The sequence below is a fragment of the Pseudotamlana agarivorans genome, assembly GCF_018860245.1.
Classification (GTDB): Bacteria; Bacteroidota; Bacteroidia; order Flavobacteriales; family Flavobacteriaceae; genus Pseudotamlana; species Pseudotamlana agarivorans_A.
Genome location: NZ_JAHKPD010000011.1, coordinates 288357 through 346027, shown reverse-complemented (window position 1 = coordinate 346027; position 57671 = coordinate 288357). Strand labels below are relative to the sequence as shown.

Genomic DNA, 57671 nt, shown 5'->3' with positions numbered 1-57671 from the left:
CCGCAATTATTATTGCAAGCGATGACCGACAGGCATGAGGAACTTCGAAATGTTGAGGTTTGTCATTTACATGTTGAAGGGGATGCCCCTTACGCGAATCCTGAGCTTCGTGATAGTTTTCATGTCAATTCTTTTTTTATAGGAAAGAATGTGCGTCACACTATTGCAGCTGGAAATGGTTCTTATACACCTGTTTTTTTAAGTGAATTGCCTTTGCTTTTTAAACGAAATATCGTGCCTTTAGATGTGGCCTTAATTCATGTTTCGGTACCAGATAAACACGGCTACTGTTCATTAGGGGTTTCTGTGGAAGCTACTTTAGCAGCCATTGATAATGCTAAAACGGTGATAGCGCAAGTGAACGAGCACATGCCAAGAACCCATGGAGATGGTTTGATTCATTATTCTGAAATCGACCTGTTTGTGGAGGGTAACGTACCAATTCCTACACATATTTACGGTACACCTAATGCTGTTGAAAATAAAATAGGGGATTATATCGCCAATTTAATTGAAGATAGAAGTACACTACAAATGGGAGTGGGGAGTATTCCAAACGCGGTATTATCACGATTAAAAAATCATAAAGATTTAGGGCTTCATACCGAAATGTTTTCTGATGGGGTGATTGATTTAATTTTAGATAATGTGATAAACGGTAATTATAAAGGCGTGGGGCCTGGGCGCGCATTAACTACTTTTGTTATGGGGTCTAAGCGTTTGTATGATTATATTGATGATAATCCTTTTGTTGAAATGCGTTCTTGTGATTACACCAACGAAGTGGCTGTTATTAAGCAAAACCCTAGAATGGTGGCTATAAATTCAGCTTTGGAAGTTGATGTCACAGGGCAAGTTTGTGCCGATTCTTTAGGATCGAAAATGTATTCTGGAGTGGGTGGACAACTTGATTTTATGAGAGGGGCTTCTTTAAGTAAAGGCGGAAAATCGATTATGGCTTTGCCTTCTACAACCTCAAAAGGTATAAGTAGAATTGTTCCAGCTTTAAATCATGGTGCAGGGGTTGTTACAACACGACCACATGTGCATTATGTGGTTACCGAATATGGCGTTGCAAACTTGTTTGGTAAAACAATTAAAGATAGGGTGAAAGCTTTAGTGAATATTGCACACCCTGATCACAGAGAAATTGTAGATAAATCTTATTTTGAATTGACTCGTAATTAACTGAATAGTCCGAAGAAGCCTTTTTTCTTTTCAGGAATAGGAGCTTGAGTGTTGGTAAGTTTTTGATACACTTCACCCCATCCAATAAAGCCACCAACGTTTCTATCGTCAATAAATAAATCGGCGTTAATTTTTCGGCTTACAGAGTTATCAAATTCTTCTTCTGGGAAACTGCTGTTTACGGCATAAAAAACGATACCGTTTTCTTCACAAAATTTTACAGCGTCGTCTAATTTTGAACCGCATCTATACGTCCATAAAATCAAACGGTGTCCATCTTCTTGAAGCTTTTTAAGCGTTTCAAAAGCAAAAATCATTGGTTTTCCAACTTTAGGATAGGCGTCTTCAACTATGGTGCCATCAAAATCGACAGCAATAATTAACTGGTTACTAAATGTCATAAATTAAGTTAAGCAAGGGTTTAGAGCAAAAATACAATAATTTTTAAGCTAGCCATGCTTAATTACTTGTGCAATTGTTAATAATTAAAAACCCCACGAAAAGTGGGGTTTTTATGAAAATATCTTTAGAAGAATCTTAAACTAAAGCATGTCTAGTCATAGCCTCTGGTTGAGGTACGCCCATAAGCTTAAGTATAGTAGGAGCCATATCACCTAAAATTCCGTCTTTAATTTCTTTTAATTCGTTATCCACTAAAATAACAGGTACCGGATTTGTAGTATGTGCTGTATTTGGTGAACCATCAGGATTGATCATCGTTTCGCAGTTACCATGGTCGGCGATCACTAAAGTGGTATAGTCGTTTGCTAAGGCTGTAGTAATTACAGATTTTACACATTCATCAACAGCTTCGCAAGCTTTTATAGCAGCATCCATAACACCAGTATGTCCGACCATATCACCATTAGCGAAGTTTAAGCAAACAAAATCAACATCGCCTTTTTCAAGTTCAGGAACTAAAGCATCGCGTAATTCGAAAGCACTCATTTCAGGTTTTAAATCGTAAGTCGCCACTTTAGGAGAATTTCTTAAAATACGGCTTTCACCTTCAAATTCGGCCTCTCTTCCTCCAGAGAAAAAGAACGTAACGTGTGGGTATTTTTCAGTTTCAGCAATTCTAATTTGCTTTTTATTGTGTTTTTCTAAGACTTCACCTAAAGTTTCGGTTAAATTATCCTTGTTAAAGATAACATTCACGTTTTTATAAGTGTCGTTGTAATTTGTAAGTGTTACGTAGTGTAAGTCAAGTTTTTTCATGTCAAACTCAGGAAAATCTACTTGAGATAAAACTTCGGTTAACTCACGACCACGATCGGTTCTAAAGTTGAAAAAGATAATAACATCACCATTTTTAATTTTTGTGATGGGTTCGTTATTGTCGTCTACAGCGATAATTGGTTTGATAAATTCATCGGTGATATCATTAGCATACCCCGCTTCAATTGAGGCAGCGATATCTGTAGATTTTTCACCTTCACCTTTTACTAAACCGTCATAAACAACTTTAACACGTTCCCAACGCTTGTCTCTATCCATAGCGTAATAACGTCCAGAAATTGTTGCGATTTCAGTATTTGTACCTTCAATATGAGCTTCCAATTGTTTTACAAATCCAGCTCCAGATTTTGGGTCAACATCTCGGCCATCGGTAAACCCGTGAACATAAGTGTTTTTTAACCCATAATCATTGGCAGCATCAACTAAACCAATTAGGTGATTTATGTGAGAGTGTACGCCTCCATCACTTAATAAACCTAAAAAATGAACATCTTTGTTATTCGTTTTCGCATAATCAAAAGCATCAACAAGTACTTTTTCATGGTTAAGGGTTTTGTTTTCAACCGCTAAATTTACTTTCACTAAATCTTGGTATACAATACGTCCGGCACCTAAATTCATGTGTCCAACTTCACTATTACCCATTTGTCCTTCAGGTAAACCAACATGTAAACCATCAGTGCGTAAAGTAGCGTAAGGGTATTTTGTATATAAAGAATCAATAAATGGAATGTTTGCGTGGTCGATTGCTGAAACTTTTGGATCTGGCGAATTTCCCCATCCGTCAAGAATCATTAAGATAACTTTTTTGTTCATTTTTTATAAATTTTAAAACGTATCAAATATACGGCTTTTTGTTAAAATGAAGTTTATCTTTTATGATGAAAAGTGTTGGTTTTAAAGGTGTTTTGTGAATATTGTTAGAATTGTGGTCTTTTGTTAAGTTGTTGCGAATCAAACGTTAAAAATTTGTTATCAATTAATTTATGTGTAACAAATCGGTTTTTTTGTCGTCTCTTTAGTACATCAAAAAACGAAAAATCATTTAATCAAACTTAAAAACCTTTCATCATGAAAAAAACAATCATTATTTCAACCATGGCATTATGCTTTTCAATAGTAAGTGTTCATGCAACTCCAGAGCCTAGTACGTTAAAAACGAATGCCGTAGAATCTTATTTTAAAGTCAATTCATTTTGTGTTTCTATTGCCGTAGGTGATATTGAGACCGTACGAAAGCTTATTGAAAGAGGTGCCGATGTTAATGCGAAATCAAACGGGATGACACCAGTTATGTATGCAGCAAAGTTTAATCGTGTAGAGATTTTACAATTATTAATAGATAACGGCGCTAATTTAAAAGCCAAATGTGCCAAAGGTAAAACCGCTGCAACATATGCAGAATTACATGGAGCGAGCGATGCGAAATTGATTATCGATAATCATTTAATAGCGCAAAAATTTAGAAAATAGTTATTAGATTATAATTGTTTGGAGCTAGTCACTCTTTAAAAAACGCTTTGTTTAACAGGGCGTTTTTTTATGCGAAAAATTAGAGGGCTTTGAGCATGTTATAGTGCGTACCAATACCTGGGATTTCGAAAGCGTTTCCAAAAATTTCATAACCAGATTTTTTATAAAAAGGTAAAGCGGTTTCCCTAGCGTTACACCAAATGACTTTTATGTTTTTTTCTTTCATTAAACTTTCGCCGTAACTTAGTATTTGGTTTCCGATACCTTTGCCTTGAAAACTTTCCATAACAGCCATACCTCTAAGCTGATATTGTTTTGGGTGTGGTAATTCCTTATGGTCGTTTTTAAAGAATGAACAGACGCCGATAATGTTGTGATGCTCGTAAATACCTAGGTGTATAGTAGTTGTTAAATCATCACCATCAAAAACACAGGACGTGATAGGGCGACCCGGTCTTAAAACAGGTTGTCTTACTTTGTAACTTTCTTTAACTGTGATTTGTTTTATATGAAAATTGGTTTGATTCATATTTGGATTTAATATTTTTGTAAACTCAAAATTAGATAAAAATTAGAGATCTTCATCTACTCCAAATAAAAAGCATCATGGCATTCATTTTTAAAATTATAGGAAAAGAATATATTAATGATATTTTACCCTTAGTAAAAAAGTTGAATGCAGATAAGATTTCAGAGGCTGTGCTAAAAGGGCGTATAACAGAAATGTTTACTCAAAATTATGAATGTGCAGGTGTTTTTGATGGTGATACTTTAATTGGTGTTTGCGGATTATGGTATTGTACAAGACATTATTCTGGCAGAAGCGTAGAACCCGATCATGTTTTTATCGCCGAAGCTTATCGTGGAAACGGTTTAGGCGACCGTTTTTTTAGTTGGATTTACGAATATGTGGCCAAAAAAGGATACGAATCTGTAGAATTGAATACCTATGTGAATAATTCTGCTTCACATAAGTTTTATTATAATCAGGGGTTTACGATTTTAGGCTATCATTTTTTTAAAAAGTTGTAAATTTTTCTTGGAAAATATCTAAAGGTTTATCTATATTTGCAGCCGGAATTAATGCGAGAGTAGCTCAGTTGGTAGAGCGTCAGCCTTCCAAGCTGAATGTCGCCGGTTCGAACCCGGTCTCTCGCTCAAAAAGCTTCACAGAAATGTGAGGCTTTTTTTATGCCTAAATATTTATAGTGTTACACTGAGATTCACAGAGGGTGTCGCAGAGTTTCACGGAGTAGCAGTTGTTTTTTTGCACAAAGTCATAAAGTCGACAAGGATGGACGCGATTACAAAGTAAGTGTCTAAAAAAACTTTGTGGTGCTCTGTGAAATCTCCGCGCATCTCTGTGTAATAATATCCCGTAAGAGTAAGCAACCAAAAACCAATAACTAACAACCAAAATTTTACTTCAAACCATTCAATTCACTACCCGGAGCCAATTCATAAGGCGCATTGCCGAATTCAAAAATACGAGCGTCTAAAGTGCCTTTCAAAATAATCGAGTCCCCTTTTACATGTAACCAACTGCCTTCTCTTAAACCAATAACAGGTGGCGTATTGTAATGGTGAAACTCATTAATTCTTGTTTCACGGGTTTCCCCCATGTGTTTACTTTTGGGGTCTGGATCTAAATAATGTGGGTTAATGTTAAAAGGAACAAAACCTAAGGCCTTAAAGCTTGGAGGATATACAATAGGCATATCGTTGGTTGTTTTGATTGTGAGTCCGCAAATATTACTTCCAGCACTTGTGCCTAAGTAAGGCGTACCATTTTTAACAGCGTTTTGTAAAGGGGTAATAAGATTGTTCTTGTAAATTTGGTAGGTTAAAACAAAGGTGTTTCCACCGCCAACAAAAATACCTTCAGCTTGATTAATACCTTCTATAGGGTTGTCAAACTCATGAATTCCTTTTACCTCGATGCCTATTTTCTCAAAGGCTTTTCTAGCGTTATTTGTATAATCATCATGCGACATGCCTCCTGGTCGTGCATACGGTATAAAAACAAGGCTTTTTATATCTTTAAAAAAGACTTCAAGCTCATCTAAGAGGTATTCTAAATAACCCAAGCCGTGAACAGTTGAAGTACTAGCAATGATAATGTTTTTCATGAGGATTTTTATTTGTTTATAAAACTAATTAAAATTAGTGTTTAATAAAATTATAAAGAATTTTACTTTAATAATTTCATTAAAAATGGTAAATTGAAATAAAATATATTTATGAAAAAAGTATTACTATTTATTACCGTACTATCGTCGTTACAACTTGTTTCTCAAAATATTAATCGCATTGAGGTGTCAGGGAAAATTATAGTAGAAGGTGGCGAACTCTCGGGCATTACGGTATATAATAAAACGGCTAAAGTAGGAACTATTACCGACGATAATGGTGAGTTCAATTTACAGGTAACCTTAAATGATGTGGTGAATGTTAGTGCATTGCAATATCAGAATATCAGTTTTGAGGTGAATGAAGCCATTCTAAAGTCAAAGCGGATGAAGCTTTTTTTAATTGAAGAAATAAATAAACTAGAGGAGGTTATTGTCGCTAAAGGTGGACTAACAGGGAATTTAGAGGTAGATTTGAAAGAAGCTACACCCTTTAAGCCTCAAATGGATGCGCTATATTTTGGTGTTAAGCATAATATGGAGCATGAATTTAAGCCTGATAGTAAAACTAAGGTTGAAAATTTAGGGCAAAATTATCAGCAGCAGCATATGATTAATGGGTTAAACATCGTAAATGTGGTGGACCAACTACTTCTACCTATTTTCCGCTCTAGCGTTCCCAATAAAAAGAAGGCAGGCGTACCAGAAGTGCCAATCGAATCGATTAAGCATTATTTCGGAGCTCAATTTTTAGTTGATAATTTTAATATTCCAGAACACCGTGTTGATGAATTTATTCAGTTTGTGGAGCGTGATGCTTTTGATTACGATTTACTTAACTACGGTAATGAAATGGAGTTTTTGGAGTTTCTAAATCAAAAAAGTATTGCGTTTTTAAACTCGAAAAAATAGTGCTTCATCGTTTTTAACTTAATCTTACCAGCTGTTTAATAATTCTTTAAGAGTTTAAAGACGTTTTTTGTTGTTATACCAATTAAAATGGTATTATAACCAAACCAACAATGAAGCGTATTATTCTATGTGTATTATTTTTTTCTTGGGTATTTTTAGCTTCTTCTCAATCTGTTGATTTATTCGGAAGGATTAAAAGTGATGGCAATATCGAGAATATTCATGTTATTAATAAAACCCATCAGCTTTTTACGACTACCAATGTACGGGGCGAGTTTACGATGACTGTTAAGTTGAATGATACTTTGATGTTTTCATCCATACAGCATAAGCCTCAGGAACTGGTCGTTTCAGAAGTGATCTTAAAAAATAAAATTATAGTAATTCACCTAGAATCACAAATTAATGAGCTCGATGAAGTGACTATAGGAAAGGTGCTAACCGGTGATCTAATGTCTGATGTTAAGAATACAACAGGAGAAGCACCCATTAATTTTTATGATGTTGGTATTCCTGGTTATACCGGAAAACTTGCTACAAGAAGTGAACGCTTATTGGATGCCTCACGAGGCGGTTTAAATCCTGTGACTCTAATAAATGCAATTTCAGGGCACACCAAAGCTTTAAAAGCACATGTTGAAATGGAAAGAAAGTCAGAGTTATTGCGAAAAGTTAAACTAAGATATTCCGAAACGTTTTTTGAGTTATACAACCTACCAGAAGATAAAAGAAACGATTTTTTCTATTTCTGCGAGGAAGACGATAATTTCGAAGAAGCTTGTCAGGATAAAACAGATTTTGAAATATTTCAGTTTTTAGAAAAGAAGTATAATCAATATATTGAAAGCTTCGAAAATTAGAGGATAATCCGTTTCAATTTGTTTAGAATTATCTTTATGCCCTTAAAATCTTTAATTTAGCCAAAAAATTCTCCGAATGAAATTGAATAAGTTATTGCTGTTGTTGCTTATCCTTCCGCTTTGCGCATTTTCTAGCCTACATAAATACTATATAAGTGTCACTCAAATAGAGTACATCGAAGAGAAAGCATCTGTCCAAATCATTTCTAGAATTTTTATTGATGATTTTGAGCGTTTACTACGTGAGCGTTATGATGATGGCATCACTTTAGCTGGTGAAAACGAATCCCCAGAAGCCGACGCTTATATAGGGCGTTATTTAAGTGATAAATTAAAAATTCATATTAATGGGGCAGATATGCAACTTAAATTTATAGGAAAAGCTTATGAAGCCGATGTTATGAAGTGTTACTTAGAAATTGAAGGTGTTCAGTCTATACAAACCTTCGGCATAACGAATAGGATACTCTTTGATGTTTTTGAAGATCAACAAAACATCATTAAAACAAAGATCAATTCTAAGCAAAAAAGCTTCATTTTATATCCTCAAAAGGATTATTACATGTTAAAATTCGAGAAATAATAAGGATTTGCTTTTGAATTTGAGTACTTTCGTTAACTTTTAATGATAAAATCAATAAAACGAACCTAAACCAAACAAATTATTTAGTTTTAAAATAGAATACATATGAGAAAAATCGTTTATTTCTGCCTTTCATTAGTGTTTGTAACTTCTGGAATGTATGCGCAAGAGCAAGAGAAAGAACAAGCAAAGACAGGACATACAAATGCTAACAAATTCAAGCAATTATACGATGAGTTTTCTACGCCTAATATGTATAGAGCGGCTTCAGGAGCTCCAGGTTCAGCGTATTATCAGCAACAGGCCGATTATAAAATGAACATTGTGTTAGATGATAAGGCAGCTAAAATTAGCGGCGATGAAACCATTACGTACACCAATAATTCTCCAGATGATCTTAAATATTTATGGGTGCAATTAGATCAAAATGTACGTTCAGAAGATTCAAAATCACCATTAATAGAGCCATCAGGTTTTGATCCTTTTGCTCTACCAAATGACTTTACACATAAGTATTTACAAAATGGCTTAGATCGTGGTTTTCATATTGAAGCAGTGACATTAACTAACGGGAATGCCTTGCCTCACATGATTAATAGAACCATGATGCGTATTGAGTTGCCAGAAGTTTTAAAAAGTGGCGGTAAATTTTCTTTTGCAATTAAATGGTGGTACAATATCAATAACCACGTTGATGAAGGCGGACGATCAGGATACGAGTTCTTTCCAGAAAACGGAAATCGCTCTTATGTAATTGCACAGTTCTACCCAAGAATGGCAGTCTACAGTGATGTCGAAGGCTGGCAAAATTCGCAATTCTGGGGGCGTGATGAGTTTGCATTACCTTTTGGAGATTATGAAGTAAATATTACTGTACCAGCCGATCACATATTAGATGGAACCGGCGTGCTTACCAATAGAAAAGAGGTATACACTAAAGACATGATGAAGCGTTACGATCAGGCAAAAAAGTCTTTTGTTGAACCTGTAATTATCGCGACTCAAGCAGAGGCAGAAGCGCGTGAGAAATCTGTTTCTAAAAAGACTAAAACTTGGAAACTTAAAGCAGAAAACGTTCGTGATTTTGGATTTGCAACATCTAGAAAATATATTTTAGACATGATGGCTGTGAAAATAGGAAGTAAAGATGTTATGGCGGTTTCGCTTTATTCTAAAGAAGGAAACCCGCTTTGGGAAGATTGGTCTACAAAAGCCGTAGCGACGACTTTAGAGTCTTATTCTCGAATGACTTTCGATTACCCTTATCACAAAGCCATTTCGGTGCATGCACAACGTCAAGGAATGGAGTACCCTATGATTTGCTGGAATTACGGCCGTCCAGAGAAAGATGGCTCGTATAGCGATCGTGTTAAATATGGTATGATGGGGGTTATTATTCATGAAGTTGGACACAACTTCTTTCCAATGATTGTAAATAGTGATGAGCGCCAATGGACTTGGATGGACGAAGGGTTAAATACCTTTGTTCAGTATGTAGCCGAGCAAGATTTTGGTAAAAAATACCCAGCCGCATTATCGGAAAAAGACAAGCATTTCCCATCAGATCGCGGACCAGCAAAAATGATTATACCTTATATGGGAGGGGATCAAGATTTTATAGCGCCAATCATGACCAAAGGTTTAAATACTTACCAATTTGGAAATAATGCCTATGGAAAACCAGCCACAGCCTTAAACATTTTGCGAGAAACCGTAATGGGACACGAATTGTTCGATTATGCCTTTAAAGAATATGCACACCGTTGGAAATTTAAGCACCCAACTCCAGAAGATTTCTTTAGAACGATGGAAGATGCTTCAGGTTTCGATTTAGATTGGTACTGGAGAGGTTGGTTCTATACTACCGATTGGGTGGATATAGGTATCAAAGACGTTAAAAAATTCTATGTGTCTTCAGAGCCAAATGCTACAATAAAAGAGTTGGCCAAAGCGCAAGGTTTTGATATTAAAAATATACGACCGTTAGTTTATATGGTTGAAGAAGGTAGTGACGACTATAAGGATGAATTATCCCAAGGAGAACTGCTAGATCATAGCACGACATTAAAGGAATACCTTATGGATAATTTTACACCAGAAGAGCGTGCAAAACTTAAAAATCCAAAGTATTTCTATAGTGTAACTTTTAATAAACCAGGAGGTTTAGTGATGCCGGTTATTGTTGAATATACCTATGCTGATGGAACTACTAAAAGCGAAACATACCCAGCGCAAATTTGGAGATTAAATGATAAGGAAGTATCAAAAGCCATTGCTTCAGAAAAGGAAATCGTGTCTATTAAAATAGATCCAAACGAAGAAACTGCCGATATTGATACCAGCAATAACACCTGGCCAGCAGTTAAGCAACCAAGTGATTTTGATACCTTTAAAAGTAAATCAGGAAATTAATAAGAATTAACATAAAAAGTAATAAAGAAAGTCGATTTTTAAAATCGGCTTTTTTTTATTCTAACAAAACAACTTAGTATATTTGTAGCGTGATACAGCAAGCAACATTCTTATTTATTAGCGGCGCAGAAATAGCCTTCATACTATTTATTGCTATTATGGTTTTTGGTGCCGATAAGTTACCAGAAATTGCCAGAGGTTTAGGTAAAGGTATGCGTACGCTTAAAGACGCTTCAAACGACATCAAACACGAAATCACCAAAACCGCCGAAAATAGCGGTATCGATACCAGCATCACTAAAGATGTAAAGAGTGAACTTGATAAGGTGAAAGAAGATCTAGAAGATTTCACCGGCTCTGTGCGACGAAAATTCTAAATTCCTACAACTTATTTGGGCGTTACCCTATCGGGTCAGGCTTTTGGCAGTCGCTCTCTGCGAGGAGCTCCAACAATGCCTCAATCCTTAACGCGGGCGTATTTGCTAATTTGGTGCAGCTTCATAATAATTAAAACGTACTGGTTTAGCCTAATCCCAATATTATTTATTTGATTATTTCTATTTTATTTTCAACTTGATAATTATTGAATTTTCTCACCATAAAATTTCTGATTTATTGATAGACATATTATATTTCGCCATTCCAATAAAATAGGTGCGTGGCATACTTGTTTTATTTACTCAACTAACATATAACCAAATGAAAAAAACGAACTTAATTCTTACGGGCCTAATGCTGGCATTTTTTGTCCTTGCCTGTTCTAGTGATGACGATGCGTCGAGTGATGAAGAGTCAATGACTCCGGTCGAATTTAATAGCTTAACGGTTTCTGAATACTTATCGTTTACAGATGAACCTATTACATTAACCATTGATGCTAGCCACTTTAGTAGTGTTGAGTTTGTTTTTTCAGACCCTAGTATATCGTCTCATAAAGTTGATAAAACAACTTATGAAATAAGCGCTAGTAAAGGCTTAGAAGGTAGTGTGAGTGTAGAGCTGTCCAATGGAGGAACTAGCGAAACAAAATCTGTAGATTTAGAGTTTGTTGAACATGGTGTTGTTAACTCTAATATCGTTGAAGGTATTAAGATTGACGTTGATACCACCGAAAGGCTTTTAGAAGTCTTAGGAGAGCCGCATGGAAAATTATTCCATACTACTAGAAATGAGGAGACCTGGGGCTATTATTTTGGTGTTTTATTCATCGTAAATACGCAAACAAATATCGTTACTTCAGCAGAGATCAATACATACAGTAGGATTTTACAATCATACAATGGAGACGTTATCATTCAACCTTATCCATATTTAATCAATGATACTCTTGATTTTAGTGGTTCAGAAAGAGGAAAAATGGATGAAATAGTTGATAAGTTAGGTATGCCGTCTTTTACATATACAGGTACCTTGCCTTCACCACTTGTAAGTATTAAAACAGAAATAAGAGCGCCTACGTCATCAACTCAAGGTTTATATCAATATGTGTATTTTCATGATAATAACCAAGGACATAGTATCTCTGTTATGTTTTATTCCGATGCTTTAGATAATTATATAAATCAATATTTGTTGGCTTTATGGATTAATTAGTATTTTAATAAGCCTTAGTGAAAGAAAGCAGAAAAGCATTAAACTTAAAGTTTAGTGCTTTTCTGCTTTCTTGTTTTATTACAATAGGGTTGCTAGGTGAAATCTTACTAATTTTCTATTTAGTAACTTTAGTGACGAGACACCAGTATAAAAATTGAATCACATAACGACTCTTAGTATCAGTCACAAACAACATGAAAAACATATTAATAATTAAAGCACACCCTAGAGAAGAAAGTTTTTGTAATGAACTCGTTGAGAAATACATGGAAGGTGCTAATAAAAATGAAGTAGACCTAAGAATCATAAACTTACATGATTTAGATTTAGAACCCTGGCTAAAATACACATGGGATACTAACCACGATTCTATACCCGATTCTGAAGATTTAAGAAATTCTAAAGAATTAATACTATGGAGTCATCACTTGGTATTTGCATATCCAACATATTGGGCTTCACCACCAGCATTATTGAAGTTGTTTTTGGAGGTCATTATTATTTCTCACTTCGCCTTCAAATACCATAAACCCTATTTCGGAAAAATTCCAAATGTAGAAAAGCTTCTTACAGGAAGAACCGCTTCAATTATTTCAACAATGGACGCACCTCCCTTACTTATGAAATGGATAGACAAAGATCCAGGAGGAAGAATGATGAAGGATATTTTTAGATTTACAGGAATTAAATTTAAACGTAAGTACTATTTTGGTTCTGTGGTTTTTACAGATTCAGAGAAGAAAAACAAGTGGCTAGAAAAAGCAATTCTCATTGGCAAGAAAGACAGCTTGTGAAAAATAATAACTTCAATATTTCAGTTGATCGTAGTATATATTTATCTAAACCAAAGTATGAAACATAAGTTTTTCACTATGGTTTGTGGTTTAATTAGTTTGTTTATACGAAATTTCTTTACTGTAGTGTAGGGTATATCTGTTGTGTGGTTTGTATTTGGGAGTAGAGAGTATAATGTTATTTATATATTCTTGTTGGCTGTAATTTAAAAATCGCACTTCGAAACAAACTGAATTATTCCGAAGAACATTTACTTTGAAAATAATTAAACAAATACTTGTTTAATTCAGATTTTTTTAGTATATTATTGTTTAACAAATTCGCAGACTACTGGTCGCAGGTTTGGAACAGAATAAAATTGTTCTTTGTCATAGTGTTTTACTTAATTTTAACTGGAATGTATACTTTACATTCGTACGAATATACCAAACAGCTTGTAATGAGCTACAACAATATTGAAATATTTAATAACGAGAATATAAATAAAGAAAAGGAGGGAATTATGATGAAAAAAAATATTGAAAATTTAGAAAGTAAGACAACGAACATATCTAATCTACCTGTTAGGCATTCAATTATATAAAAGCTCTTCGTTCGAAGGGCTTTTTTTTAGTTAAAACAACCTGAATACAATTTTGATAGAATTAAAACAATCTTCCTAATTTATCATTGAGGGGAATTGTTAAATCAATAAATTCGAAATTTAAATTATGTGATTTTCCCAAAGGTTCAATCATTTTTCCTAACGATTTCCTGTCCTTTGTGATATAAGCATCAATTTTTCTATTATGAATTTGAGAGAATAACTTAATATCGTTGATTATAACTTTTCTTTGCTCTGATTCCCTTAAAGTTTCATTTCCTTTGAGTTCTAAAAAAAAGCTACCAGCAGTTTTAGCATCTGCATAATCAAATTCTAACAATCTAAAAGCATTAAGTGAAAGTAGATTATCTGGATCATCACCAACAGCATATTCACTAACTACAATAGTAGAAAGATACATTTCTATTCCATTTTCTAAAAAATACTCAAAGTAATCTTTCGCATTTTGATGGTATTCATCATCTGATTTTAATAATCGAATACAGAAAGAATTATCTAAAAGAACACTACTTATTCCTTTCATATTCCATCTGTTTTTAAATCATCAATCCAAGTATCAACATTTGTGATTTTACTCAAATTTACAGAAGCCTTTTCAATAACCTTTTCCAAAAGAGATTTATTAAAAACAGGTTTGTATTGTATAAATTCAATTAATTCTAAATCAGATAATTTATGGTCTTCAAGGCTCTTCTTACCTCTGACTTTTATTCCATATGGTTTATACGTCTTCTTTTCGCCATTCATTATCTGCTCTTTCGTTGCAGAAATAGTTAGATTACCATACTTTTTAGTGCTAACATGTAAATTCGGATTTTTACCACCTTCTTGATAAATTTCACCATAAAGATAAAATTCGCTTTCATAAAAAGTTGGAGCAATCATTTCGAAATTTGTAGAATAATCTATAACTAATGATGACTCTTCTGAAATTGAATTATTGAACTCAATTATATAACCTTCCTTAACTGCTTTTTTCTGGAATTTATCAATTATAGACTGTCTTCTATAGTCAAGAAAATCAAGGTTGTTTCTACTTCTGATTTCACTTGTTAATCCATTGAATAATATAACAGCTGTAATTGGTAAAAAGAATTTGTGCTTGGCAGAACCTTCTTCTATGTCATAAGACATATGTGGTCGATTTTGTTTTTCCTTTCGATTTGGATACAAGAATGTTTCAACATCTGATATAAAGTCTTTTACCTCATTAATATCAATGTCTTTAGGACTTAAGGTATTATCCTTATTAGTCACTCTTAATTCTATATAGCCTTGTTCTTCCACTTTTCTAAAATACAAATTTACTGAATATAAAAAACTACAGCCTACAAAGTATATAATTTATTGCTAGAGTTTTAGCTTACTTACGAAAATCCTCACATCCCTATAGCTATCGGGATTCTATTCGGTTTGTGCCTGCCTGTCGGTAGACATGTTTGCTAAATTAGATGCTTAAAATACGCAACAAACCATATATACATCAACATTAACTGTAATACAGGAGAACCAGAAAAAACAATCACAACCTCCTACTAATCGTCAAACCATCACGAATAGGTAAAAGCACGGTTTCAATTCTAGGGTCTTCTTTGAGTAAGGTATTGTATTCTAAAACCGCTTTAGTGGATTTGTCATCGGGTTTTAGGGCTTCTAAGACTTTTCCACTCCATAATACATTATCGGATAGAATAATCCCGCCAACATTGAGTTTATCAATAATAAGGTTGAAATAATTGGGGTAATTTTCTTTATCAGCATCAATAAAAACCAAATCGAAGGTTTTATTTAGCTTTGGAATAATCTCTAAGGCATCGCCTAAATGCTGAAAAATTTGAGTACCGTACTCAGATTTGTCAAAATATTTACGCTGAAAATCAAACAACTCCTCATTAACATCTAAAGTGTGGAGTTCGCCATCTTTTTGCATGCCCTCCGCTAAACAAAGCGCCGAATAGCCCGTATATGTACCTATTTCCAAAATATTTTTTGGGTTGACCAGTTTTGAAATCATACTTAACACACGGCCTTGATAATGCCCACTAAGCATACGTGGTTGCAGTATCTTTTGATACGTTTCACGGGTGAGTTGCTGTAGTAATTCTGGCTCGTTTTCAGAGTGTTTTACAACATAATCATCTAAGGCTTCCGATATAAAATGCATGTGTTTTGGCGTTTAATTCTTGTTGTTGTATTTGATGCTTAAGAAGCTTCAAAATTAACTTAAAATTCTTTTAATCAACTTTTCTTTGGCTAATTTATCATCACCATGTAACCACTGAATCACGTTGTTTTCCCAAATGGCCTCGTATTCGTCTTGATTGATGATTTCTCTTTCTTTAGCCAAATCTAAAATCTTACCGGGGTAAGACGATTGTTTTTCGTTTTCCATTTCACCTAAAGGATAGGGGTCGTCAAGCCCCATAATCACTTGTTTTGAACCGTGGTTTTTTATAAGTAATTCTAAGCTTCCGGTATCATGAACTAAAGTGTCGAAAAAGATGTTTTTGTGGCCAACAGCCTTTCTGGGATGGTGTTTGTTTTCAAATAAATCGGGTCTGCCATCAAATCCTTGAATACGTCTTCCTAAGTTAATTTGTGCCAATTGTCCGCCATGAGCAAAACATGTCCGCATATTAGGGTATTTATCTTGATAGCCGTTTAAGGTTAGAAAATGGTAGGCATCGGCGCATTGTGCCAGCATCCAGATGAGGTGAAAACGCCAAGAGGTATTTTCTAATTTTATGAATTTTTCGCCGTCATAGGGGTGAATTTCAACAGCTAAATTGTATTTGTTAGCTAATTCAAAAATAGGTTCATTGGCTTCATCAAAAATACAACGCCAAGTGCCTATGGTATCCATGTAATGCGTGGGTAAACAAAGTAACTTTAAGCCTAGAGTTTCTACACAACGTTCAATTTCCCAACAGGCGCTATTCACAGATCCCGGATGTACTACAAAACCACTTGTGAATTTATTTGGGTGGTCGTGCTGGATTTTGGCGTTAAAATCATTTTGAAAGCGTAATGCTTTTTTCATTTCTTCAACGCGTAAACCATTACCGTATAATTGCGATAAGTTTAAAACAACGGCATGATCTAGCGTGTTGTGTTCCATCCATTCCAGCTTTTCTTCAAGAAAAAAACTAGAATGTGTTACAGGACGACTCCAATCTTTTTGAAGCATGAATTTCCGCTCTTTATCCACCCAAAAAATTTCCTTTTCTCTCATGAAATCAGGAATATCTTCCGGGTAGGGTAGCAGGTGGGAATGGCCGTTTATTCGTAATTTTCGTTTTTCCATGGTGAATGCCTAATTGGAATAGTAAAGCTTATATGCTTATTTTACTTTTTTAGGAGCTTGCATAATTTTACCGCAATTTGGGCAGCAGCGTTTGTTTTCATCACCATAGAATTTATCGAATATTTTAGGCATGTCGGTTTCGATGTTTTCTAGCGTAAAATCTTCTTCATATAGTTTGGTGACACAATTTTCGCAAAACCATAGTAAAGCGTCTCGCATGCCTTCTGGGCGTTTGTATTCAATCACCAAACCAACGGTGTTGGCGCCTCGTTGCGGTGAATGGGGTACTTTTGGTGGCAATAAATAAATATCACCTTCCTTGATATGAACGTCTTTAGGTGTGCCATTATCAATAATTTTTAAAACAATATCGCCTTCAACTTGATAAAAGAACTCTGGCGTTTCGTTGTAATGGTAATCCTTTCTGCTATTGGGGCCGCCAACAACCATGACAATAAAGTCGCCGTCCTTCCAAACCACTTTATTACCAACGGGTGGTTTTAAAAGATGTCTGTTTTCTTCAATCCAAGCTTTAAAATTTATGGGTGATGTTAACTGGCTCATGTCAAGAAACCCTATTAAGCTCCTTAGGGAGCAACTCAAATCGGGTATTTGAGTTTTTGTTAAAACATTCAGTTTAATATATAAAAGTAGGTAATTTTTTGGTTCTAAGTATAGGGTAGGGACGTATCATGTAAACTTAATTTCTTCATTTACATCCCGGCTATTTCTTTCTTTCAAGTCTTTTAAATCCGAAATAAAGAATTGTACAACAAATTATAAGTCCGATGATTGCTGGAACTAAAATGGATGTTCCAGATTCTCCGGCCTGTTGAATACTCCATATCATTTTTCCGGTCGCCATGAAAGCGAGCACTGCAATCCCCATCATTAGACTACGTTTCCAAAAGGCCAAACCCAAGGCTGAAAGCGAAATAGGTATCGTTAAGGTTAATAATATTTTATTTAAATCCCATGAGTCGTAGAGGTAACTTTTTTCAAATTCTAAAAATGTAATCACCTGGTCACTGACGATTTCAGGCTTAGGAAACCAAAACATGCTGGTAAATAAGGCGAACAAAGAAATCATCATTCCCGCGAAGCTTTTCTTATAGGCGAAATAGCAAAACGGTATCAAAAATAAAGGTCTGAGATACCAACTCCACTGATTATGATGACGCTCAAAAACCCAATCAAAAAATGGCTTATTGGTCATCGATATGATGATAAACGCGATTGTTAATGCTAAAAATACGCTTCCTAATATGTAATCTGTATTTCTAGTTTTCATCGGTTTAATTTTATTTTCTATGAAACTTGATTATAAAGATAATAATTCAGGAGTCTTACAGCGATTTCGTGCGTCCACCATCAACAGGAATATTAACACCATTCACATAAGCCGCAGCTTGACTAGCAAGAAAAGCAATGACAGCAGCTGTTTCTTCTGGTTGTGCAAAACGTTTCGCGGGCGTGTAGTTTTTCATGGTTTCGGCCATGGCTTCAACAGAAACATCTTCAGCTTTTGCTTTAATCTTTACAATTTCAGCTAAGCGCTCGGTGTCTGTAAACCCGGGAAGGACGTTGTTTACTGTAATACCATATTCAGCAACTTCGTCAGAAAGGGTTTTGCTCCAATTACCTACAGCACCTCTAATGGTATTGCTCACACCTAAGCCAGGAATGGGCTCCTTAACCGAAGTTGAAATGACGTTGATAATACGTCCGAAACCTTCCGATTTCATAAACGGAATCGTAGCCTGAGCCAAAACATGGTTGCATTTTATATGCATGGTAAAGGCGTTTTCAAATTCCTCCAGACTAGCGGCTAAAATGGCGCCACTTCTAGGGCCTCCAGTATTATTGATAACGATATGAAAACCGTGATTTTTTTCAATAAACGTGATCACCTGTTCTTGCAATTCTCTAGGGTTGGAAAAATCGGCTACTATGTAACTGTGGTTTCTATGTTGGGGAAGTTCAGCTAAGACGGCCTTTATTTTTTCTCTGTTTCTCGCTACTAAAGTCACGTTTACACCTTCTTGAGCCAAGGCCATGGCTGTTGCTTTTCCTATGCCTTGTGTGCTACCGCAAACTAAGGCGTTTTTATTGTTAATTTTTAAATCCATTATAATGTCTTTTTTACTTCTATAAAATGAAGGTGCTCTAAATAGAGAAGGTGGGTTTTGTTAATATTTTATACACACATTTTTTGTTTTGGTGAAGAATCGTAAGGATTCTAAACCACCTTCGCGACCAACTCCAGAGGCTTTCATGCCTCCAAAAGGTGTTCTTAAATCCCTTAGCATCCATGTGTTTACCCAAACAATACCCGCTTCTAGTTGATTACTTAATCGCATGGTTCTGGATAAATTGTTCGTCCATAAAGTAGCTGAGAGTCCGTAATTGGAATCATTTGCCATTTTTAGTACATCTTCTTCAGTTTCAAAAGGCATGAGCGTCACAACAGGTCCGAATATTTCTTCCTGATTGATGGTACAATCATTTGAATCCACTTCAATAACTGTAGGCTCTAAGTAATACCCATTTTTAAAACTGGGGATGATCACTTGATTTCCACCAACAAGAATCTCGCCTTCGGTTTTAGCAATGTCAATATAATTTAAAATTTTTGTTAGATGCCCTTTAGATACGATGGCGCCAACATCGGTTGATTCTTGCGATGGATGGCCAATTTTTAACTGCTTTACTTTTTCGATAAAATCGGTTTTAAACCGTTCGTAAATGGTAGCTTCCACAAATATACGACTGCCACACAGGCAAATTTGTCCTTGGTTGGCAAACGAGGAGCGTACTGTGGTTTCCAACATTTTTTCATAATCACAATCATCGAAAATGATATTTGGATTTTTACCACCCAATTCTAAAGATAATTTTTTGAATAAGGGCGCTGCTGTTTTTGCTATTTCTGTACCTGTATTGGTGCCTCCTGTAAAAGAAATGGCTTTTATTTTGGGGTGTTCTACAATGGCTTTTCCTGTTGTAGCGCCTAAACCGTGAACAATATTTAAAACACCTTTAGGCAAACCAGCTTCGTTACATATGTCACCCAGTAAGTAAGCCGTGATAGGTGTAATTTCGCTAGGTTTCGCAATAACACAGTTGCCAGCGGCTAGGGCAGGAGCGATTTTCCAAGTGAATAAATAAAGCGGAAGATTCCATGGCGAAATACAACCAACAATACCAATAGGTTGGCGTAAGGTATAATTCATAGCCATGGCTCCAACACTTTCATGGCTTTCACTTGAAAATTGTGTTATGGCATTTCCAAAAAATCGAAAGTTGCTCGCTGCTCTTGGGATATCTATTGCTTTTGCGAGACGCAACGGTTTGCCATTGTCTTTGCTTTCCGCTTCAGCGAATTTATCCAAATGAAATTCTAGTAATTCTGAAATTTTAATTAGAATCCTGCTGCGTTTTTCAAAAGATGTTTGTGACCAACTCATAAAGGCCTTTTCAGCAGCTTTTACGGCTAAATCGATATCGCCCTTTGATGAGTTTGGGGTTTGGGCATAAACTGTTCCATAAGCTGGATTAAAATTGTCTAGCCAATCTTTTGACATGGGATCTTCAAAAGAACCGTTTATGAAGTTTTTAATTTTCATATAGATTTTATATAGGCCGTCACTTTAATTTCAACAAGTAAATCGGGGTGAGGTAATTGATGAACAGCCACTGTGGTTCTGGTCGGGCCGGTTTCTGTATTGAAAAATTCCGCGTAAGCGCTATTATATCCTGCAAAATCATTCATGTTCACTAAAAATGTGGTCACATCGGCAACATCATTTAAAGTGGCGCCCTCTTTAATGAGAAGTGTTTCTATATTTTTTAGAACTTCACGTGTTTGAACTTCTATATTTAGGTGTTTAGTTCCTAAATCGTCAATAATATCTACCCCAGCAATAGAATTGTCTGGTCGTCTAGAGCTAGTTCCGGAAACAAAAATAAAATTGCCAATACGTTTTGTTAGAGGATAAGCGCCGCGAGGTGTTACCGTTTTTTTCATGAGTTAATATTTTAAGCCAGCCTTTAGTTGGTCTTCTAGAATTTGGTTGGTATCGTGCTTAATTTTTTCTAAGAATTTTTCTAAATCTTCATTAGTGGTTTTATGGTTTATCGCAATCTCTCCACTAGAAAGCAGATTGAAAATAGCACGATCTTGAGCGCGACCTCGAATCATGGCAACATGATAATCGAGATTTTCATTAAAAGTTACCATGGCGTATTTTGAATGGTATTGCGTCGGGAACTTCTTTTCTAAAAGCATTTCGAGTTTCCGTTTTTCTTGAAAAATTGGGGCGATAACATGTTCCTTCATTTCATGAAAATTATCAATCGCTAAATCGGCAATGGCATCGGTATCAATTTTTCTGTTTTTTTGATAGGTTTTGAAGGTGGCTTCCCAGTGCTCTAAATTTTTATTTAAAATGGCGTCGAGTACGACTACATCTTCAAAAGCAGCGTTCATGCCTTGGCCGTAAAACGGAACAATAGCATGTGCAGCATCGCCCATTAAAAGCGTGTTGCCTTTATAATGCCATGGCGAACATTTTATGGTGCCTAGCGGTGATGTTGGATTTTTGAAAAATTCGGAGGCTAAATTTGGCATGATAAGTAAAGCATCTGGAAATTCTTCTTTAAAAAATGCAACTACTTTTTCTTCTGTTTTTAAGCTGCTAAAATTGTAGTTGCCTTCATCGTAACTTAGAAATAATGTGACCGTAAAACTACCATCTAAATTTGGTAACGCAATAAGCATAAAGTTTTTTCGAGGCCAAATGTGTAACGCGTTTTTTTGTGCTAGGTAGTCTCCATTTTCGTTGGGTAAAATGCTAAGTTCTTTATAGCCATGAGTTAAATAGTCTTGTGAAAAACTAAAAAGGAAACCTTTATCTAGATAATAGCTTTTTCTCAATACAGAACCTGCGCCATCGGCTGCTATAATAACGTCGGCATCTTCTACAAAATCTTTTTCAGTGTCATAATCTTGGAAAAGTGCTGTTGTATTTTGGAAATCGACCGATTTACATTTTTTATTGAAGTAGAAGTTTACGTTTTCATGATTTTCGGCTTCATTTAAAAGCAAGGCATTTAGGTCATTTCGCGATACGGAATTGATGTATTCGTGTTTTCTACCACTATAATTTGATTGAAAGGTATCTCCGTTTTTATCATGAATCATTCGCCCATGCATGGGTATACAAAGTGCTTTAACTTTCTCCTCTAAACCAACAAGTTTCATGGCTTTGTTGCCGCGATCGGAAAATGCTAAATTTATCGACCGACCAGCACTAAGGTTCGTTTTGCGTAAATCTGGACGTTTTTCATAAACAGAAACATTAAAGCCGCGTTGTCCCAAACGTAAGGCCAGTAAAGAGCCACAAAGTCCTGCGCCAATAATCAGTATGTTTTGTTGCTTGTTGTTCATGTTGCTAACTTTCTTATGAATGAAAAATGATTTTTAATTAATTAGTTTCTAAAATAGTCTTTAGTTTTTCAACCAAAAGATAAACATCTTTAAAGGAATTATAAAATGGTGTTGGAGCACAGCGTATTACATCGGGCTCGCGCCAATCGCTAATAACGCCAGCACCGGTTAGTTTATCATGTAATGATTTGTCTGCATTCCTTACCTGAATAGACAGCTGGCAACCACGTTCGTCTGGATTGCTTGGTGTGATAATTCGAATGGTTTCTTCTCCCAATTGATTTAATAAAAACTCGAAGTAACTGGTTAGTTTTTTCGATTTTTTAAGGAGCTTTTCCATGCCAACGCTTTCAAATAAATCTAATGAAGCTTTTATGGCAGCCATAGATAATATTGGCGGATTACTAAGTTGCCAACCTTCGGCACCAGGGATTTGATCGAAGTCATCGCGCATATTAAAGCGTGTGTTTTTATTGTGACTCCACCATCCTGTAAAACGGTTGAGGTTTTTATTGTGAGCGTGACGTTCATGAACAAAACATCCAGCCAAACTACCAGGGCCGGAGTTTAAGTATTTGTAGGTACACCATGCGGCAAAATCTGCCCCCGAATCGTGTAGGTTTAACGCCGTGTTTCCTGCTGCATGTGCGCAATCAAACCCAACTTTACATCCGCTTTTATGCCCTAATTCTGCGATGCGTTTTAAATCGAAAAACTGCCCGGTATAATAATTTACGCCACCAATTAAAATTAAGGCAATACTGTCGCCCTCTTTTTCGAGAATGGTTTCTAAATCTTCATAACGTATTAACGCTTCATTTTCTCTGGGCTGCCATAAAATCAAACTTTCCTTGTCGTCAAAGCCATGATGTCTTAATTGTGATTCTACAGCATATTTGTCTGAAGGAAACGCATCACTTTCAATTAGTATTTTATAGCGTGTTTTGGTAGGTTGGTAAAAGGAAACCATCATAAAATGAAGGTTTGCCGTTAAGGTGTTCATTACGACAACTTCAATAGGTTTAGCGCCCACGACTTTAGCCATAGATTCTGTTAAAAACTCATGATAAGGTAGCCAAGGTGTTTTTCCTGTTGTATGACCTTCCACGCCCAAATTCGCCCAATCTTCTAGCTCTTGATTAACATAGTTTTTTGTTTGTTTGGGTTGTAAGCCTAAGGAATTTCCTGTCATGTAAATTAGGTCATTCCCCAGTGCGTCTTGAGGTATGTGAAATTGGTTTCTGAAAGATTTTAAATCATCAGTTTCATCTTGTTTTAATGCGTATTCAAGGCCTGTATTATGAGTGAACACCGTGGGAATGTTTAGGGTTTCTAACAAAAATAAGCATTATAAATTTAGGAAAGAAGACTAAAGTTAGGGGTGAAAATGGCGTAAATGCTGGTTTGTAGAAATGGAAAAGCGCTTAAACCATTGGTTTAAGCGCTTTAATATATATAGACGCAAAACGCGGAATATTAAGCTGTTTACCTAATATACGATAAAATAGCCTAATTTGGATGTTTAAACTTAAATTTTATTAGTAATAACTTGAACATTGGTGAAGTTTAGATTCCAGGCACCTGTATTTTTTTTGTGTTCTAAAGCTAACTTTAAGCCTTTAAAATCTTGGAGGTTTTCAAAGGTGTTAATCATAGATGGTTCTACTCGATTTGCTTTTCTGTAAATCCATTCTTTAATGATATAATCATCAGAATAAAAAACATCATAAGCATCTCCTGGGGTATAACCACCTTGTTCAGGATAGGTTACGGTAATTTTATTGAGTAAGGTCTTACTAATTGGAGCTTCCGTTTGAGTCACTTCTGAAAACGTTAATTCAGACTCCCATACCAATTGAAAAGGAAACAGCAGCCAAAATTTATCGTTTATAAAGCCTCGATCTGTTTGGATTAAAGTTGAGTCTATTTGCGATCTAAGGTACTTAATGGAGTCATTTCTTTTGTATAAGGTGACCTGATCAGATTTTGGTTCCCAAGCCCAAACTCTATCAAAATGCATACTGTCTTTATCCACATTAAAGGTGAATTTTATTTCTGAAACCTTATCCCAATGTTCAAAACCATGAGCTACTGCTATCTTTTCGGCGATCTCATGTGTTTTTTGCCCATCTTCACAGGAAAAGAATAATAAAGCGAAGCATGTAAAAAGTATGGCGTTTTTCATTTGTTCTTTTTTTGCAAATATAGTGTTTGCACAACTTCTTTAGTCATAAATTAAACAAGTGGCAATGCCCTTCTAATAACCATTTTTAAGTAAATGCTTAGGGAAATTAGCTTTAAAACGATTAAAGCGTGGAACAGAAACGTTTAGGATGTAGCTATTATTGGGGTGATGCTTTTTGTAGTCTTGATGGTAATCTTCGGCAATCCAGAATTTTTGAAAAGGATAAACTTCTGCAGCTATTTTAGCGTTGATTTTTTTTGCTAATGCTGCTTTCTTTTTTAGAATAATCTGTTTTTGTTCTTCATTTTGATAAAAAATAATGGAACGGTATTGCGAACCACGGTCATTCCCTTGTCCGTTAACTTGTGAAACATTTTGAGAAGCAAAATAAACATCAACCAGTGTTTTAAACGACACTGTTTTAGGGTCGTAAATTATTTCTACGGCTTCAGCATGTCCCGTATTTCCAGTGTTACTTGCTGCGTAGGTTGGGTTTTTTGTATGTCCGCCAGCATATCCCGATATTGAAGCTTTAACACCTTTTACGCTTTCATAAATAGATTCTAGACACCAAAAGCAGCCACTTGCAAAATAGGCTTTAGCCATGCCATTGATTAGTGGCACTTCAACCGGTTTAGCATTTATAACGGCTTCTTGAGCAACATTAGATTGTGCCGTGTTCTGGCAACTGCATATAAGTAAAAAGAAGACCAACGGTATGACTTGTTTCATGCTGATTTTAATTTTTATGTTTTTTTAATAGTCGAAAGAAGGGGGAGAACCTTAATTAAAATTCATAAAAAAAGCCCTCACAGTGTGAAGGCTTTTAAAAAATATGATTGAAAATGGATTACAGTTTAGAAAACATTTTTTCCATTTTTTCTTTTTGTTCTTCAGCTAAAGCAGCATCAACTAAAATTCTACCACTATGCTCATCGGTAATTACTTTTTTGCGAGAAGCAATTTCAACTTGTACTTGCGGTGGAATAGTAAAGAAAGATCCTCCAGAAGCACCTCTTTCAATGGGTACAACAGCTAATCCGTTCTTAACATTCGTTCTAATTCTTGTATAAGCAGCAACTAATCTTGAATCGATGGTTTCTTTATACTCTTCAGATTTTTTGATTAAAGCTTGCTCTTCTTTTTCAGTTTCAGATAGGATCGCATCTAATTCACTCTTTTTGTGTTTCAGGTGGTTTTCACGCTCCTTTAAACGCTCTTTAGTTTCAGCGATAACTTCTTTCTTCTGTTCGATTTGAACTTTAAATTCTTTTATGTGCTTTTCGGCTAATTCAATTTCTAATTCTTGAAATTCAACTTCTTTAGTTAAAGAGTTAAACTCTCTGTTATTTCTAACGTTCTTTTGTTGTTCGCTATATTTTTTAATTAAAGATTTAGATTCTTCAATTAAATTTTTCTTTCCAGCGATATCGTTGTCAATTACTTCTAAATTAGAAACAAGTTTATCTAATCTAATGTTTAATCCAGCAACTTCATCTTCTAAATCACGAACTTCTAAAGGAAGTTCACCACGAACATTTCTTATTTCGTCTACACGAGAATCTATGAGTTGTAAATCGTATAAAGCTCTTAAGCGATCTTCAACAGTTACTTCTTTCTTTTTGGCCATACTTTAAAAATACTTAACAGGATTGGTATTTGTCTTTGATAAAATGATTGCAAAATTAGTAATTTTTTTCTTAAGATGTGCTACTAAAAGGTTTTTTGTGAACTGCTCACTTTCATAATGACCAATATCGGCTAGAAGAATGTTGTTTTCGGCAGTAAAAAAATCATGGTATTTGAGATCTGCTGTTATAAAGACATCAGCACCAGCAGCCTTAGCAGCCGAAATAGCAAAACTGCCAGATCCACCTAATACGGCCACTTTCTTTATTTTTTTATTTAAAAAAGGCGAGTGTCGTATGGCTTCGGTTTGCATATTTTCTTTTACATATTTTAGGAAGTTCGCCTCATTCATGGCGGTTTCTAATTCAGCAACCATACCCATACCAATATGCTGGTTTTTGTTTTCTAAGGTGGTGATTTCATAGGCCACTTCTTCGTAAGAATGGGTGTTAAAAAGCGTGTGTAGTACCTTTGATTCTAAGTGCTTTGCGAAGGTTACTGATATTTTGGTTTCTTCTTCTGTATGGGTTAATCCTCTTTCTCCTTTGGTTGGTGTAGATTCTTTATTTCCATTATAGGTGCCGTAACCTTCAACATTAAAACTGCACTCGTCATAATTGCCAATGCTTCCAGCTCCAATTTCAAATAGTGCACTACGTACTAAATGTGCTTCATATTTTGGCACATAAGTCACTAATTTTTTTACAGTGCCGCTTTGCGGGATTAAAACCTGTTTATTGACTAATTTTAATTGGTTGCAAATCATATCATTTACCCCCAAAAGCGCATTGTCTAGTGCTGTATGCATCGCGTAAATCGCAATATCATGCTTTATGGCTTTTAATACGACACGCTCTACATAAGTTTTTCCGGTTATTTTTTTAAGGCCTTTAAAAACAATAGGATGAAAGCTAACAATCATATTGCAGTTTTCAGATATGGCTTCGTCTACAACGGCTTCTAAAGTGTCCAGGGATACTAAAACACCAGTTATTTTTGCTTTTTTATCACCTACCAAAAGGCCAACGTTATCAAAATCTTCTGCGTAAGCTAAGGGGGCAAGTTCTTCTAAATGGTTTATGACATCTTGAACAATCATATAAATTTTAAGTATTAGTTTTTAACAGTATCTATCCTTTAAAAAAGATAGAATTAAAATGCGCTTTTTTACTATATAGAAATAGAAAAACTTTCCATTCTTCAATGGGGTAGGCTATCTTCTTTTACTGTAATTTTAAACATGAAATGGTATAACAAATATAAATATTATATTTTCGTTGCGATGAAAATTTTAAGACACCTCTTATTTCCTGTGGTTCCCATTTATTTTATGGTGACTTGGTTGCGTAATAAATTGTATGACCTCGGCATAAAAAAGGCGATGAATTATGATTTTCCTGTGATTTGCGTTGGAAATTTAAGTGCAGGAGGGACTGGAAAAACGCCAATGATTGAGTATTTGGTTAAGCTATTGAAAGCTGATTATAAGGTGGCGACTTTAAGTAGAGGATATAAGCGTAAGACAACAGGTTTTCAATTGGCCAATGCCAGTGCAACGGTCGAAACCATAGGGGATGAACCATTTCAGTTTTATAATAAGTTTAAAGATGCCATTGAAGTTGCAGTTGATTCAGATAGGCAAAATGGTATAGCCGAGTTGCAAGCTTTATCTAAAAAGTTAGACGTTATTTTGTTAGATGACGCGTTTCAGCATCGAAAAGTGCAAGCTGGATTTAATATCATGCTCACCACTTATTCTAATCCATTTTTTAGCGATATTGTTTTGCCTACAGGAGATTTAAGAGAGCCTCGAAGTGGCGCTAAACGAGCGCATTGTATTGTAGTGACTAAGTGCCCGTTGGATATCAATAATTCTGAAAAGGAGGCTATTATCAAACGTATCAACCCTTTAAAAAGTCAGTCTGTATTTTTTAGTTCTATAGTTTATTCTGAGACTTTATTTTCAGAAGCTGAATCCATAACTTTTGAAGCTATTAAGCCGTTTACACTCGTAACAGGTATTGCTAATGCAACGCCTTTAGTTCAGTTTTTGAAAGGGAAACAGTTGAATTTTGAGCATCTCAATTATAAAGATCATCATGAGTTCTCTGAACAGGATATTGTCGAACTTTCTAAAAAATCGTTAATAGTGACTACAGAAAAAGATTTTATGCGTATGAAAGATTATACTGTTTTGAGAGATAAGCTTTACTACCTTCCAATAGAAGTTAAAATTGATGATAAGCCAAAATTCGAGGCCTTAATTAAGGCATTTACTAAACGTTAGCAGATGGTTTTTTCTTAGAAGCCAGGGCTTGATATAGTTTCTTTTCAAACTCATCTTGCTTGAAAGGTTTAGGGATAATATCTGAAAAACCAGCATCATCAAATTCCTGCATTTTATCTTCAATAGTTACGGCTGTGAGTGCAAAAATGGTAAGATCTTTATCGAATTCCCTAATAAGGGTTGTGGCTTCAATACCGCTAATCCCTGGCATATGAATATCCATTAAAATGATATTGTAATCGTTGTTTTTAATCATTTCAACGGCATCTTCGCCATTGTCAATGATGTCACATGATAAATCCATTTTAGAGAGGATCTTTTTAGTAATCATTTGATTAATCTTATTGTCTTCTACCACAAGAATTTTCACGTTAGTTAAGTCTAAATCTGATTTGTCACCTTCAAAGTAATTTGATTTAGCTTCTAAGGACTCTTCCACAGTAGTATGCTCTAATGGAATTTCGAAATAAAAAGTAGTTCCCTTATTAAGCTCACTTTTAACGTAAATTTTCCCTTTTAAAATATCAATTAAACCTTTAACTATAGAAAGTCCTAAACCTGTTCCTCCATATTTTCGGTTAATTTGTATCGAGCCTTGAGAAAAACTTTCAAACATATGGTCTTGTTTCTCCTGGCTAATACCAATACCATTATCTTCTATTTCAAAGCGTAAGGTGTAAATTTTATCTTTTTGGTCAATTTTATAGACACGAATCCAAATATCTCCACTTTTGGTAAATTTTATAGAGTTACCAACTAAGTTTATGAGTATTTGTGAAATTTTGAGCTGATCGGCAATAAAGTTTTCTGTTAATCCGGAATCGTACTCAAAGTGAATTTTAACGTTGTTGTCTTCAGCCGAATTATTTAAAGCCAGAATAATGTTTGTAATTTTCTTCTTTAAATTGAAAGGTTCTGGCTCGATATCAACTTTATTGGCTTCAATTTTATTTATTTGAAGAATATCGTTTATAAAGGTTAATAAATAATCGCCAGAGAATTTTAAAGATTTTAAATGTTGTACTTGTTCTGGTTTAGGGTCTTCTTCTAACAACATGTTACTCAGTCCGGTAACAGCGTATAATGGTGTTCTTAATTCGTGGGTTACAGTCGATAGGAAATTTGCCTTTGTTTTCGAAGCTAATTCGGCCTTTTCTTTGGCTATAATTAACTCGCCATTCTTCTTATGAAGCATGGTGTTTGTCTTTAGCCTAATGTTGTTATTTTTGTAAAGTGATAAAGTTAAAAGCGATAAAATTGTAATTAATGCGACACTCAAAATAGAGATGAGTGTTCCTAAATTTTTGTCTTCTTCAGCTTTTTCTAATTTTTCAACGATTTCATTATTTTTTTCGATCTCTTCATTAAGTAAATATTGAGTTTCTTGGTTATTAGGAGAATAAATTCTGGTTAATCCACGAATAGAGTCCGAAAGTTTTAAATGATCTTTTAAGTATTTTCTTGAAAGTTTATAATTTCCAATGCTATTGTATAAGTCGCTAATTATTAAGTAGCTATCGTTAGTTATGTTTGTGAATTTATGGTTGTTTGCAATATTCAAGCCCTCTAAGCCAGAAACAATAGCTTTCTCGGTGTTTCCTAATTTGCTGTAAATAATAGCGTGGTTGTTTAGGGCTTCACTTTGAATTTTGTAAAAATCGTAAGTCTTTGCAATGGCTAATGCTTGTTCAGTAACGTCTCTAGATTTTTTATAATTTTTTAGTTGAAAATAAACTTTGCCTTCATGTATTAGTGTTTCTGCAAGCTCTTTATTTAAATTTTCTTCTTCAAATTTCGATTTGGCAGCGGTATACGAATCTAAAGCGGCATAATAATCTTGCTTCGCGAAATACACATCACCATAAATTTTATACGAGGCGCCTAAGTTTGTGTTGTCATTGATAATGCGTTGTATTTCAATGGCCTTATTTAATGATTTGAGCGCTTTGTCTTCTTGTTGAATAATGAGTTGTAAGCGTCCTTTCAAGGCATAAATAACACCAGCACTTTTTTTGTTTCCAGCTTTTTCGGCAAGCTCTAAAGCTTCATCTAGGTTTTTTTGAGCGTTATAATAATGGTAACTTTCAAGCTCAGTTTGTGATTGGGTGATGCGGTAGTTAATATTATTTTGAACAATTTCAGGATCTTGCTCAATCTTAGTTTGAGCGGAAACTCCTGAGAATATGAGTAATACTAATGCGTATAGGTATGTCCTTAAATTTGCCATTTGGGTTGGTGTTGCCAACAAATATAAACTTTTTAGTGATTTAGAGTTTCTTTTTCCGACAAATAACAAATTAAATCAATTATTCTTTTTGAATAACCAGATTCATTATCGTACCAACCAATAATTTTAACCATATTGCCAATTACTGAGGTCATTTGAGAATCGAAAATACATGAATGTGTATTTCCAACAATATCAATAGAAACAATAGGGTCTTCTGTATATTCTAAAATACCTTTATAATGATTTAGAGCAGCCTCTTTAAATGCGGCGTTAATGTCTTCTGTAGTCACCGTTTTTTTAACGTTGAGAGTGATGTCTGTTAGGGATCCATTGATAACAGGTACGCGAATACCACAACCACCAATAACATCTGAAAGTTCAGGGAATATTTTGGTTAAAGCTTTTGCTGCCCCGGTAGTTGTTGGAACAATGGACTGCGCTGCAGCTCTAGAGCGACGTAAATCGCGATGCGGAACATCATGTAAACTTTGATCGGTAGTATAAGAGTGTACCGTAGTAATATAAGCTTGATCGATGCCACAAAGTTTGTTGACAACATCAATCATAGGCGCCGCGTTATTCGTGGTACATGATGCGTTAGAAACTATGGTTTCCGTGCCGTCTAAGGCGTTATTATTTACGCCTAAAACAATGGTTTTGATGTCATCTTCAATTGGTGGAACACTTAAAATAACACGTTTAGCGCCATTTTTTATATGGTGACTTATTTCTGATTTATTTTTGAATTTGCCTGTAGATTCTACAACAAAATCAACGCTAAAAGGAAGCCAATTGATAGTTTCTGGATGTTTTTCATTTAATAAGGGAATGGCCCTATTGTTATAAATGATGTGGTTTTCATTGGATGAAAAATCACCTTTTAAAATACCATGAACACTATCGTACTTTAATAAATGTGTTAAAGTTTTAGCGTCAGATAAATCATTTATGGCAACAACCTGAATATTTTTATAGTCCTGAAGCAATCGAAAAACACGTCTACCAATTCTTCCAAAGCCATTAATGGCTACACGAATCATGACTAATTAATATGTTTTTGAGCCTTATATGACGATCTCACTAAAGCACTACTTTCTACATGACGGAAACCTAATTCTAATCCGATTTCTTCAAATTCTTTAAATTCGTCTGGATTGATAAACTTTTTAACCGGAAGGTGTTTTTTGGAAGGTTGCAGGTATTGCCCTATAGTGACAACATCCACATCGTTTGCTTTTAAATCATGAAGCGTCTGAATGACTTCTTCACGTGTTTCACCTAAACCAAGCATGATCCCAGATTTAGTTCTACGCTGACCTTGTTGTTTTAAGTATTTTAATACGCCCATACTACGATCGTATTGGGCTTGAATTCTAACATCACGCGTTAAACGACGCACCGTTTCTATGTTATGTGAAACAACTTCGGGTGCTACATCAATTATTCTATCGATGTGTTTTTCAATTCCTTGAAAATCTGGAATAAGGGTTTCTAAAGTCGTTTCAGGATTCATACGTCTAACCGCTTTCACCGTTTCAGACCACATGATACTTCCCATGTCTTTTAAATCATCACGATCCACACTGGTTAATACAGCATGTTTAATATTCATGATTTTTATTGAACGCCCAACTTTTTCTGGTTCATCCCAGTCCACAGTTTCTGGACGCCCCGTTTTCACACCACAAAATCCGCAAGAACGCGTACATACATTTCCTAAAATCATAAATGTTGCTGTGCCTTCTCCCCAACATTCACCCATATTGGGGCAGCTTCCTGAAGTACAAATAGTATTTAATTTGTATTTATCAACTAAGCCTCTAAGTTCGGTGTATTTTTTACCTGTTGGTAATTTTACACGAAGCCATTTAGGTTTTGGTGTGCGTTCGGGTAATATATTTGAAGTTATTTCACTGTTCATAATCTAAAAAAATAGAAATGCAAAGATACAAAGTATTCTTTTAAAACAGGCCTGTTAGCCCATGAGAAGTAGGTGTGATGATTGCCTTAAATAAGAAAGGTTTTACTATGTCTTCTGTATGATCTCAGCCAATAGTTTTTTGGCTCTTAATAGTTTTACTTTTACATTGTTTATAGGCTCTTTCAGTTCTTCTGAAATTTCTTTATAACTCAATTCTTGAAAATATCGTAGGTTTATTATTTCTTGATAATGAGGTTTTAGTTTTTTGATGTCACGTAGCAATTTCGCTAAATGTTGCTCAGTGATGAGCTTGTCTTCTGGAGAAGGCGATTCATCTAAAATATCATAAACTTCACGATTGTTTTTCAGAATAACTTGTGAAATGGAATTTTTTTCTTTCCGAAGTAAATCGATATGAATATTCTTAGAAATGGTTATTAACCAGGTTTTAAAGGTGTATTTCTCTTTAAAGGTTTCTATGCGGTCAAATGCTTTAGAAAAAGTTTGAATGGTAATATCTTCTGCGTCATTTTCGTTTTGTGTACGTTTTAGTTGAAAGCCATAAACGTCGTCCCAGTACAAATCTAACAAATAGTTAAAGGCCTTTTGGTCGTTTTTTTTTGCGTTTTTAATGACTAGATCTATTTCCAATGCTTGGGTTTTGAGATGATATTATTTATAAAGATAGTTAATTGTGTAATGATTAAGAAGCATTCTAAAAAGGGCAAGAGTAGGATTAAATCGGTTTCATTTAATTTTTTAGAAGCCAATCCTATAATTAAGTATTGTATAGCAATTCGGAATAAGAAAGCGCCTAAGACAAATTCCCATTGAAACTGGGTAATAAATAATATGATCGCTAAACTCCAAAATAAAAAGTTTGTAATATACAATGCTGCGAGTAATATTTTATGAGTTCGTTTATAGTGCGTAGCCGTAGAAACATGACGTCGCTTTTGTTTGTACCAAGCTTGAAAGGTTTTTTTAGGAACAGATTCGGTAAAACTGTCTTTAGAAAAAACAGAAGCTGTATTGATTCTTGTCGCTACTTGATTCACAAATAAATCATCATCGCCAGAACGCACTTGAATATGGTTTATAAATCCGTTTGCTTTGAAAAACTCCTCCTTCTTATAGGCTAGGTTTCTTCCTACTCCCATATATGGAATACCAGTTAATGCAAACGAAAAGTAGTTGGTAGCGGTCACCAAGGTTTCAAAGCGGATCAGTTTATTTAAAAGTGAATTCTTTATTTTTGAATAGGCACCGTAACCTAAAATAATAGTTTTTGAAGTCGTGAAATGTGCGGTCATTTCTGAAATCCAATTTTCAGAAAGCGGTTTGCAATCGGCATCTGTAAATAATAAAAATTCTTTTGTAGCCGCTTTTATACCTAATGTTAAGGCATATTTTTTATTTCCCCAAAAGGCTTCTATGTTTTTAACATTAACTATTTTTATGTTAGGTTGCTGCTCAGAAAACGCTTCCATAACTTCAAGAGTATCATCAGTTGAGGAATCGTTAATTAGTACGATTTCAAAATTAGGATGGTTTTGAGCACAAACGGACGGTAGAAATGTTTTTAAATTTTCAGCTTCATTCTTTGCGCAGATAATAACTGATATTGCTAAATCCTTTTTTGACTCTTGTTTTTGTTTAGAAAAAGCAAATTTGGCGAAGAATCCCAAATGGAATAAAACTTGAATGCCGACTACAACCAAAAAGGCATAGAAAACAAAAAGCAGTAAAGGCATACGCTACTTAAGAATGTGAAGGTTCATTACAATCATTAAATTGATCTGGTGTTTTACCGCAGAAACCACAAGATTCTCCTTCCTTGTTAAGCATAGGGTTTTGACTCGCACAAGTACCTGCAAATTTTCCATCCTTTTTAGCCCAAATTTTTATTGCAATACCTGCAATACCTAATGCTAGAAGCGCAATAGTAATAAAAAAAAGTTTCATTTTAAAAAATAATTGTTTTTGCAAAGGTACAATTTTTAGAATTTGGTTTTTAATACTTTTGAAACTAAAACTGTTAAGGTCGTACTAAAAATAGTAAACTGTTATTTGTTAATAATTCGTACATTTAAAACATTAACCAATATAATAAAACACTTATGAAAAAATTATTCGCAGAGTTTTTTGGAACCTTTTGGCTTGTTTTTGGAGGCTGTGGTAGTGCGATTTTTGCAGCGGGATACCCAGAGCTAGGTATAGGCTTTGCTGGAGTTGCTTTAGCTTTTGGGTTAACAGTTTTAACTATGGCATTTGCTGTGGGGCATATTTCTGGTGGGCACTTTAATCCTGCGGTTTCTTTCGGATTATGGGCAGGAGGAAAATTTGAGGCAAAAGATTTAATTGGTTACATAGTTGCTCAATTAGCTGGGGGACTTGTAGCAGCTGGGGCTCTATATCTTATAGTAACTGGTAAATCTGACTTTGAAACTATTGGTGGTTTTGCTTCCAACGGTTATGGTGCATTGTCTCCAGATGGATATTCTATGTCATCTGCATTACTTGCCGAATTTTTACTCACAATGTTTTTTCTACTTATCATATTAGGAAGTACAAATGAAAGAGCGCCTAAAGGGTTTGCACCTATTGCAATTGGTTTAGGCTTAACTTTAATTCATTTAATTAGTATTCCAATTACCAATACGTCGGTTAACCCCGCACGATCTACAAGTCAAGCGTTATTTGCAGGTGGAGCATATGTGAGTCAGTTGTGGTTGTTTTGGGTGGCCCCTATTGGAGGAGCTATTGTAGCAGGAATTATGCATAAGGCTTTGTTCGATAAAGAATAGCATCAATTCATGATGATGTAAAATAAAAAAGCCTCGTTTCATTCGAAACGAGGCTTTTTTTAGTTCAACTATGGATTAATGTAAACTAATTTCTGCTACTGAGTTTTCCTTAGAGGCGACGTTGTTGCCACCTTTAGGCTCTATGGTGATGCTCAGACCTTGAACATCTTCCATATATGGGATATTTCTTAATTTTCTATCGGCTTTATCTAAAATACCTAAATTCACCATTTTACCTTGCAAGTCTGCCCAAATTTGGTAGCATTGTTCTTTAGGTAATTGCGGTAATGAAACCACATCAATCATAGATGTTTTTTCTTTAGAGTTTATATAAGCTACTGTTTTTAAGTCTTTTGCTCTTTCATTTCCAGAGATAATGTACTTTTCAGTTTCTGGATTGTTTAACCTTAAAAGTTGCCTCATCATGCTATCAAGCATCTCGTTGTGTTTATCAATATCGCTTCGTAAATCAAAAATTTCCTCAACAACCACTTGGTTTTCTTCAGAAAGTTTTTGATTCTGATTATAAAAAATGTACGATGTTCCGGCAAAAAGTAAAGCTGCAATACTAGCGGCAACGCTAAATTTATACCACGATTTATACGCTTTTTGAGGTTTTAACTCGATTACAGGCTTTTGGTCTAATTCATCTAAAATATTATCTAAGATGCTTTTAGGGGCTTCAACAGCTTGGCTTTTTGCTACTACTTCTAGGTTCGATTGCAGGGTGTTGTATGCGTTCTGTACTTCTGGAAATCTTGATATATGGGATTCCACTTGTTTAGTTTCTTCAGAAGTAGTTGCTCCTAATAGATATTTGTCTAATAGGCCAGAATTTAAAAAAGTATGTACTTTCTCATTCATGACTTAAATTGTATTTAAGGATTGTAAATTTTTTTCAATTCACGTAATCCAATTTTTAATCTCGATTTTATTGTTCCTAAAGGAATATCTAATTCATCGCTAGCTTCTTGCTGCGTCATACCTTCAAAAAAGAGGGCGTTAATCACTATTTGATATTTTTCATCCAGGCTACCTAAATGTTTTTTAATATCTAAAACATCCTGATTGAGTTCGTTGGATGTTACCTTATATACGGTCGAAGTCTCCATCTGGACTTCATTGTTATTTTTATTTTTTTGTGATCTAACTTTGTCAATCGCAGTGTTATATGCGATTCTGTAGAGCCAAGTAAATAATTTAGCTTTAGAGGCATCGTATTTTTTTGCATACCTCCAGATTTTAACAAAAGTTTCTTGTAGTACATCTTGGGCTAGGTCCTCATCAATAATCACCTTACGGATTACTCCATAAAGGGCATCGGCATAGTTTTCATAAAGTAAACTAATGGCCTTTTTATCTTCTTTTTGAAGGAGGTTGACTATTTCTTTTTCTATTGCTGAAACCAATATATAACGATTTTTTATAGAACCTGCTGAATGTGCAAGTTTGCAAAGTTAGAAATTTCTTTTTGATTACAAGATATTAACTTCGGCTTCAATAGATATACCAAAAAGGCGTTTTACCGTTTTCTGTATTAATTTTGATAGGTTTAGAATTTCTTCACCAGTAGCGCCACCATAGTTTACTAAAACCAGGGCTTGATTTTTATGAACACCATAATGCCCAAATGTTTTTCCCTTAAATCCAGCTTTTTCAATAAGCCATCCAGCAGGGACTTTAACCGTCTCGTCTGAAACTGGATAGGAAGGTATGTCACTGAAATTCTCAGTTAATTTATTGAATTCGACTTTTGAAATCACTGGGTTTTTAAAAAAACTACCACAGTTTCCTATAATCTTTGGGTTAGGTAGTTTACTTTCACGGATCGCAATAACCGCCTTAGAAACGTCTTGAATAGTAGGGTTTGTAACCCCTTCATTCTCTAATTCTGAAGCAATGGCTCCATAATGTACATGTAACTTATGGTCTTTTTTTGTAAGCTTAAAATTAACATTAGTTATGATATATTTGCCTTTAGCTTCTTGTTTGAAAATTGAATTTCTATATCCAAATTGACAGTCGGCTTTGGTAAAAGTATGCATGGTTTTTGAAGCCATAGAAATGGCTTCACAAGATTCAAAAGCGTCCTTTAACTCCACGCCGTAAGCTCCAATGTTTTGAATGGGTGCCGTGCCAACGTTTCCTGGTATTAGAGATAAATTTTCAATACCGCCATAATTGTTGTTAATGGTCCAAAGTACAAAATCATGCCACACTTCACCAGCCTGAGCTTTTACTGTAACAAAATCCTCATCCTCAGAAACAACTTCAATGCCTTTGAAACCCAATTTAATCACTAAGCCATCAAAATCTTTGGTAAGTAACATATTACTGCCGCCACCTAAAATTAATTTATTAGGGTAGTCATTTAGTGAAAGGACCGTTGTTAGCTCATTAATATTATCGACTGAAACAAAATGTTTTGCTTTAGCATCAATACCAAAAGTATTGTATGGTTTTAAGGATGTGTTTTGTTCGATATGCACAGTTTTAGTCTTTATAGATTTTTAAGGCTTCTTTTAAAATATGAACTGCTTTTATTAAGCTTTCTTTGTTAAGTACGTAAGCAATTCGTATTTGGTTTAATCCAACACCAGGAGTTGAATAAAACCCATTTGCAGGTGCGACCATTATGGTTTCTCCATTTATTTCAAATTTTTCTAAAAGCCATTGAGCAAACTTGTCGGTGTCTTTTACCGGAAGTTCAACAATGCAGTAAAAAGCGCCTTTTGGCTTAGCAACTTTAATACCTTCTATTTTTTTTAGTTCAGAAATAAGAATGTTTCGGCGCTCCACATATTCGTGAATCACTTCATCAAAATAACTTTGCGGGGTATCTAGGGCAGCTTCACTGGCAATTTGTGCATATGTTGGCGGACTTAATCTTGCTTGCGCAAATTTTAAAACTGTATCCATAACTTTTTTGTTTTTAGAAACTAAAAAGCCAACGCGTGCACCACACATACTGTAGCGTTTAGATACCGAATCAATAATAACGGCGTGTTGCTCGATACCATCGACTTGCATAATGGAGTAATGGGTCTCACCGTCGTATATAAACTCGCGATATACCTCGTCGGCAATCAAAAATAAATCGTGCTTTATAGCTAAAGCGGCTAGTTGTTCTATTTCTTGTTTAGAATACAAGGTTCCTGTGGGATTCCCTGGATTACAAATTAATATGGCTTTAGTTTTATTGGTAATTAAACTTTCAAAAGTTTCAATAGAGGGCAGCGCAAAATTATCATCGATGCTACAAATAGCAGGAACAACGTTTACTCCTGTTGCCGTCGAAAACGCTATATAATTAGCATAAAATGGTTCGGAGATAATAACTTCATCTTCGGGATCCATGATGCTGCTAAATAAAAATTGTAAAGCTTCACTAGCCCCAGTAGTAACGATAATATCTTCATGAATCACTTTAATACCGTGCTTGTTGTAGTAGGTCGCTAACTTTTTTCTATAGGTTTCAGATCCTTGAGACCTAGAATAAGATAAAATATCAATATCACTATTTTTAACCGCATTTATGGCTACTTCAGGCGTTTTTATGTCTGGTTGTCCAATGTTTAAATAGTAAATATGCTTTCCGTTTTTAACTGCTTGTTCTGCATACGGAACAAGTTTTCTTATAGGGGAAGCGGGCATTTTGCGGCCTTTATTAGATATGGTTGGCATTTATATCAATTTAGGGTGTAAAGTTGAGAAAATATTATTAAGTTTTTCAATAAACGCGACTAAAATAGATGTATGCTTAAGAAATTGATTAGTTTGATAAGAAATAGCACGATCTTTTGTTAATTTATGTTATTGAATGCTATAATATGCAAAAGGCTTAAACACATGTTTAAGCCTTTTTGGTGTTTTGTGAATGAAATGCCTTGGTTATTGCATCACACTTTTGTCTTTTTTATCCATAACACCTTTCTTTTCAACAACTAGACCTTTAATTTTAAGAGCCACTGTTGGAGTTTCGGCATTTGAAATTACTGTAATGGTTTTTCTAATAGGGTTTACTCTATTGGTGTCATATTTTACTTCAATTTCTCCATTTTTACCTGGTAAAATTGGATCTTTTGGTTTTTTAGGTATGGTACATCCACAACTAGATGATACTTTAGAAATGATTAGCGGTTCATTTCCCGTATTTGTAAATTTAAAAACACGAACCCCATCTGAACCTTTTTCAATGGTTCCATAATCTATGGTATCCGACTCAAATTTAATTTTGGCCTGAGCATTAACCGATAAGCTAATTAACCCGATAAATAATATTGTAATTAATGATTTCATTTTTTATGTTTTTTTTGTTAAAATTTAATGACTTAGCTTAATTATTGCATGTGATAAGTCTTCAAACATACTTACTTTTCCGATAATCTGCAAAAATAAAAGATGTAATGCTTAGTTGTTAACACAATTCTTGAATTCAAATGTACGGATCACTTGTGATTGACCACCTTCATAAATGTTAAAATATCGGATTCTGCTTAGTTTATCAATTCATATAATAGTTTCACAGAAAAAGAAATATAAGTACTTTTGCACTTTATTATTCAAAAATTATTCCAAAGCATGCAAATTCCATCAAAATATGATGCCCATCAAGTAGAAGGTAAGTGGTACAACTACTGGATGAAACATAATTATTTTCACTCAGAACCTGATGAAAGAGAGCCTTATACCATAGTTATACCGCCTCCTAATGTTACAGGAGTTTTACACATGGGGCACATGCTTAACAATACGATTCAAGACGTTTTAATTCGTCGTGCGCGTTTACTAGGAAAAAATGCCTGTTGGGTACCTGGAACCGATCATGCGTCTATTGCTACAGAAGCTAAAGTGGTTGCTAAGCTTAAAGAGCAAGGTATTGATAAAAACAGTCTATCTAGAGAAGCATTTTTATCTCATGCCTGGGACTGGACACACGAGTATGGTGGTGTGATATTAGAACAGCTTAAAAAACTGGGGTGTTCTTGTGACTGGGAACGCACCAAGTTTACCATGGATGATGATATGAGTGAATCTGTCATTAAAGTCTTTGTTGATTTATATCAAAAAGGCTTAATTTATCGCGGTTATCGTATGGTAAACTGGGATCCTGAAGCCAAAACAACGCTTTCAGATGAAGAGGTTATTCACGAGGAACGTCAGGGGAATTTGTATTATTTAGAATATAAAATTGAAGGTAGTGACGATACGTTAACAATAGCAACTACGCGACCAGAGACAATTTTTGGCGATACGGCTATTTGTATAAATCCCAATGATGCACGTTTTGTTCACTTACGTGGAAAAAAAGCCATCGTACCAATTTGTAATCGTGCAATTCCTATTATTGAGGATGAGTACGTAGATGTTGAATTTGGTACGGGTTGTTTAAAAGTGACCCCTGCACACGATGAAAATGATAAAAATCTTGGAGATAAACATAACTTAGAGGTTATTGATATTTTTCATGATGATGCTTCATTAAATAGTTTCGGATTGCATTACGTGGGCAAAGATCGTTTTGTGGTCAGAAAAGAAATTACTCAAGAATTAGAAGAAAAAGGCATTTTAGTTAAAACTGAAACGCATATCAATAAAGTAGGAACGTCCGAAAGAACAAAAGCTGTAATCGAGCCGCGATTAAGTGATCAGTGGTTCTTGAAAATGGAAGAATTAGTAAAACCTGCAATAGAGGCTGTTTTAGGTGAGGATCCTGAGATTAAATTGTTTCCTAAAAAGTTTGAAAACACCTACCGCCACTGGATGGAAAATATTCGTGATTGGAATATTTCTCGCCAACTCATGTGGGGGCAACAAATTCCAGCATACTTCTATGGTGATGGTAAAAATGATTTTGTTGTAGCAGAATCCGCTGAAAAAGCCTTAGAGTTAGCAATAGTAGCTACTGATAACCCTGCTTTAAAAGCGGAAGACTTACGCCAAGATACCGATGCTTTGGATACTTGGTTTTCATCTTGGTTATGGCCTATGTCCGTTTTTGATGGTATTAGAAATCCAGAAAATGAAGACATTAAGTACTATTATCCAACTAATGATTTGGTTACAGGTCCTGATATTTTATTCTTTTGGGTAGCTCGTATGATCATTTCGGGCTATGAGTATAAGAATGAAAAACCATTCAACAATGTTTATTTAACAGGTTTAGTGCGTGATAAACAGCGCCGTAAAATGAGTAAATCATTAGGTAATTCACCAGATGCTTTAAAGCTTATAGAAGAATACGGTGCAGATGGGGTTCGCGTAGGACTTTTATTGAGTTCAGCAGCTGGTAATGATTTAATGTTTGATGAAGCATTATGTCAGCAAGGGAAAGCTTTTGGAAATAAAATATGGAATGCCTTTCGTTTAATTCAAGGTTGGGAAATAGATGAAACTATTGAACAGCCCGAAACATCTAAAGTTGGATTAGAGTGGTATGAAGCTAAATTTCAAAAAGCGTTAATAGAAATAGAAGATCATTTTAGTAAATACAGGTTGAGTGATGCTTTAATGTCTATTTATAAATTGATTATGGATGATTTTTCATCTTGGCTATTAGAGATCATCAAACCAGCATATCAAAAACCAATTGATGCTAAAACATACCATGAAGTAATTGCTGCATTTGAGAATAATTTAAAAGTATTACACCCATTTATGCCATTTTTATCTGAAGAAATTTGGCAATATATTTCAGAAAGAACACCAGAAGAAGCATTAATCGTATCTAGATGGCCAGAAACTAAGGTCGTAAAGGCTAATTTAATTGCGGAATTTGAATTTGCTTCTGAAGTGATTTCAGGAATTAGAAACATTAGAAAACAAAAGAATATTGCGTTTAAGGATGCTATCGCCTTTTCGGTGATAAACAATGAAAAAGCAACCGCTACTTTTGATGGTGTTATCGCTAAATTAGGTAACCTAGAAAGTATTTTGTTTACAAATGAAACTGTTGAAGGCGCATTAACTTTTAGAGTCAAGTCCAATGAATATTTTATTCCAATGGTTGGAGCTATTGATGTTGAAGCTGAAGTTGAAAAGCTAACTGAAGAATTAAAATATACAGAAGGGTTTTTAAAATCAGTTCAAAAGAAATTATCCAATGAACGTTTTGTTTCCGGTGCTCCTGAACAGGTGGTTGCTAGTGAAAAGAAAAAAGAAACCGATGCGTTAAATAAAATTGAAACCTTAAAAGCTAGTTTGGCAAATCTAACTTAGTTTTTTATTCATAAGCATTTATTATAAGGAGCTTTTCAATAATCTTGAAAGGCTCTTTTTTTTGCCTGCAGGATAAAATAGAGCCTTATGATATGTTTATTAGAAGAATGACATGCAGATTAAAAACGGGTTACGTTTGGCACTTTGGATGTGAGGTATTCTTAATAGCCGTTGAGTAAAAATCAAGGTTTCATTATTTATGCTTTACTAAAAGTAGAATTATATATTTGAGGTAGTGTTAAATCGTATTTTTTAGATTTTTTTAAGATTTATATGGATAAGTTATGAATAATCTTACCATTTTTTTATATTTGATACTCAAATCAAGTAATATTGGATCAATAGACTCACTGTTGATTATCAGTTGCTTAAATTAATTAATTATGAAAAAATTTTACTTTTTAAGTTTGCTCATGCTTGTCATGGGGTCCCTTTCAGACGTTTCTGCTCAATCGAGAGGAGAAAGTAGGGAAGGCGGATTTTATTTTGGTCTAGGTTATAACTTTGTTGATGACTCTGATACCGCAGGAAAAGAACCTTTTAATATCAGTGATAACTGGCATAGTACTGCTTATCCTAACCGATTAAATGTTGGTTATATATTAGGAAATAGTGGGTTGTCTGTTGAAGCTATTGGTAGTATTAATACTTTACAAGAAGGTAAAGTTAGAAATGGCCGAGTTTTAACAGAAGATCAAGATTACTGGGCTGTTGATGGTATGGTGTCTTTTAGTTTAGACAAATTTACCTCAAGAAAGGGGTGGTTTGATCCTTATTTACAGGCCGGTATGGGAGGTTCTTCACTTGATAATGATAGAATCCTTACTTTTAATGCTGGTGCTGGAGCTAACTTTTGGTTAGGAAAACAAAAAAACTGGGCGATCAACTTAAATACTATGGGTAAATGGGGGATCAATGAAGATAATAAAGGAGATAACCATATACAGCATGCTATTGGTGTTGTGTTCAAACCATTTGGAAAGAAAAAACAACCAGAGCCTGCACCTGTTGTAGAGAAGAAAGAGCCAGAGCCAGAGCCAGAACCAGTTGTTGAGGCTACTCCAGTTGTAGAGCCAACTCCAGAACCTAAAGTAGACGAAGAAGCTATTTTACGTGAAAAAATGACCTCTGACTTAAGTGAAGTTCGTCGTGTGTATTACCATTTTGATTCTTCAACTTTAACGTCAGACGATAAAGATATTGTAGATGAGCTTGTAGTATTCATGAATAAATATCCAACTGCTGTTTTAGATATTAAATCTCATGCAGATAGTAGAGGTGCAAAAGATTATAACCTTGAGTTGTCTCAAAAGAGATCTACAAGTATTGTAGATTATGCAGTGACTCACGGCATCGAAAGATCTAGATTTGTATCTGAAGGATTTGGTGAAGCTCAACTAAATAACGGATGTTCTGATGGTGTAAAATGTACTTCTGCAGAACACAGAGAAAACCGTAGAACGGATTATGAGTTAATTTGGAAATAAATAGAAATTAATTCAATTCAATAATAAATTTAAAAAAGGCATTCTGTTTTCAGAATGCCTTTTTTTGTGGTAAAAATTTAAGGGAGGTATTCTCCCGTTTTTATTAAGTTTTTTGGTAACAGATATAGTACTTCTTTAATTAAAGAAAGGAGCACGTGGCAAGGGGGGTGAAGAGTTTCATATTGTGTCGATCTAAAAATTTATGTTATAATAGTGCTCGTTCAAAATGATACTCCTAAAAAACGTAATAATATTTATGGGTTATTAAATAATATTGCCCTCACTTCTAATGCTAATTATGAGATTATGATAAACAGTAAAACCAGTTATGTTATTCTAAAGTGGTAACACTTCTCAACTTTAAACATACTTTTATATTAATACCTTGTTTTATTTTAATCGGGAAGTGGCGTCTCTAATACGCTACAATATTAATGGTTGGATTTATAGTGTTTTTGAGCTGTAATGTCGCGTATAATTTGTTTCTTTTTCGCCCATATTTCAATATAAAATAAAACTGCAGCTAAGGCTATGGTTGAATTTTATCTAATTATATTATGTCTAGATTTTATTAATGAAAATTGTGCTATAAGAAGAAATAATAAACAGCAAACTGCTAGATGAAAAAGTTACTCATCCCTTATTTTCTGTATAAAAAGTAATTATTGACAAGCTCAATATATAAGATCTTGGCTTCGTCTTCGGTTAACCCTTTAGCCTGAAAAAGCGCATTTGTTTTAAATGCATTTATAATGGGTTTTTTGCTTTTTGGACGACCATAGTCATTAGTGGCCTTTTTGTAGTAAGCATAGAGCTTTAATAAGGTGTCAGCAGGAAATGGCTCAGTATAAGCATTTACACGATTTACTGCTTGATCAAATTCAATATCTAAATCACTCTTACTCATTTATTTTTTTAATTCAGCAATAATACTTTCGCCTCCACGAACTTTTTGATTTAGTTCCACCTTAATATTAGTGTCCAATGGCAGGTATAAATCAACTCGAGATCCAAATTTAATAAAGCCAGAGTCCGTACCTTGAACTGCTTTATCGTTTAATGCAGCATAATTAACAATACGTTTGGCTAGTGCTCCTGCAATTTGTCTGTACAGTACTTTTCCGTAAGTTTCATTTTCTACCACTACCGTTGTACGTTCGTTTTCTTCACTTGCTTTTGGATGCCATGCTACTAAATATTTACCAGGATGATATTTGCTAAAAATAACATTTCCACTTATTGGATAACGTGTAACATGAACATTTATTGGAGACATAAATACACTCACTTGCAAACGCTTTTCTTTGAAATATTCCTTTTCGAATACTTCTTCGATAACAACAACTTTACCATCTACAGGAGATAATACTTGGTCGGCGTCTAATTGGGTATGTCGTTTAGGATTTCTAAAAAATTGAAGAATAAGTACAAGGAATACGATTAAAGTTAATAGTAACAAGGTTTTTAGCCAATTTACAGTAACGAAACTATCAACCAGTAAAGCAGATCCTATAACGATTATAAACGTTATCACTATAATTTTATAGCCTTCTTTATGAAACATAATATAAAATTCTTAAAAATAAATATATAAACGGTGCAGCAAAAATAATACTATCTAAACGGTCTAATAAGCCACCATGACCTGGCATGATTACGCCACTATCTTTCACTTTAGCTTGTCTCTTGAACTTAGATTCTATTAAATCTCCTAGCGTACCAAAAACACTAACAATAATACTTAAAACTAACCAACTTGTGGCGTTTAAGGTCTCGGTAAAGGTAGCAATAAAATAACTTGCTACACAGGAAAAGAAAAGTCCGCCAAGAAAACCTTCTACTGTTTTTTTTGGTGAAATAGATTCGAATAGTTTTTGTTTGCCAAAGTTTTTACCAACTAAAAAGGCAAATGTATCGTTTACCCAAATTAATATAAACGCCCCTAATAATATTTTCGGGTTGTATTCTTGGTGATTTGCTGTAAGAAGCACTAAAAAGACAAATGCACTGGACAGATAAAAAGTTGTAAGTAAGAATCGTTTAGTGCTAAATAATGGAATAGTCTTTTCGGAAAATAAATCTTTAATTAAAAATAGATTTACAAAAACCGAAAGTACTAAGAGGATATGAGTGGCTTCGATTAACCCTTCATTTGTATTCAGAACCGTTTGCCAATATCCGAAGAAGATATAAAGAATAATGAATATGATATAAGGAATATTGCTTTTAAGCTGAATGAGTTTTTGAAATTCAGCCAAACAGACTATTCCGAAAATACAAAAAAGTGCAATTAATAAATGTTCAAAATATAATGAAACAAGTAAAATTGATATATATAGAAACCCTGAAAGGGATCGAACAACTATTTCTTTCATTCTATAAATCTTCTAAGAGTAGGAGGTATAGGTTTTTAGCACTACTGCCATAGCTTAGGAAGTCATTATCTTCTCCAGATTTAAAATGTTTGATCGTAGTGATGTTAGTGGGAATTTGTTTCGAGTTTTTTGATTTGATACCTTTTAATCCTTCTCCAATAGTTTCAACTAACTGACTTGTTGTAGCGAATACTATGAAATTAAAGGGGAGTTCGATGAGTTTTTTTTCAAAAATTTGTTTTGATGAAATTAAGATAGATCCATCATTGGCAATTAAATTTTCGCAAGTTGTTAAGAAAAAAGGTGCTTGGTTTAATTTTTTAGTGGGATTGAGCTTTAAATTTTTAAATTTATTTTGTAATTCTGAATCCAATAGGAGGATATTTTCTTTTTGCCAATCATTTTCACTAATGATGTGTCCTAAGTTTTGATATACTTCCTTAAAGTCGTCGCAGTATAGAAATTTACCACCATTCGCCTTGAAGTTTATTGTAAAACGTTCATCAATAGGTAGTTTCTGTTCAGGCATGTAGCGTCCCCTATGATCCGATATAATCTCCTCGTCCGGTTTCTTAGATTTTGAACCAAAAATTTTTCTAAAAAGACTCATTAAGTACTGTGGTTATAAGAATTTGTGTTGAGAGGATCACCAAATATAAAAAATCTTAAACTAATCATATGATTAATTTAAGATTTTTGTAATGGACTTAAAAATTAAAACGTTTTAAGCTTGTTCTTCAGTCTTTTTTTCTTCTGGTTTAGAAGCTATAGCTTCTTCTTTCAGGAAGGCACGTTTACCGAATATTTTTTCAAGGTTATCTTTGAAGATCACTTCTTTTTCTAAAAGTACTTCAGCTAACTCGGTTAACTTGTCTTTATTTTCTTCAAGTAGCTTAATAGCACGTTGGTATTGCTCTTCAATAATAGCTGAAATTTCTTTATCAATTAAAACCGCGGTTTCTTCACTGTAAGGTTTCGTGAAACCATGATCACTCTGTCCAGAATCATAATAAGTCAAGTTTCCTACTTTATCACTTAAACCATAAATGGTTACCATGGCACGTGCTTGTTTCGTGACCTTTTCTAAATCACTTAAAGCTCCTGTTGATATTTTATCGAAGATGACTTTTTCTGCTGCACGACCACCAAGGGCGGCACACATTTCGTCTAGCATTTGTTCCGGACGCACAATTAAACGTTCTTCTGGTAAGTACCAAGCAGCACCTAATGAGCGACCACGTGGCACGATAGTAACTTTTACCAATGGTGCAGCATGTTCTAGCATCCAACTTACAGTGGCATGTCCAGCTTCATGAAATGCTACAGCTTTTTTCTCGCTAGGGGTAATTATTTTATTTTTCTTTTCTAGTCCGCCAATAATTCGATCTACGGCGTCTAAGAAATCCTGTTTGTCTACTGCTTTTTTATTATTTCTTGCGGCGATTAATGCAGCCTCATTACAAACATTTGCAATGTCGGCACCAGAAAAACCGGGTGTTTGTTTTGAAAGGAAATCCAAATCTAAGTTTTCAGCTTTTTTAAGCGGTCTTAGGTGAACTTCAAATATTTCTTCGCGTTCACGAACGTCTGGTAAATCAACAAATATTTGTCTATCAAAACGTCCAGCACGCATTAATGCTTTATCTAATATGTCAGCTCTATTGGTCGCAGCAATCACAATAACATTGGTGTTGGTGCCAAAACCATCCATTTCAGTTAATAATTGATTTAAGGTATTTTCGCGCTCATCATTACTGCCTGACATGGCATTTTTTCCTCTCGCACGCCCAATCGCATCAATTTCATCAATAAAAATGATTGAAGGTGACTTTTCCTTGGCTTGTTTGAATAAATCTCTAACACGAGAAGCTCCAACACCAACAAACATTTCAACAAAATCTGAACCAGATAATGAGAAGAAAGGCACTTTCGCTTCACCTGCAACAGCTTTAGCTAATAAGGTTTTACCAGTTCCTGGAGGACCTACAAGTAAAGCTCCTTTTGGGATTTTACCACCTAGGGTTGTGTATTTTTCAGGGAATTTAAGGAAGTCTACAATTTCTTGTACTTCTTCTTTAGCGCCTTCTAAACCAGCAACATCTTTAAACGTTGTTTTAACTTCAGTTTTTTCATCAAAAAGCTTGGCTTTTGATTTTCCGATGTTAAAAATTTGGCCGCCGGCACCTCCGCCAGCTCCACCAGACATACGTCTCATGATAAATATCCAAACACCAATAAGTAAGATAAAAGGTAGGATACCCATTAAAAGGTTTCCTAAGTCATTCGTTTCTGTATCAAAGGTTACTGATGGTTTTGTAGGTAAATCTTTTATACCTTCATTTAATTCGTTTTCAAAATTTTGAAGATCACCAAATTCAAATTTGTAATTAGGTAATTCTGTAGCCGAAGGGATAATGGATTGAGGCTTAGAGCCTTTATGAACTTCTTTAGATTGTGCATCAGAAGTTAAATAAACTTTGGCTACGCGTGTATTTTTTACAATGTTTACACGAGCTACATCACCATCTTTTAAATATTGGAAGAATTCTTGAGGTGTTGTAGTGTTACCACTTTCATAGCTATCTCCACTAAATAATTGAAATCCTAAAAATAAAGCGATTAATGCGCCGTAAACCCAATACGGACTAAATTTTGGTTTGTTGTCTTTTGGTTTTTTATTGTCCTTTGCCATTTGATTTTTTTAGTAGTTGGTTTCTATTACTGTTGTTTTTGCATCACCCCAAAGACTTTCGATGTCGTAAAACTCTCTAATTTGCTTTTGGAATACATGTACAACTACATTAACATAATCAATTAAAACCCACTCGGCGTTATCCATACCTTCAGTATGCCATGGGTTATCCTTAAGTTCTTTGCTTACTTTTTTCTGGATGGAGTTAACAATAGCGTTTACTTGTGTATTTGACGATCCTTCGCAAATAATGAAGTAATCACAAACCGTATTTTCAATCTCTCTTAAATCTAGAATATTTATTTCTTGTCCTTTAACATCCTCAATGCCACTAATAATAACGGATATTAACTGGTCTGCGCTTATTTTTTCTTTCGCCATTAAATTTATTTAATTTGTGCAAAGTTATTATTTTTTTAGTTCTTTATACTTTAAAAATATGATAAGATTTAGACTAATATCAATAACTTGTCTATGAGTATAATCAAACTTGATGCCACCGATTCTACAAATAGCTATTTGAGAGAACTATATACGAATGAGACTGTTGCAGATTTTACCATGGTAATCGCTAAAAAGCAGACACATGGAAGAGGGCAAATGGGCGCGAAATGGGAGTCACAAGACGCTAAAAACCTTACTTTTAGTGTGTTCAAGGATCTTGGTGGTTTTCATCTTGAATCACCATTTGCAATCAGTTTGGTGGTGTCTTTAGCTTTAAGAAAAGCGCTACAGTCCTTTTTGATTCCTCATTTACATGTCAAATGGCCTAACGACATTCTGTCAGTAAATAAAAAGATTTGTGGTGTTTTAATTGAAAATGTCATAAAACAACAGGATGTCACAGCATCAATTATTGGTATCGGACTGAATGTGAATCAAATTGACTTTGAAGATTTACCTAAAGCGTCTTCTTTAAAACAAATCACAGGGATCATTTATGATTTAGATGAAGTGGCTTGCGCTATTTTGGATCAGCTAAAATATTATTTTGAAGTCTTAGAAAAGGGGAATTACGAGGCGTTAAAAGAAGCGTATGAATCATGCTTATTCAGAAAAAACAAACCTTCAACATTCGAAGATGCTGAAGGTTTACAGTTTTCTGGTTTTATAAAAGGTGTTTCTAATATTGGAAATCTTAAAGTGTTATTAGAAGATAACATCGTAAAAGAATTCGATTTAAAAGAACTAACGTTATTGTATTAAACAGCTTTAGGAATATTAGTCGCTAAAGTTTCAATGAGTTTTGTGATCGGGCCTTTAATCATCATGGCCATCATCGGGTTGATGTTTCCATCAAAAAGCAATTGTACTTCACTAGCCCCGTTATCAATTTTATTAATTGCCGTAGTTAGGGAAAAGTCTATTTTTCCGCCTGCAGCACCAAGAACAATTTTATTTGGAGGAATCACTTCCTTTTTCTTAAGAACGATATCGGGCATTCCTTTTAAGGCAAAAAGAAATTTATCTTCTCCTAAAACTTCAAACTTACTAATGTTCTCCGGCATTATAGCTTCAAAGTTTTTAACCTCAGATAAATACTTAAAAACCTCTTCAGAAGATTTTGTTACTGTAACTTTTGGGGATTCTAAATTCATAATATTTTAAAATTGTGATTGTTTCATTTGATAAATTCAATCAAATTATAACAAGGTGTCTATCAATTAGCGTTCCATTCACCTGGGTTACTATTCCATTCTGATAAAGTCTTTAATTCTTTTTCAGAAATGTAATTGGTATCCAAAGCTTGCTCTAATAAGTTCTCGTAGTTACTTAATGTGTTTAAATGGATGTTTTCTTGCTTAAAGTTTTCAGCAGCAACATCAAAACCATAGGTAAATATAGCAATCATGCCTTTTACATTTACATGCGCTTCTTTTAAAGCCTTTACGGCGTTTAAACTGCTTTTTCCAGTACTTATTAAATCTTCTACCACTACCACGTTTTGTCCGCTTTCAATAAAGCCTTCAATTTGGTTTTTTCTGCCATGGCCTTTAGCGTCAGGTCTTACATATATAAAAGGAAGTCCTAAGTATTCAGCAACAAGCATTCCTATACCAATTGCACCTGTGGCAACACCAGCGATAACGTCGGGTTTGCCATAATGTTTTTCGATATATTTCCCCATAGTTTCGCGAATGTAATTACGCACAGGAGGGAATGATAATATAATACGGTTATCGCAATAAATTGGCGATTTCCAGCCCGATGCCCAAGTAAAAGGTTCTTGAGGACTTAGTTTAATAGCGTTTATTTGCAATAAAACTTCGGCTGTTTTTTTAGCTGTGTCTTTGTTGAAAATCATGTTAGCAAAATTACGGATAAATTTAAGTTTAAATCAATGGAGTTTTATTTTAATTAAAATATTTTTTGATCAAAGTTTGCCATGTGAACAAAATTAATATTTTTACCTAAAAGAAATTGTTAATTATTAAGGTCTATGTATAAAGTTTTTGTTGGAGATAAACCAATGATTTTGACAACTCAAGTTGAGCAGGAAACCAACTTCAAGAATTACTTACTCAATACGGTGAATCTTGTTAAGGTAATTCGGAAATTGAATACGTCATCCTTGAAAGAAGCACGTTTGATTCATAAAAACCCCGATAAATTATTAAAGAAGTTTTTAAAGAAATTACCTAACGTTATCGCTGGCGGCGGTAAGGTTTATAATGCCGAAGGTGACATACTTTTTATATACAGAAATGATAAATGGGATTTACCTAAAGGGAAAGCCGAACGCCATGAAAGCATTCAAGAAACAGCGATTCGTGAAGTTACCGAAGAAACTGGTGTTGGCGGATTAGTGATTACAAAGCCTTTAGATATTACTTACCATATTTTTAAACGTCACGGGCGCTATAAAATAAAAGTAACCCATTGGTTTGAAATGAAAACGAACTTTACTGGAAACTTATACGCCCAGGAAGAAGAGGGGATTACTAAAGTGGCCTGGCTAAATGCTAGTGAAGCTCATGAGGCACTGAATAACTCGTATGCTAATATTAAGTTGTTGGTTTAGTCGTTGAGGAGTTAAGTAGTTAAGTAGATTTCACTTCGCAGGCTCAGTGTTTGAGGAGTTGAAGTAGTTAAGTAGTTAAGTAGTTAAGGAGTTAAGGAGGGTTACTTCGCGGGCTCAATGGGATTGTTTTTGTTCTTTTAAGGCTTGTAAAATCTCTATATCGGCTATATAATCGCAATCAACGTTCACGAAATCAAACGTTATAGTTTTGGTTAATGGCAAATTAAATAGGTTCTGCTTGCAAGACAACTTATTAAACTTAAATTTGCAGCTCCAAAAAATGAACCATGACCGATTTTATTATTAAGCGTGCAGCGAATGCAAAAAACGATGTTCTAGCAGGAATTACAGTCTCTTTAGCGATGGTGCCCGAAGTGGTAGCCTTTGCTTTTGTGGCTCAAATAGATCCCTTAATGGCGCTTTCTGGTGCTTTTATTGTGGGTTTAATTGCTGCCATTTTTGGTGGTAGACCAGGTTTAATCTCTGGTGCTGCAGGTGCGGTAGCCGTTATTTTTGTTGGTATGATTGCCGAAGGCCACACGCGAGGTATGTTATTCGATCAGCCCATCGAAAACATGGGGTTCTTCTACTTAATGGCCTGTGTGATCTTAATGGGCATCATTCAAATATTTGCAGGTGTTTTTAAGTTAGGGCGTTTTGTACGTTTAATTCCGCATCCTGTCATGATGGGGTTTGTAAACGGTTTAGCCATCGTTATTTTTTGGGCGCAAGTCAAAATGTTTTCTCATAAAACATTACAAGTTTCCGCCGAAGGTGTGAAGGAATACGTAAACACCTTCATGCATGGTACCGAATTATATATCATGATGGGGTTAGTAGCCTTAACGATGGGTATTATTTGGCTATTGCCTAAAATTACAACTAAAATTCCTGCGGCCTTAACCGCTATATTAATTACAACTATGGTTGTTGTTGGTTTCGGAATGGAAGTTTCTACGGTAGGTTCTTATATTATTGAAGGCGGCGGAACAGGATTAAAAGGTGAAATACCAACACCAAATCTGGAACTTTGGCAGCACTTACCTTTCAATTTAGACACACTTAGTTTTATCTTACCATATGCCTTTTTAGCAGCCTGCGTAGGATTAATAGAGTCTTTAATGACGATGAACCTTGTTGATGAACTTATTGATAGCCGTGGGGACGGAAATAGAGAATGTATCGCTCAAGGTGCTGGAAATATTATGTCTGGACTTTTTGGAGGTACCGGAGGTTGTGGCATGATCGGTCAAACCGTAATCAATATAAAAGCAGGTGGTCGTGGTCGACTATCGGGTATCATGATGGCCGTAACCTTATTAACATTTATACTTTTTACAGATAAATTAATAGAGCAAGTGCCCATCGCCGCATTAATTGGGGTGATGTTTATGATGGTTATCGAAACATTCGCATGGTCTAGTTTTAGAATTATTAAAAAAATACCTAAATCGGATGCCGTGGTTTTAATCGTAGTATCTTCTGTAACTGTAATCTTTGATTTAGCAATTGCTGTTTTCGTAGGTGTTATTATTTCAGCATTGGTTTTTGCTTGGGAAAATGCCAAACGAATTCGTGCTCGTAAACGCATGCGCGAAGATGGTACTAAGGTTTATGAAATCTGGGGCCCATTATTTTTCGGTTCAATAACGGCTTTTAATGAAAAATTCGATGTTAAAAACGATCCAGAAGTCGTAGAAATCGATTTTGTAGAATCGCGAATTAGTGACCATTCGGCTATGGAAGCTATTTTTAATTTAGTTAAAAAATACGAAGATGCCGGGAAACAAATCAAATTAAAACATCTAAGCGAAGACTGTAAAATTCTTCTTTATAAATCGAATCCTAAATTCCGTGAGGTGGTTGTGGAAGATATTGATGATCCAAGATACCATTTGGCTGAAGATCCAGAAGCCTTTACAAAAGGACTAGGTGAGTATAAATTTTAGGGCGTTACCATATCCTTCGATTCCCCTCAGGACATGGTCGGGCTTTCCGCTATATCTTTTTTTAGAGAAGTGGCTTATTTGTAACTTCAGTACTACTTAAATACGAATGTCTAATTTGTAGTTTATGAGGTGGTTAACCAAAAAAAGGATGCCGCTGCAATCCCTAACGCGGGTGTTTTAGTATTTTTTTAACTTTTTTTCACGTCTTAGATATACTGTTAAATTGCTGACTAGTAGCTTGATACGTGTTTGTTGATTTTTTTGTAGTGATTTTCGTAATGTGCTTGTCTTTAGGTTCTTAGTTTTTTTTTATAATTTAGAGGAAACTAATCTAAAAATTAACAAAAATGAAAACAAAATTACAAACAAGCCAAATTAAATGGAGAACCATCAAAACAACTTGCGCACTATTTTTAGTCGGCGCTTTAGGGTTTGCGCAAACACCTGTTTCTACAACAAACACTGAAATTTCTGGAGTAACTGTTGCTTTTTATTTTAATCAGCAAGTCGATGTATCTGCGGGTAAATTAAACTATGCCACTAACACTGTTGATGGCGACATCGACACCGATTGGGCAGGAGAGAGTGCTGCAGATATGCCAAACCGTGGAGAGGCTCTTATTTTTGACTTAGGAGGCTCTTACGAATTAGCCGAACTTCAATACTTAACGGTTGCAAAAGATCCAACGTATCAATTTCAAATTTGGGTATCTACAGGAACGTCTAATGAGGCAGATTTTATTAACGCTTTTCCTACATTAGGAAATCTTTTAAGTAGCACTGCTCTTGAGTACAAGCAATTTCTTTTAACAACACCTCTTGCTAATGTAAAGTATGTGATGTTAAAATGTTATGGGCGTGCAGATAGTGCTTGGAACACAATTAGTGAACTTAAGTTTTATGAAGCATCAACAGCTTCTGTAAAAGAAAATGAGTTAAGTGGTTTTGCTTTATACCCAAACCCTGCTAACGACTCTTTTTCTTTAAACAACCTTAGTAACAAGGTTAACAAAGTTGATATTTTAAACTTACAAGGGCAACTCGTTTTATCTCAAACTATCGAGAGTTTTACTAATGAATTATCAATAAGCACAACAAGCTTAACTAACGGTATCTATTTAGTAAAATTATCTGATGGTTCAGGAAGCTTATCAGCATCAAAAAAACTTATCGTTAAGCGCTAAAAAAAAAAATGACATGTTTCAACTTTAAAAAGAAGTTGTTTGGTCATATATAAGCATAAAAAAGCTCTAAAAAGTAATAATACTTTTTAGAGCTTTTTGGTTTATATCATTTAGCGTATCGTTATGCTTTCTCTTTGAATCACAATTATAATTAATTATTCAAACGCACAGCATCCGGTACCAATTTGGTGTAATCACCATTGTTTCTAATCACGTCACGCACAATATTTGAAGCAATGTAAGATGTTTGTGCAGAGGTTAATAAAAACACAGTTTCAATAGGTGCCAGATCTCTATTGGTATGTGCGATGGCTTTTTCAAATTCAAAATCTGCAGGGTTTCTTAGTCCGCGTAAAATAAAGGGCACATCGATGGCTTTACAGTAATCAACCGTTAAGCCTTCATATGTTACTACTTTAACTTTGGGCTCGTTTTTAAAGGTGTCTTCAATAAATTGTTTACGCTGCTCTAAGGAGAACATGTATTTTTTATCGGCATTAACTCCAATAGCTACAATAATTTCATCAAATAAAGTGGCCGCACGTGTTATAATATCAACATGGCCTAAGGTTAGCGGATCAAAAGACCCAGGGAATAATGCGCGTTTCATGTGTTTTGTTTATTTTTTTTGACTATTGACTATTGACTATTGACTATTGACTATTGACTGTTGACCTTTGACTGTTGACTGTTGACTGTTGACCTTTGACTATTAACGGAAGACAGAAGACGGGACCACAATAGTTTTTAATTTTTAAATCTGCATTTTTAATTAAATAGTCATTAATCAATAGTCATTAATAAAATTTTATGCTAAAGCTTCTTCAATCGCATTGGCGAACAAATCCGCTAAAGGGATATTTGCGGCAGCTGCTTGTTGTGGTAAGATGCTTTCGCGGGTTAAACCCGGAATGGTATTCATTTCTAATAAATGCGGTTCGCCATCTTTAAAAATAAATTCACTACGGCTAAAACCTTTCATTTTTAAGACCTCATAAACTTTCTTAGCTTCTTTGTTTACTTGGGCTTCTTGTGCTTTTGTTAATCGAGCCGGTGTAATTTCTTGAGATTTCCCTTCATATTTTGCTTCGTAATCGAAAAAATCATTTTCAGAAACTATTTCAGTAATTGGAAGTACAATAACCTCACCTTTATAACTAATCACACCAACCGAAACTTCGGTGCCATCTAAAAACGATTCAATTATAATTTCATCATCTTCCTTAAAAGCTACATCTACCGCACTTTGTAATGCTTCCTTTTTATGAACCTTACTTACTCCAAAACTACTCCCTGCTTTATTAGCTTTTACAAAACATGGTAAACCTACTTTAGAAATAATGGCATCAGCATCTACGGTATCTCCTAAATTAAGATAAAAAGATTCAGCCGTTTTTATGCCATAGGGTTTTAAAATACTCAATAAATCACGTTTATTATAAGTGATTCCTGCTTGATACATGTCGCAGCTTGTATGCGGCAGGTTCAATAGTTTAAAATAGCCTTGCATATAACCATCCTCTCCGGGAGAACCATGAATGGCATTAAATACACAATCGAAAGTAATTTTTTTTCCTTGTGCCGAAATTGAGAAATCATTTTTATCAACAGGGTGTTCGTTGTTGTTGGCATCGACATAAACCCATTTGTCTTTAAAAATATGAATGCGGTATGCCGTATATTTACTTTGGTCTAAAGTTTCATAAACCACGTTTCCACTAGTCAGTGAGATTTTATATTCACTTGAATATCCTCCCATGATGATGGCTATATTCTTTTTCATCATTAATATATTTGTTGATTTCCGCAATCGGAAATTGAATTAAATAATTGTTTCTCCTAAAAATCTGCAATAAAGTGCAAGTATTATTAGTTAAGCTAAAATATCATATAAATGGCAAAAGAAAAAACAGTTCTGTTTTTATATATTTGTCCTATCGAAATTTCTGTAAATGAGCCTAGTTAAATTTATTACAAGTAAAACATTTTTAAAACAAATAGCTTTAGCCTTAGTCGCTTTGGTTGTACTTTGTTATGTTATTTTAAAATGGTTAAATATCACAACCAATCATGGTAAATTTGAAACGGTTCCAGATTTAAAAGGAAAATCTATAAACGTCGCTAAGCTAGAACTGGAGGATAAT

General features: G+C 34.7%; 59 protein-coding genes and 1 tRNA gene (2 of these 60 cut by a window edge). 20 read left to right on the top strand and 40 right to left on the bottom strand.

Annotated elements, in window-relative coordinates:
* On the top strand, nucleotides 1-1188 hold the 3' portion of the coding sequence (locus KO493_RS06385; RefSeq protein WP_216067108.1) for an acetyl-CoA hydrolase/transferase family protein. 84 nt of this gene lie to the left of the window's left edge; the window shows 1188 of its 1272 coding nt (coding positions 85-1272); its start codon lies off the left edge, out of view; its stop codon occupies nucleotides 1186-1188.
* Here KO493_RS06385 and KO493_RS06380 read toward each other — a convergent pair.
* Together KO493_RS06380 and gpmI are read right to left on the bottom strand one after the other, a co-directional pair.
* Nucleotides 1185-1589, bottom strand: coding sequence for a BT0820 family HAD-type phosphatase (locus KO493_RS06380; RefSeq protein WP_216067107.1), 405 nt, complete (start codon nucleotides 1587-1589; stop codon nucleotides 1185-1187). The genes KO493_RS06385 and KO493_RS06380 overlap by 4 nt on opposite strands.
* A 136-nt stretch (nucleotides 1590-1725) precedes the next feature.
* Nucleotides 1726-3243, bottom strand: coding sequence for a 2,3-bisphosphoglycerate-independent phosphoglycerate mutase (gene gpmI / locus KO493_RS06375; protein ID WP_216067106.1), 1518 nt, complete (start codon nucleotides 3241-3243; stop codon nucleotides 1726-1728).
* A 255-nt stretch (nucleotides 3244-3498) separates the two neighbouring features.
* On the opposite strand from gpmI, the gene KO493_RS06370 reads away from it, so the two are divergent.
* On the top strand, nucleotides 3499-3900 hold the full coding sequence (locus tag KO493_RS06370) for an ankyrin repeat domain-containing protein (RefSeq protein WP_216067105.1): 402 nt from the start codon (nucleotides 3499-3501) through the stop codon (nucleotides 3898-3900).
* 79 nt (nucleotides 3901-3979) lie between these two features.
* Here KO493_RS06370 and KO493_RS06365 read toward each other — a convergent pair whose 3' ends face one another.
* Nucleotides 3980-4429 (bottom strand): GNAT family N-acetyltransferase, encoded by a 450-nt coding sequence (locus KO493_RS06365; RefSeq protein WP_216067104.1) that lies wholly within the window; start codon nucleotides 4427-4429, stop codon nucleotides 3980-3982.
* 77 nt (nucleotides 4430-4506) lie between these two features.
* Here KO493_RS06365 and KO493_RS06360 point away from each other — a divergent pair, with 77 nt between their 5' ends.
* The gene (locus KO493_RS06360; protein WP_216067103.1) at nucleotides 4507-4932 is read left to right on the top strand and encodes a GNAT family N-acetyltransferase; all 426 of its coding nucleotides are present in this window, start codon (nucleotides 4507-4509) and stop codon (nucleotides 4930-4932) included.
* A 53-nt stretch (nucleotides 4933-4985) separates the two neighbouring features.
* Nucleotides 4986-5058, top strand: a tRNA-Gly gene (locus KO493_RS06355).
* Between the two features lie 263 nt (nucleotides 5059-5321).
* On the opposite strand, the gene pepE is transcribed toward KO493_RS06355, so the two are convergent.
* Nucleotides 5322-6029, bottom strand: a complete 708-nt coding sequence (pepE, locus tag KO493_RS06350; RefSeq protein ID WP_216067102.1) for a dipeptidase PepE — start codon at nucleotides 6027-6029, stop codon at nucleotides 5322-5324.
* Nucleotides 6030-6140: 111 nt separating this feature from the next.
* Between pepE and KO493_RS06345 the strand changes: the two genes are divergently transcribed.
* The 7 genes from KO493_RS06345 to KO493_RS06315 all read left to right on the top strand — a co-directional run bounded on the left by KO493_RS06345 (nucleotide 6141) and on the right by KO493_RS06315 (nucleotide 13183).
* Complete coding sequence (locus KO493_RS06345; protein WP_216067101.1) at nucleotides 6141-6941, top strand: carboxypeptidase-like regulatory domain-containing protein; 801 nt, start codon at nucleotides 6141-6143, stop codon at nucleotides 6939-6941.
* 110 nt (nucleotides 6942-7051) lie between these two features.
* The gene (locus KO493_RS06340) at nucleotides 7052-7801 is read left to right on the top strand and encodes a hypothetical protein (protein ID WP_216067100.1); all 750 of its coding nucleotides are present in this window, start codon (nucleotides 7052-7054) and stop codon (nucleotides 7799-7801) included.
* Between the two features lie 76 nt (nucleotides 7802-7877).
* Entirely contained in the window at nucleotides 7878-8384 is a 507-nt protein-coding gene (locus KO493_RS06335; protein ID WP_216067099.1) for a DUF6702 family protein, read from the top strand.
* 105 nt (nucleotides 8385-8489) lie between these two features.
* Nucleotides 8490-10796 carry a M1 family metallopeptidase gene (locus KO493_RS06330; protein ID WP_216067098.1) on the top strand — a complete coding sequence of 769 codons (2307 nt, stop codon included), beginning with the start codon at nucleotides 8490-8492 and terminating at the stop codon, nucleotides 10794-10796.
* Nucleotides 10797-10885: 89 nt separating this feature from the next.
* The gene (locus tag KO493_RS06325; protein ID WP_216067097.1) at nucleotides 10886-11173 is read left to right on the top strand and encodes a Sec-independent protein translocase subunit TatA/TatB; all 288 of its coding nucleotides are present in this window, start codon (nucleotides 10886-10888) and stop codon (nucleotides 11171-11173) included.
* 322 nt (nucleotides 11174-11495) lie between these two features.
* Entirely contained in the window at nucleotides 11496-12389 is an 894-nt protein-coding gene (locus tag KO493_RS06320; protein WP_216067096.1) for a hypothetical protein, read from the top strand.
* A gap of 194 nt (nucleotides 12390-12583) precedes the next feature.
* Nucleotides 12584-13183, top strand: a complete 600-nt coding sequence (locus KO493_RS06315) for an NAD(P)H-dependent oxidoreductase (RefSeq protein ID WP_216067095.1) — start codon at nucleotides 12584-12586, stop codon at nucleotides 13181-13183.
* 645 nt (nucleotides 13184-13828) lie between these two features.
* Here the strand turns inward: KO493_RS06315 and KO493_RS06310 are convergent.
* From KO493_RS06310 to KO493_RS06240, 15 genes are all read right to left on the bottom strand, one after another.
* A complete protein-coding gene (locus KO493_RS06310; RefSeq protein ID WP_216067094.1) occupies nucleotides 13829-14311 on the bottom strand; it encodes a hypothetical protein in 483 nt (160 codons plus the stop codon).
* The gene (locus KO493_RS06305; RefSeq protein WP_216067093.1) at nucleotides 14308-15075 is read right to left on the bottom strand and encodes a hypothetical protein; all 768 of its coding nucleotides are present in this window, start codon (nucleotides 15073-15075) and stop codon (nucleotides 14308-14310) included. The genes KO493_RS06310 and KO493_RS06305 overlap by 4 nt, the downstream gene beginning before the upstream one ends.
* A 235-nt stretch (nucleotides 15076-15310) precedes the next feature.
* Nucleotides 15311-15952: an O-methyltransferase gene (locus KO493_RS06300; protein ID WP_216067092.1), complete on the bottom strand. Its 642-nt coding sequence runs from the start codon at nucleotides 15950-15952 to the stop codon at nucleotides 15311-15313.
* A gap of 54 nt (nucleotides 15953-16006) precedes the next feature.
* Nucleotides 16007-17092 (bottom strand): amidohydrolase family protein, encoded by a 1086-nt coding sequence (locus KO493_RS06295; RefSeq protein ID WP_216067091.1) that lies wholly within the window; start codon nucleotides 17090-17092, stop codon nucleotides 16007-16009.
* A 36-nt stretch (nucleotides 17093-17128) separates the two neighbouring features.
* Nucleotides 17129-17656: a 3-hydroxyanthranilate 3,4-dioxygenase gene (locus KO493_RS06290; RefSeq protein WP_216067090.1), complete on the bottom strand. Its 528-nt coding sequence runs from the start codon at nucleotides 17654-17656 to the stop codon at nucleotides 17129-17131.
* Between the two features lie 160 nt (nucleotides 17657-17816).
* Nucleotides 17817-18383 (bottom strand): hypothetical protein, encoded by a 567-nt coding sequence (locus KO493_RS06285; protein ID WP_216067089.1) that lies wholly within the window; start codon nucleotides 18381-18383, stop codon nucleotides 17817-17819.
* 55 nt (nucleotides 18384-18438) lie between these two features.
* A complete protein-coding gene (locus KO493_RS06280) occupies nucleotides 18439-19221 on the bottom strand; it encodes an SDR family oxidoreductase (protein ID WP_216067088.1) in 783 nt (260 codons plus the stop codon).
* 60 nt (nucleotides 19222-19281) lie between these two features.
* Nucleotides 19282-20718 (bottom strand): aldehyde dehydrogenase, encoded by a 1437-nt coding sequence (locus KO493_RS06275; protein ID WP_216067087.1) that lies wholly within the window; start codon nucleotides 20716-20718, stop codon nucleotides 19282-19284.
* Nucleotides 20715-21119, bottom strand: a complete 405-nt coding sequence (locus tag KO493_RS06270; protein ID WP_216067086.1) for a RidA family protein — start codon at nucleotides 21117-21119, stop codon at nucleotides 20715-20717. The genes KO493_RS06275 and KO493_RS06270 overlap by 4 nt, the downstream gene beginning before the upstream one ends.
* A 3-nt stretch (nucleotides 21120-21122) precedes the next feature.
* Complete coding sequence (locus tag KO493_RS06265) at nucleotides 21123-22541, bottom strand: FAD-dependent oxidoreductase (protein ID WP_216067085.1); 1419 nt, start codon at nucleotides 22539-22541, stop codon at nucleotides 21123-21125.
* 37 nt (nucleotides 22542-22578) lie between these two features.
* Entirely contained in the window at nucleotides 22579-23880 is a 1302-nt protein-coding gene (gene kynU / locus KO493_RS06260) for a kynureninase (protein ID WP_216067084.1), read from the bottom strand.
* A gap of 189 nt (nucleotides 23881-24069) precedes the next feature.
* Complete coding sequence (locus KO493_RS06255) at nucleotides 24070-24726, bottom strand: hypothetical protein (protein ID WP_216067083.1); 657 nt, start codon at nucleotides 24724-24726, stop codon at nucleotides 24070-24072.
* A gap of 72 nt (nucleotides 24727-24798) precedes the next feature.
* Entirely contained in the window at nucleotides 24799-25458 is a 660-nt protein-coding gene (msrA, locus tag KO493_RS06250) for a peptide-methionine (S)-S-oxide reductase MsrA (RefSeq protein WP_216067082.1), read from the bottom strand.
* A gap of 118 nt (nucleotides 25459-25576) precedes the next feature.
* Entirely contained in the window at nucleotides 25577-26356 is a 780-nt protein-coding gene (locus KO493_RS06245) for a zinc ribbon domain-containing protein (RefSeq protein ID WP_216067081.1), read from the bottom strand.
* A gap of 3 nt (nucleotides 26357-26359) precedes the next feature.
* Nucleotides 26360-27454 carry a Nif3-like dinuclear metal center hexameric protein gene (locus KO493_RS06240; RefSeq protein ID WP_216067080.1) on the bottom strand — a complete coding sequence of 365 codons (1095 nt, stop codon included), beginning with the start codon at nucleotides 27452-27454 and terminating at the stop codon, nucleotides 26360-26362.
* A gap of 141 nt (nucleotides 27455-27595) precedes the next feature.
* On the opposite strand from KO493_RS06240, the gene lpxK reads away from it, so the two are divergent.
* A complete protein-coding gene (gene lpxK, locus KO493_RS06235; protein WP_354667422.1) occupies nucleotides 27596-28642 on the top strand; it encodes a tetraacyldisaccharide 4'-kinase in 1047 nt (348 codons plus the stop codon).
* Here the strand turns inward: lpxK and KO493_RS06230 are convergent.
* The 6 genes from KO493_RS06230 to KO493_RS06205 form a co-directional block, all read right to left on the bottom strand.
* The gene (locus tag KO493_RS06230) at nucleotides 28632-30869 is read right to left on the bottom strand and encodes an ATP-binding protein (RefSeq protein ID WP_216067079.1); all 2238 of its coding nucleotides are present in this window, start codon (nucleotides 30867-30869) and stop codon (nucleotides 28632-28634) included. The genes lpxK and KO493_RS06230 overlap by 11 nt on opposite strands.
* A gap of 32 nt (nucleotides 30870-30901) precedes the next feature.
* A complete protein-coding gene (gene gap / locus KO493_RS06225; protein ID WP_216067078.1) occupies nucleotides 30902-31912 on the bottom strand; it encodes a type I glyceraldehyde-3-phosphate dehydrogenase in 1011 nt (336 codons plus the stop codon).
* Nucleotides 31913-31914: 2 nt separating this feature from the next.
* Nucleotides 31915-32793 (bottom strand): lipoyl synthase, encoded by an 879-nt coding sequence (gene lipA / locus KO493_RS06220; RefSeq protein ID WP_216067077.1) that lies wholly within the window; start codon nucleotides 32791-32793, stop codon nucleotides 31915-31917.
* A gap of 105 nt (nucleotides 32794-32898) precedes the next feature.
* Complete coding sequence (locus KO493_RS06215) at nucleotides 32899-33444, bottom strand: RNA polymerase sigma factor (protein WP_216067076.1); 546 nt, start codon at nucleotides 33442-33444, stop codon at nucleotides 32899-32901.
* Complete coding sequence (locus KO493_RS06210) at nucleotides 33435-34547, bottom strand: glycosyltransferase (RefSeq protein ID WP_216067075.1); 1113 nt, start codon at nucleotides 34545-34547, stop codon at nucleotides 33435-33437. The genes KO493_RS06215 and KO493_RS06210 overlap by 10 nt, the downstream gene beginning before the upstream one ends.
* Nucleotides 34548-34554: 7 nt before the next feature.
* Nucleotides 34555-34758: a membrane or secreted protein gene (locus tag KO493_RS06205; RefSeq protein WP_216067074.1), complete on the bottom strand. Its 204-nt coding sequence runs from the start codon at nucleotides 34756-34758 to the stop codon at nucleotides 34555-34557.
* A gap of 155 nt (nucleotides 34759-34913) precedes the next feature.
* Here KO493_RS06205 and aqpZ point away from each other — a divergent pair, with 155 nt between their 5' ends.
* The gene (gene aqpZ, locus KO493_RS06200) at nucleotides 34914-35600 is read left to right on the top strand and encodes an aquaporin Z (RefSeq protein ID WP_216067073.1); all 687 of its coding nucleotides are present in this window, start codon (nucleotides 34914-34916) and stop codon (nucleotides 35598-35600) included.
* A gap of 75 nt (nucleotides 35601-35675) precedes the next feature.
* On the opposite strand, the gene KO493_RS06195 is transcribed toward aqpZ, so the two are convergent.
* From KO493_RS06195 to KO493_RS06175, 5 genes are all read right to left on the bottom strand, one after another.
* Nucleotides 35676-36464 carry an anti-sigma factor gene (locus KO493_RS06195; RefSeq protein WP_216067072.1) on the bottom strand — a complete coding sequence of 263 codons (789 nt, stop codon included), beginning with the start codon at nucleotides 36462-36464 and terminating at the stop codon, nucleotides 35676-35678.
* A 14-nt stretch (nucleotides 36465-36478) separates the two neighbouring features.
* Nucleotides 36479-37009, bottom strand: coding sequence for an RNA polymerase sigma factor (locus KO493_RS06190; RefSeq protein WP_216067071.1), 531 nt, complete (start codon nucleotides 37007-37009; stop codon nucleotides 36479-36481).
* Between the two features lie 66 nt (nucleotides 37010-37075).
* Nucleotides 37076-38089, bottom strand: coding sequence for a UDP-N-acetylmuramate dehydrogenase (gene murB / locus KO493_RS06185; RefSeq protein ID WP_216067070.1), 1014 nt, complete (start codon nucleotides 38087-38089; stop codon nucleotides 37076-37078).
* A gap of 4 nt (nucleotides 38090-38093) precedes the next feature.
* A complete protein-coding gene (locus KO493_RS06180; protein WP_216067069.1) occupies nucleotides 38094-39284 on the bottom strand; it encodes a pyridoxal phosphate-dependent aminotransferase in 1191 nt (396 codons plus the stop codon).
* 207 nt (nucleotides 39285-39491) lie between these two features.
* Nucleotides 39492-39899 carry a DUF1573 domain-containing protein gene (locus tag KO493_RS06175; protein ID WP_216067068.1) on the bottom strand — a complete coding sequence of 136 codons (408 nt, stop codon included), beginning with the start codon at nucleotides 39897-39899 and terminating at the stop codon, nucleotides 39492-39494.
* A gap of 282 nt (nucleotides 39900-40181) precedes the next feature.
* Here KO493_RS06175 and KO493_RS06170 point away from each other — a divergent pair, with 282 nt between their 5' ends.
* Together KO493_RS06170 and KO493_RS06165 are read left to right on the top strand one after the other, a co-directional pair.
* Nucleotides 40182-42818: a valine--tRNA ligase gene (locus tag KO493_RS06170; protein WP_216067067.1), complete on the top strand. Its 2637-nt coding sequence runs from the start codon at nucleotides 40182-40184 to the stop codon at nucleotides 42816-42818.
* A gap of 383 nt (nucleotides 42819-43201) precedes the next feature.
* Nucleotides 43202-44305: an OmpA family protein gene (locus KO493_RS06165; protein ID WP_216067066.1), complete on the top strand. Its 1104-nt coding sequence runs from the start codon at nucleotides 43202-43204 to the stop codon at nucleotides 44303-44305.
* A 640-nt stretch (nucleotides 44306-44945) separates the two neighbouring features.
* Here the strand turns inward: KO493_RS06165 and KO493_RS06160 are convergent.
* From KO493_RS06160 to rsfS, 6 genes are all read right to left on the bottom strand, one after another.
* Complete coding sequence (locus tag KO493_RS06160) at nucleotides 44946-45212, bottom strand: acyl-CoA-binding protein (RefSeq protein ID WP_216067065.1); 267 nt, start codon at nucleotides 45210-45212, stop codon at nucleotides 44946-44948.
* The gene (locus KO493_RS06155) at nucleotides 45213-45869 is read right to left on the bottom strand and encodes a phosphatidylserine decarboxylase family protein (RefSeq protein ID WP_216067064.1); all 657 of its coding nucleotides are present in this window, start codon (nucleotides 45867-45869) and stop codon (nucleotides 45213-45215) included.
* On the bottom strand, nucleotides 45859-46680 hold the full coding sequence (locus tag KO493_RS06150) for a phosphatidate cytidylyltransferase (RefSeq protein WP_216067063.1): 822 nt from the start codon (nucleotides 46678-46680) through the stop codon (nucleotides 45859-45861). The genes KO493_RS06155 and KO493_RS06150 overlap by 11 nt, the downstream gene beginning before the upstream one ends.
* Nucleotide 46681: 1 nt before the next feature.
* Complete coding sequence (locus KO493_RS06145) at nucleotides 46682-47290, bottom strand: LUD domain-containing protein (RefSeq protein WP_216067062.1); 609 nt, start codon at nucleotides 47288-47290, stop codon at nucleotides 46682-46684.
* A 114-nt stretch (nucleotides 47291-47404) separates the two neighbouring features.
* On the bottom strand, nucleotides 47405-49372 hold the full coding sequence (gene ftsH, locus KO493_RS06140) for an ATP-dependent zinc metalloprotease FtsH (protein ID WP_216067061.1): 1968 nt from the start codon (nucleotides 49370-49372) through the stop codon (nucleotides 47405-47407).
* A 9-nt stretch (nucleotides 49373-49381) separates the two neighbouring features.
* The gene (gene rsfS / locus KO493_RS06135) at nucleotides 49382-49753 is read right to left on the bottom strand and encodes a ribosome silencing factor (protein ID WP_216067060.1); all 372 of its coding nucleotides are present in this window, start codon (nucleotides 49751-49753) and stop codon (nucleotides 49382-49384) included.
* A 93-nt stretch (nucleotides 49754-49846) separates the two neighbouring features.
* Between rsfS and KO493_RS06130 the strand changes: the two genes are divergently transcribed.
* Nucleotides 49847-50578: a biotin--[acetyl-CoA-carboxylase] ligase gene (locus KO493_RS06130; protein WP_216067059.1), complete on the top strand. Its 732-nt coding sequence runs from the start codon at nucleotides 49847-49849 to the stop codon at nucleotides 50576-50578.
* On the opposite strand, the gene KO493_RS06125 is transcribed toward KO493_RS06130, so the two are convergent.
* Nucleotides 50575-50970 carry an SRPBCC family protein gene (locus KO493_RS06125; RefSeq protein WP_216067058.1) on the bottom strand — a complete coding sequence of 132 codons (396 nt, stop codon included), beginning with the start codon at nucleotides 50968-50970 and terminating at the stop codon, nucleotides 50575-50577. The two genes, KO493_RS06130 and KO493_RS06125, sit on opposite strands and share 4 nt — an antisense overlap.
* A gap of 62 nt (nucleotides 50971-51032) precedes the next feature.
* Nucleotides 51033-51677, bottom strand: coding sequence for an orotate phosphoribosyltransferase (gene pyrE / locus KO493_RS06120; RefSeq protein ID WP_216067057.1), 645 nt, complete (start codon nucleotides 51675-51677; stop codon nucleotides 51033-51035).
* 135 nt (nucleotides 51678-51812) lie between these two features.
* Here pyrE and KO493_RS06115 point away from each other — a divergent pair, with 135 nt between their 5' ends.
* From KO493_RS06115 to KO493_RS06105, 3 genes are all read left to right on the top strand, one after another.
* Nucleotides 51813-52394, top strand: coding sequence for an NUDIX hydrolase (locus KO493_RS06115; protein WP_216067056.1), 582 nt, complete (start codon nucleotides 51813-51815; stop codon nucleotides 52392-52394).
* Between the two features lie 287 nt (nucleotides 52395-52681).
* Entirely contained in the window at nucleotides 52682-54343 is a 1662-nt protein-coding gene (locus KO493_RS06110) for a SulP family inorganic anion transporter (protein WP_216067055.1), read from the top strand.
* 347 nt (nucleotides 54344-54690) lie between these two features.
* Nucleotides 54691-55527, top strand: a complete 837-nt coding sequence (locus tag KO493_RS06105; protein WP_216067054.1) for a T9SS type A sorting domain-containing protein — start codon at nucleotides 54691-54693, stop codon at nucleotides 55525-55527.
* Nucleotides 55528-55678: 151 nt separating this feature from the next.
* Here KO493_RS06105 and coaD read toward each other — a convergent pair whose 3' ends face one another.
* Nucleotides 55679-56137 (bottom strand): pantetheine-phosphate adenylyltransferase, encoded by a 459-nt coding sequence (gene coaD / locus KO493_RS06100; protein WP_216067053.1) that lies wholly within the window; start codon nucleotides 56135-56137, stop codon nucleotides 55679-55681.
* 198 nt (nucleotides 56138-56335) lie between these two features.
* Nucleotides 56336-57310 carry a D-alanine--D-alanine ligase gene (locus KO493_RS06095; protein ID WP_216067135.1) on the bottom strand — a complete coding sequence of 325 codons (975 nt, stop codon included), beginning with the start codon at nucleotides 57308-57310 and terminating at the stop codon, nucleotides 56336-56338.
* Between the two features lie 169 nt (nucleotides 57311-57479).
* Between KO493_RS06095 and KO493_RS06090 the strand changes: the two genes are divergently transcribed.
* Nucleotides 57480-57671, top strand: partial view of a PASTA domain-containing protein gene (locus KO493_RS06090; RefSeq protein WP_216067052.1) — the start only. 366 nt of this gene lie beyond the right edge of the window; only the first 192 of its 558 coding nucleotides appear in the window; its start codon is at nucleotides 57480-57482; its stop codon lies off the right edge, out of view.

Excerpts from the sequence above, each read along its gene's own strand:
- KO493_RS06380 (WP_216067107.1), bottom strand. The coding sequence starts at position 1,589 with ATGACATTTAGTAACCAGTTAATTATTGCTGTCGATTTTGATGGCACC.
- gpmI (WP_216067106.1), bottom strand. The coding sequence starts at position 3,243 with ATGAACAAAAAAGTTATCTTAATGATTCTTGACGGATGGGGAAATTCG.
- KO493_RS06370 (WP_216067105.1), top strand. The coding sequence starts at position 3,499 with ATGAAAAAAACAATCATTATTTCAACCATGGCATTATGCTTTTCAATA.
- KO493_RS06365 (WP_216067104.1), bottom strand. The coding sequence starts at position 4,429 with ATGAATCAAACCAATTTTCATATAAAACAAATCACAGTTAAAGAAAGT.
- KO493_RS06360 (WP_216067103.1), top strand. The coding sequence starts at position 4,507 with ATGGCATTCATTTTTAAAATTATAGGAAAAGAATATATTAATGATATT.
- pepE (WP_216067102.1), bottom strand. The coding sequence starts at position 6,029 with ATGAAAAACATTATCATTGCTAGTACTTCAACTGTTCACGGCTTGGGT.
- KO493_RS06345 (WP_216067101.1), top strand. The coding sequence starts at position 6,141 with ATGAAAAAAGTATTACTATTTATTACCGTACTATCGTCGTTACAACTT.
- KO493_RS06340 (WP_216067100.1), top strand. The coding sequence starts at position 7,052 with ATGAAGCGTATTATTCTATGTGTATTATTTTTTTCTTGGGTATTTTTA.
- KO493_RS06335 (WP_216067099.1), top strand. The coding sequence starts at position 7,878 with ATGAAATTGAATAAGTTATTGCTGTTGTTGCTTATCCTTCCGCTTTGC.
- KO493_RS06330 (WP_216067098.1), top strand. The coding sequence starts at position 8,490 with ATGAGAAAAATCGTTTATTTCTGCCTTTCATTAGTGTTTGTAACTTCT.
- KO493_RS06320 (WP_216067096.1), top strand. The coding sequence starts at position 11,496 with ATGAAAAAAACGAACTTAATTCTTACGGGCCTAATGCTGGCATTTTTT.
- KO493_RS06315 (WP_216067095.1), top strand. The coding sequence starts at position 12,584 with ATGAAAAACATATTAATAATTAAAGCACACCCTAGAGAAGAAAGTTTT.
- KO493_RS06310 (WP_216067094.1), bottom strand. The coding sequence starts at position 14,311 with ATGAAAGGAATAAGTAGTGTTCTTTTAGATAATTCTTTCTGTATTCGA.
- KO493_RS06300 (WP_216067092.1), bottom strand. The coding sequence starts at position 15,952 with ATGCATTTTATATCGGAAGCCTTAGATGATTATGTTGTAAAACACTCT.
- KO493_RS06295 (WP_216067091.1), bottom strand. The coding sequence starts at position 17,092 with ATGGAAAAACGAAAATTACGAATAAACGGCCATTCCCACCTGCTACCC.
- KO493_RS06290 (WP_216067090.1), bottom strand. The coding sequence starts at position 17,656 with ATGAGCCAGTTAACATCACCCATAAATTTTAAAGCTTGGATTGAAGAA.
- KO493_RS06285 (WP_216067089.1), bottom strand. The coding sequence starts at position 18,383 with ATGAAAACTAGAAATACAGATTACATATTAGGAAGCGTATTTTTAGCA.
- KO493_RS06280 (WP_216067088.1), bottom strand. The coding sequence starts at position 19,221 with ATGGATTTAAAAATTAACAATAAAAACGCCTTAGTTTGCGGTAGCACA.
- KO493_RS06275 (WP_216067087.1), bottom strand. The coding sequence starts at position 20,718 with ATGAAAATTAAAAACTTCATAAACGGTTCTTTTGAAGATCCCATGTCA.
- KO493_RS06270 (WP_216067086.1), bottom strand. The coding sequence starts at position 21,119 with ATGAAAAAAACGGTAACACCTCGCGGCGCTTATCCTCTAACAAAACGT.
- KO493_RS06265 (WP_216067085.1), bottom strand. The coding sequence starts at position 22,541 with ATGAACAACAAGCAACAAAACATACTGATTATTGGCGCAGGACTTTGT.
- KO493_RS06255 (WP_216067083.1), bottom strand. The coding sequence starts at position 24,726 with ATGAAAAACGCCATACTTTTTACATGCTTCGCTTTATTATTCTTTTCC.
- msrA (WP_216067082.1), bottom strand. The coding sequence starts at position 25,458 with ATGAAACAAGTCATACCGTTGGTCTTCTTTTTACTTATATGCAGTTGC.
- KO493_RS06245 (WP_216067081.1), bottom strand. The coding sequence starts at position 26,356 with ATGGCCAAAAAGAAAGAAGTAACTGTTGAAGATCGCTTAAGAGCTTTA.
- KO493_RS06240 (WP_216067080.1), bottom strand. The coding sequence starts at position 27,454 with ATGATTGTTCAAGATGTCATAAACCATTTAGAAGAACTTGCCCCCTTA.
- lpxK (WP_354667422.1), top strand. The coding sequence starts at position 27,596 with ATGAAATGGTATAACAAATATAAATATTATATTTTCGTTGCGATGAAA.
- KO493_RS06230 (WP_216067079.1), bottom strand. The coding sequence starts at position 30,869 with ATGGCAAATTTAAGGACATACCTATACGCATTAGTATTACTCATATTC.
- gap (WP_216067078.1), bottom strand. The coding sequence starts at position 31,912 with ATGATTCGTGTAGCCATTAATGGCTTTGGAAGAATTGGTAGACGTGTT.
- lipA (WP_216067077.1), bottom strand. The coding sequence starts at position 32,793 with ATGAACAGTGAAATAACTTCAAATATATTACCCGAACGCACACCAAAA.
- KO493_RS06210 (WP_216067075.1), bottom strand. The coding sequence starts at position 34,547 with ATGCCTTTACTGCTTTTTGTTTTCTATGCCTTTTTGGTTGTAGTCGGC.
- KO493_RS06205 (WP_216067074.1), bottom strand. The coding sequence starts at position 34,758 with ATGAAACTTTTTTTTATTACTATTGCGCTTCTAGCATTAGGTATTGCA.
- aqpZ (WP_216067073.1), top strand. The coding sequence starts at position 34,914 with ATGAAAAAATTATTCGCAGAGTTTTTTGGAACCTTTTGGCTTGTTTTT.
- KO493_RS06195 (WP_216067072.1), bottom strand. The coding sequence starts at position 36,464 with ATGAATGAGAAAGTACATACTTTTTTAAATTCTGGCCTATTAGACAAA.
- KO493_RS06180 (WP_216067069.1), bottom strand. The coding sequence starts at position 39,284 with ATGCCAACCATATCTAATAAAGGCCGCAAAATGCCCGCTTCCCCTATA.
- KO493_RS06175 (WP_216067068.1), bottom strand. The coding sequence starts at position 39,899 with ATGAAATCATTAATTACAATATTATTTATCGGGTTAATTAGCTTATCG.
- KO493_RS06170 (WP_216067067.1), top strand. The coding sequence starts at position 40,182 with ATGCAAATTCCATCAAAATATGATGCCCATCAAGTAGAAGGTAAGTGG.
- KO493_RS06165 (WP_216067066.1), top strand. The coding sequence starts at position 43,202 with ATGAAAAAATTTTACTTTTTAAGTTTGCTCATGCTTGTCATGGGGTCC.
- KO493_RS06160 (WP_216067065.1), bottom strand. The coding sequence starts at position 45,212 with ATGAGTAAGAGTGATTTAGATATTGAATTTGATCAAGCAGTAAATCGT.
- KO493_RS06155 (WP_216067064.1), bottom strand. The coding sequence starts at position 45,869 with ATGTTTCATAAAGAAGGCTATAAAATTATAGTGATAACGTTTATAATC.
- KO493_RS06150 (WP_216067063.1), bottom strand. The coding sequence starts at position 46,680 with ATGAAAGAAATAGTTGTTCGATCCCTTTCAGGGTTTCTATATATATCA.
- KO493_RS06145 (WP_216067062.1), bottom strand. The coding sequence starts at position 47,290 with ATGAGTCTTTTTAGAAAAATTTTTGGTTCAAAATCTAAGAAACCGGAC.
- ftsH (WP_216067061.1), bottom strand. The coding sequence starts at position 49,372 with ATGGCAAAGGACAATAAAAAACCAAAAGACAACAAACCAAAATTTAGT.
- rsfS (WP_216067060.1), bottom strand. The coding sequence starts at position 49,753 with ATGGCGAAAGAAAAAATAAGCGCAGACCAGTTAATATCCGTTATTATT.
- KO493_RS06130 (WP_216067059.1), top strand. The coding sequence starts at position 49,847 with ATGAGTATAATCAAACTTGATGCCACCGATTCTACAAATAGCTATTTG.
- KO493_RS06125 (WP_216067058.1), bottom strand. The coding sequence starts at position 50,970 with ATGAATTTAGAATCCCCAAAAGTTACAGTAACAAAATCTTCTGAAGAG.
- pyrE (WP_216067057.1), bottom strand. The coding sequence starts at position 51,677 with ATGATTTTCAACAAAGACACAGCTAAAAAAACAGCCGAAGTTTTATTG.
- KO493_RS06115 (WP_216067056.1), top strand. The coding sequence starts at position 51,813 with ATGTATAAAGTTTTTGTTGGAGATAAACCAATGATTTTGACAACTCAA.
- KO493_RS06110 (WP_216067055.1), top strand. The coding sequence starts at position 52,682 with ATGACCGATTTTATTATTAAGCGTGCAGCGAATGCAAAAAACGATGTT.
- KO493_RS06105 (WP_216067054.1), top strand. The coding sequence starts at position 54,691 with ATGAAAACAAAATTACAAACAAGCCAAATTAAATGGAGAACCATCAAA.
- coaD (WP_216067053.1), bottom strand. The coding sequence starts at position 56,137 with ATGAAACGCGCATTATTCCCTGGGTCTTTTGATCCGCTAACCTTAGGC.
- KO493_RS06095 (WP_216067135.1), bottom strand. The coding sequence starts at position 57,310 with ATGAAAAAGAATATAGCCATCATCATGGGAGGATATTCAAGTGAATAT.